Genomic DNA, 57,671 nt, shown 5'->3' with positions numbered 1-57,671 from the left:
CTGGACGACCCGCCATTGAGTATGCGGGCGGGTCTTTACCGTGGCGATCAGATCGGCACGGCCGCGCTGGGCTTTTATCAAAATGCGCTAAAAACGCTGTTGCTGCCGCGAGTGGCGCAGAATATTACCGAGGCGCTGCGTAATGATAAGGGCGACGACAGCGATTTCAGCCGCAACGCCCTGCGCGCTTATCAGATGCTTTATCAGCCGCGCAGCTACGACGGCGAGTTCTTACGCGGCTGGGTGATGCAGAATTTGCAGCGAACGCTACCCGCCAGCGTAACGACCCGGCAGCTTCAGCAGCTGGACTGGCATTTAAGCCAGCTGTTGGATCGCCAGATCCAGACCTCGCCGTTTGTCAGAGACAACGCGCTGATTATGCGCAAGCTGGCCGTGGGTATTGATAGCGCGGGCAAGCAGGATGCCGGCACCGCGGCAACCTCTGGTTCGTCGGTTCAGGCCACGAACCCTTAGCGGGAAAGGGGATAACCATGACGGAAAAAAGCAAGCTGGGTTGGTACGGCAAGCTGCCGGGCACCGGCGATTTTTTACAGCGTCGTCTGCCTGAACCCATTGTTGCCAGCTGGTCAAACTGGTTCCAGCTCGGCCTGTCGCACTGGTATCAGCATGGCGAAGCCGTAGGCGAACTCTTTAGCCGCGCGCCCGTCTGGAATTTTGCTCTACCCGCCACGCTTGGCGTACAGCGGGTACAGATTGGCTGCCTGCTGCCTTCGCGCGATCGCGTTGGCCGCAGCTGGCCCCTGCTGGCCCTACAGAGCGTGCCGGTTAGCCACTGGCATCCGGCGCAGCTTGCCGTTTCCGGCGACTGGTTTCGGGCGCTGGGCGAAGCGCTTCATCGCGCGGTTTCGCACACCTGTACGCCGACCCAGCTTGAGCAGGCGTTGTTGAACCTGCCGCCGCTGTCGCTGCCCGATACCAGCCGCTCCGATATTATGGACGTAATCGGCTATCAGGATCTTCCCTGCACGCTGGCCTGGCATGAGGTAGCCAACCGTTTTGATCCTATGCGCTATACCAGTTACTGGTGGACTAACCAAAGCGACGGCTATCCGTTAGCCAGCCATAAACACAGCGGTAATCTCACCGCCCGGCTCTTTACACAACTTTTTGACCCGGCCGCCGTAGCGCAGCCGGGTCGTCATGGACTCTATCCACCGATGTTTGAATAGGGTGACCGAATGACCCAGGTTTCAGGAAAAGCGCATGCGATTTACCCTTGTTGAGAGCAAAACCGAGGCGCCCGTTAACGTCTGTGATTTTGCTCCGCCCGGCGGCACAATAGGCCGAAGCGTAGATAACGATTTGGTTTTGCCAGACAACGAACGCGCGATTTCACGCCTTCAGGCCGTGGTGCACGTTGCCGGCAACGGCGAGTGCAGGCTGACCAATCACGGCAGCGTGATTGCAATTTTACATAACCATGTACCGCTGGCGCGCGGTAAGCAGATCCTGCTGCAGCATGGCGATCTGTTGGGGATCGGTGACTATCAGATTGCGGTGAGCGATCCTACCCGCGTTGAAGAAAAGCCATTCAGCGACGTTGACCCGCTGACGCTGTTTACCGAAGATCGGGCGTTGCCGGAAGATCCCCTGGGGATCCTGAACGAACAGGTGCCGATTGTCGCTCCCGTGGAGCGTGAACCCTCGCCCGTGCGGCAGCAGCACCGTCCCGGCGACGCCCGTTTGGGTATCGATCCTGTCGCTCACGAGCCTGCTCAGGCCGAACGCGCCGCTGGCGCAAGCAACGAGCAGCGCCTGCTGGCCGCGCTGATGGAAGGAATGGGGCTGGAAAGCGGGCCGGGAAAACCCCTTTTTACCGAAGAGCAGATGCGTACTACGGGCAGAATGCTGAGCCTGTTTTCGCAAGGCACCGTCGCCCTGCTCTCTTCGCGCTCGATCCTTAAGCGCGGCGTAAAGGCGGAAATGACCATGATCCTGAACGAGGCTAATAACCCGTTCAAGATCCTGCCGTCGGGCAAAACGGTGCTGATGCAGATCTACCAAAGCCAGATGCCGGGTTTTATGCCGCCTGAACAGGCAGTACGCGATGCGCTGGTCGATTTGCAGGCGCATCAGCTGGGCATGATTGCCGGGATCCGGGCGATTATCGCCGCCATGCTGCAGTCGTTTAATCCGCTGCGGCTGGAGGAGCACGCCCGCCGCGACGGCAATCTGCCGCGCATTGGCCTCAGCGCCATAAAAAAAGCCGCCCTGTGGGACTATTTTTTGCGTCACTATCAAAATACCTCTGGCGAAATTGAGGATGATTTTCATACCCTTTTTGGTGACGCTTTCCTGCAGGCCTATGATATGGAAGTGAATCAGTACAAAGATTCGCAAATCAGACCGGAACAAGAATGAAAATAAACCATGCCTCCACGTCGCAAACGGGCGCGCGTGAGAGTAATCAGGATGAAACCGGCGCGCGCGTAGGCGAACACTCAGCGTGTTTTCTGGTCTGCGACGGCGTTGCCGGCACGGCTGGCGGCGAACAGGCTGCCCGCATCGCCCGCGACGTATTGCTGACGCACGCTGACGATCGTCCTTTTACCGCCTGCGACAGCAAAGCGTGGGTGGAGGATGCGGAGGAAGCGATCCGCCTGGCGCAGAGGAAAAATCTGAATTTTGAGCGGATGAGCACCACGCTGGCGGCCCTGTTTATTGACCGCGATCGGCAGCTGGCCTGGTGGGCGCACGCGGGCGACAGCCGGGTTTACCACTTTCGCCGCGGGTTTATCCACTCTGTGACGCGCGACCATAGCCTGGCCCAGCAGCTAAAGGATGCTGGTGTGGATAATACCGGCATTAACAGTAACTTACTTTATAATGCTCTTGGTGCAGAAGGGACGCAGCCCGTCAGCTACAGTGAAGTGATGCCGCTGGAGGATGGCGACGTCTTTCTGGTCTGCACCGACGGTTTCTGGTGCAATTTGCAGCCCGGCGAGATGGAGCAGGCTTTGCGCATGGTCAGCTCGCCCCAGGAATGGCTGGCGCTGATGCATAAAGCGATCAATCGCAGCGAGAAAAAAGATAATTTAAGCGCGGTAGCTGTCTGGGTTGGCTCGCCGCAGGATACCACCCTGTTACAATCGATGGCGGATTCCGCTCGCTTTCTTCCGTCGCGTGATTAACCAAGGAACGCTATGAAATTCTGGTTGCCGGCCGTCACACTGTTGTTTGCAACTACCGCTCAGGCGGAAGACTACCGCGTGGTCTATTCTCCCAGCCTGGCGCTGGAAGTCTTTATCGATAACGTGGAAAGTAATGCGCCGAAGGACTGGTGTCAGCAGAATATTCCTCTGCGCATCGTCTCTGGCAAAAGCAAAGAGTCGAACGTGCTCAACACTTTTTTGCCGCGCGTAGGCAAGCTGCTGAATAATCAATGCGGCAAGCTGAGCGAGCTGCCGTGGCAGATGACCAACGAGGCAGGCTCGGTGCTCGCTTCCGGCACCGCTGCAAAAATGCAAAACTGGCGGCCGATCGTTATCGCCGACGGTACCGCTGCGGCCACCGCCAGCAACGCGGAACCGCTCGATTTATCGCAGCCTGCCAACAGCGCGCCGCTGCAGCATTTCGATCTGCCGGGCGGCTGCCACTTCCGCACCTGGTGGGACGAACGAGGCCAGTCGCTGTTTATCCCGGATGCCCGTCATCTGAGCTGCTCCACGGAAGGCTGGCTGGAAGGCAAAAGCGAGCTGACGCTGGCCAGCAACGGCAAGACCCAGGCGATCCCCGTACAGTTTTATCAGGGCTTTCCTTTACGCAACGTGCATCCGTCGCCGGGCGAGCTGACTATCGTCGCCGCGAATAACCAGCGCCTGGTCGTGGCCAAAAAGGGGGTGCCGGACAGTTGGCTGCTGCTGACGTTTAATCCGCAGCTGCACGTCTGGTCTTTTGAAGGCGCGCTGCTGGTGAAAATGAGCAAAAGCCAGGCTAACGATGCCGCACTGCTGAAAAACCGCGTTGAGGCGCTGCGCAAAACGTGGGGCGCGTTAACCAATCCGCAAGTGAAAATAAATGTGCTGCTGGTGAACGACCTGCATGCAGATCTGGCCGATCCGGCTATTGGCGCCTGGCGCACCGTTAACTGACTGCCTTTCCCGCAGGGTGAAAAGTCGCTAACGCTTAGAGAGTGTTTACTATGTCGGCAAACGATAAGAAAAACGTGCCCAACGCCCTTCCGGCCGGGCACCGTTTTAACGAATTTGAAATCAAAGAGGTTATCGGCGGCGGCGGTTTCGGCATTGTTTATCGCGCCTGGGATCATCTGCTGGAACGCACCATCGCCATTAAAGAGTATCTGCCGGTATCGCTGGTTTCGCGCGATGAAAACCTGACTATCGCGCTGCGCGGCGAACGCTATCAGAAACTGTTTACCGCCGGGCTGAACAGCTTTATTCAGGAAGCCCGCCTGCTGGCCCGGTTTAACCATCCCGGTCTGCTGCACGTGCTGCGCTTCTGGGAAGAAAACGGCACCGCCTATATGGGAACGCTGTACTACAGCGGCATGACGCTAAAGGAGTGGCAGCTCGGCAGCCCTGAAACGCTGACCGATGCCTGGATCCGCCAGCTGCTGCCGCCGCTGTTCGGCGCTATCGACACCATCCATCAGGCAGGCTATCTGCATCGCGATATCTCGCTGGACAATATTCAGATCCAGGATAACCAGCTGCCCGTGCTGCTGGACTTCGGCTCCGCCCGCAAGACTATCGGCAACCTTTCCGACCAGACGGAAATCATGCTGAAGCCAGGCTATGCGCCTATCGAGCAGTACAGCGAAGAAAGCGACAGCGATCAGGGGCCGTGGACGGATATTTATGCGCTGGGCGCGGTGCTGCATACGCTGGTGACCGGCAGTCCGCCGCCGGTCAGCGTGGTTCGCTGTATCGAGGATCGCTACCAGCCGCTGACCCAGCTGCGCCCTGAAGGGTTTTCGCTGCCTTTGCTGAATGCAATCGATCGCGCGCTGGCGATGAAACCGCAGGATCGTCCGCAGACTGTCGATGAGTTTGCCGCGCTGATTGCGCTGCCGGTAAGTACGGTAGAAGAGCTGGTGACCAGCGTGACCAGGGTACCCGAAGAGATAGTAACGCCAACCGTTACGCCGGAAGTGCAGCCGGAACCGCCAGCTATTACCGTGGCGCCCGCCTCGGCCAGTGCGGAGTATGCCTCGCTACGCCATCACAAACTGGCGAAACCGCTGGTGATTGCCGCCGGCATCGCGGTCCTGGCGCTGATCGGGCTGGTCGTCGCGCTTAACCATAGCGATGACGCTTCTGCGCCGGAACAGTCTGCTGCGGCCGATAATGCCGGCAGCGCGGCACCATCAACCGCCGTCGCGCCCGTAGACAAGCCGACCATTGCCACGGTCTATCTCAAGCTGGCCAGCGGCGAAACGGTAATGCTGAACGGCAAACCTGTTGAGGCGAAGCCGAATACCAGCGGTTACGCCGCGCTTAATCTGTCGGCGGGACATTATATTATTGAGGTCCACGCTGCCGATTCTGCCGTGCATACTCAGCAGCTGGATATTGATAAACCGGGCACCTGGCTGATCAATCCCGGCTCCTGAGGACGCGGCTCAGCCGGCCAGATCATTGTGGTAGACCTGAAGATCGCGGACGCGCTGAACCAGATCGGTCAGGCAGTCGTCATAAAGCCCGCGCCTTTTCAGCTCCTGCTCCAGCGAGAAAAGATATTGCGCGTTGGTGCCCAGCGGTCCACTGGCCTGAGCAATCAGCGGCGCGATAGTTTGCGGGCAGGAATCGGCCTCATACAGCGCGTGACGCGGATCCATAACAAAGGCCAGCGCCGTCACGCTGCGGCCGTCGGCCAGCTTCAGCTCGCACCAGGTCGGCAGGTAGCAACCGGTGACCATCTCGCGCTTCCACAGCAGCTCCAGCTCCTCGGCCAGCTTCGCTTCCGGCAGACGAAAGGCCAGCCCGGTGGTGCTGCCGCCCTCCTTCAATGCCAGCATCCGCCCCGGCTGCTGGGCAGTGCCGCGTCCGGCGGTAAGCCGCAGGCAAAAGGCGCGGTGCCAGCCGTTTAGCGTGCCTTCCGCTACCTCATCGGACTCAAATACCGGGTTCCACATCAGCGAGCCATAGCCAAAAATCCACACCGGGCTGTGATCGGGACGGCAGGCCAGGGTAGCCGCCAGCGAGGCCGCTCGCTGTTCGCAGGTCCACAGCAGTGATTCCTCAATGGCACCAAAGGCCGTTTTACAATCTGCTTTGGCCAGGAAGTCTCTTGTTAACATTAGCCCTCTCCGCTACTGCCCGTTCCCTGCTGCATTTGTTGTGACATAAATGTGTCGTTACGCTTACCTGACCTTAAGTCATTTCAGGCGTGCCGATCAAGTTTGAAGCGCGTCACAAAAGAATAAATTTACCTTAGGATTATCATCGGCGGCATAACGGAGAACTTCAGGGTGGCAGCGGAGAAAAATCAGAGACAACGGCTACGATAAACGAGGCTGCTCGCAGCGAGCAGCCCGGCGACATTTAATGCTTCTTATGCCACTTATCATCGTCGCCCTTTTCATACTGGTTCTTAACGGCCGCCCACGCTACCTTGTGCGCCACTTCTTCGCGTGACTCGTCGCCCCGGCGATCTTTTTCCTCTTTGTATTCGTCCCAGGCGCTGTTAAACGCCTCCTGATAAATGTCCTGTGCGTGAGCGGGCAGAACGTTTTTGACGCTGTCAGGCAGGGAACCTCTTGAACGGTATGGCATTATCGATCTCCTTGTTATCAGACTTTTTAAGCCTGGAACAAAATCGCTGCGGGTGCCACTTATGTCTTTTCAGTAAGGTCATATACTAACTATTACGTAACAGCCGTTTATCTCACTGAAATTGATAAATATCCGCTTTAATCGTCATGATAAAAGGCAAAGAGTGATAAAAAATACTTTACGAATCAAGATAATTACAGGGAGATTCAGGGTTAAGCCCACCCCGGATAATTATCAGGTTTTTCAGGTAAAATCATGTAAAGTTTACCATCAGTTAACCTTACTGCCGTTACACTGCGGGCGGTTGTTATATAATCAATGCACACAGCAATGGTTGCGTCTGTTTCGCAGTTGGACGGTCAAAAAAGGAAATATTGCCTATGAGCGCGCAAGAAAGCGTCAGAACACGTCATAAAGAATCATCCCTGGTGCTGCCGCTCGCGGCCCTGGTTATCCTGTGGTTTTGGGGCGCCTCAGAATCTTTACCGGCCATCATCGGCATTAATTTGCTGGCGCTGGTGGCTATCCTTAGCAGCGCGTTCAGCGTGGTGCGACACGCGGACGTGCTTGCGCACCGCCTCGGCGAGCCTTACGGTTCGCTGATCCTCAGCCTCTCCGTAGTGATCCTCGAAGTCAGTTTGATTTCCGCGCTGATGGCGACGGGCGATGCGGCGCCGATGCTGATGCGCGATACGCTTTACTCTATCGTGATGATCGTAACCGGCGGCCTGGTAGGCTTCGCGCTGCTGCTGGGCGGGCGCAAGTTTGCCACCCAGTACGTTAATCTGGCGGGCGTAAAGCAGTATCTGATCGCTATTTTCCCGCTGGCCGTGCTGGTGCTGGTTTTCCCCAACGCGCTGCCGGAAGGCAATTTCAGCGCTGGCCAGGCGCTGCTGATTTCCGCCATTTCCGCCGCGATGTACGGCGTGTTTCTGCTGATCCAGACCAAAACGCACCAGAGCCTGTTCGTTTATGAGCATGAGGACGAGGGCGATGACCCGCATCACGGCAAGCCGTCCGCCCACTCCAGCGTCTGGCATACCTGCTGGCTGCTGGTGCACCTGGTGGCCGTGATTGCCGTCACCAAAATGGATTCCAACACGCTGGGCGCGCTGCTGACCGAACTGAACGCGCCTGAGCAATTCACCGGTTTCCTGGTGGCACTGCTGATCCTCTCGCCGGAAGGCCTGGGCGCTATTAAAGCCGTGCTGGCGAATCAGGTGCAGCGCGCGATGAACCTCTTTTTCGGCTCGGTGCTGGCCACCATCTCGCTGACCGTGCCTACGGTAACCATTATCGCCACGCTCACCGGCCAGGAACTGATTTTCGGCCTGGAGCCGCCGCATATGGTGATTATGCTGGCCTCGCTGCTACTGTGTCAGATCTCTTTTTCGACCGGCAGAACCAACGTGCTGAACGGTGCGGCGCACCTGGCGCTGTTTATCGGCTATCTGATGACGGTAATGCTGTAGGCGTGACGACGCAACATATCGCGGCCCGCGGGAAAGGCGGATAACGACTCGGCGGTTAAGGTATGAGATACGGCGTGACTCGCAGATCTGCGGTGACAGGATGTAAGGCGGACAGACTGAAGGTCGGCGGTGACAGGATGTAAGGCGGATTGATTAACAGATTAGCTGTTCAGGCCGGCGCCCTCAGGGCTGCCGGCCTGATTTTTATCAGCTGCTGGTATCCAGCGCCGGGAAGTTCTTCACCAGATCGTCAATCGCTTTAATCTGCATCAGGAAAGGCTCCAGCTTGTCCAGCGGCAGCGCGGACGGGCCGTCGCATTTTGCATTGGCCGGATCCGGATGCGCTTCGATAAACAGACCGGCCAGGCCGACAGCCATACCGGCACGCGCCAGCTCGGTAACCTGACCACGACGACCGCTGGAAGCGGCACCGAACGGATCGCGGCACTGCAGCGCATGCGTCACGTCGAAAATGACCGGGCTACCGTTGGAAACCTGCTTCATAACGTTAAAGCCCAGCATGTCCACCACCAGGTTGTCGTAGCCGAAGTTCGCGCCGCGATCGCACAGGATAACCTTCTCGTTGCCGCCTTCCGCGAACTTCTCAACGATGTTGCCCATCTGACCAGGGCTGACGAACTGCGGCTTCTTAACGTTGATGACCGCACCGGTTTTCGCCATCGCTTCCACCAGATCGGTCTGACGTGCCAGGAAAGCAGGCAGCTGGATCACGTCAACCACGTCGGCCACCGGCTGCGCCTGGCTGGCTTCGTGCACGTCGGTGATAATTTTCACGCCGAAGGTCTGCTTCAGCTCCTGAAAAATCTTCATGCCCTCTTCCAGACCCGGCCCGCGATAGGAGCGAATCGAAGAACGGTTGGCCTTGTCAAACGAGGCCTTAAACACGTAAGGGATGCCCAGCTTCTGGGTCACGGTGACGTAATGTTCGCAGATACGCATAGCGAGATCGCGCGATTCCAGTACGTTCATACCGCCAAACAGCACGAACGGCAGATCGTTTGCAACCTTAACATCACCAATGCTAACGACTTTTTGTTTCATCTCTTCGCCTTATTCTTTATTTAACAGATTAGTGCAGCGTGATCTGTTTCTGTTCAATCGAATGGATCTGTAATTTAATCATTTCGCTAACCGGATCTTCCGGGCACTGTTCAACAAAATAGGTCAGATCGCTTACCGCCACGTGCTCACAGTCCAGCTGCGCGAAAATCAGCCCGCGATCGCGGATTTCATAGGGATCGTCCGGGTCCATATTGACCAGCACCTGGCTGACCTGCAGCGCCAGCTCCATCTGCTTTTCTTCCATCAGCGCGGCTTTCAGCGTATCCAGCATCTTGTTGAGCACCAGCTGCGGCTCGGCCTCCTGTAGATCGTCGTCATACAGTTCAGCCACCGGGCCGATATTGCCCTTCAGCCACACTTCCAGCGTGTGCTCATCCAGCGTTTCGCCGTTAAAGGGATTGATCAGCCACATCTCTTCGTCAATCCAGTCGGCCCGCAGAATAAGCTGCGTAGGAAAAATCACCGGCATCAGCGGCAGCGAGAGTTCGTGAGCGATATGCAAAAAGATCACGCCCAGCGAGACGGCGGTGCCCTGCCGGGTTTTCAGCACGTTATCCAGCCACAGCGTGTCGGACAGACGGTAAACGCCGCTCGCGCCGCCGAAGCCCCAGCGCTGCCAGAACAGCTCAATGAGTTTCTCCAGCTGCAAATCCTGCTCCAGCTGTAATGGAATGGTGGCGCGCGCCTCTTTAACCAGCTCCGCCAGCTGCTTCTTCACGTCTTCAGCAGGAAACTCAGGACGGATGGCCAGCGTGGCCGCAATTACCGCCTCGCACAGCGGGGTCGCTGTGCCTTCATCAGTTGCTATCGACGTCATACATTCCCCAACAATGGCATTTTTGTGGTGGCCAGATGGTAAATCATTACCAGCATCGCGGCCGCCACGATAAAAGCTATCCAGCGCGTTTTTTGCGCGCGTGGTTTGCGCCCAAGGGCAATAAAGCCAAGCGCGATATAGATAATAACGCCAAACAGCTTTTCAGTCAGCCATGCGCCCTGAGGCGTAAAGGGATAAAAGTGCGTTATCGCCACCAGCATCGCGCCCGAAAGCAGCAGCAGCGTGTCGTTCAGGTGGGGTACGATGCGTACCCAGCGCTTTTGCAGCATCCCTGAGCCGGTCTGAAGCCAGAAGAAACGCAGCAGAAACAGCGTGGCGGTAAGGATTACCGTCAGCAGATGCAAATTTTTTACAGCACTGTACCAGTCAGCCATTTATTTTCCCTCGTTCAGGGTTTTTGCGCATAAGTCACGCGGTCATTGCCGCCATAATCCCGGGCGGTGGCAACGTTAGCAAAACCGGCCGCGCGCAGGATCGCCTGCACGGCCTGCGCCTGTTGCCAGCCATGCTCTAACAGCAGCCAGCCGCCGGGCAGCAGCGCCTCTCCCGCCTGTGCGGCGATGCTCCGGATATCAGCCAGGCCGCCTTCCGCCGCCACCAGCGCGCTTTGCGGCTCAAAACGCACGTCGCCCTGCCGCAGATGCTCGTCGGCTTCATCAATATAGGGAGGATTGCTGACGATAACGGCGAAGCGTTCGCCCGCCAGCGCGCTGAACCAATTGCTGAGCCGAAAAACGGCGTTATGGATGCCAAGGCGTTGCGCGTTGCGCTGCGCCAGCTCAACGGCCCCCTGAATGCGGTCGACGCCGGTAATGCGACAGTCGGGACGTTCACTGGCGATAGCCAGCGCAATCGCGCCGGTGCCGGTGCCCAGATCCAGCACCGCCGCCGGTTCGGCAGGGATATGAGCCAACGCCTGCTCCACCAGCAGCTCGGTGTCCGGCCGGGGAATAAGCGTATCGGGGGAGACGCTGAGCGGCAGCGACCAGAATTCACGCTCGCCGATCAGGTAAGCAATCGGCTCGCCGTTGACGCGGCGAGCCAGCAGCGCAGCCAGGCGCTCCTGCTCGCGTTGGGTCAGCGCCGTCTCGTCAAAGGCAATAAGCCAGCTGCGGGAGCGGCCGGTGACAAAGCCAAGCAGGATCTCTGCGTCTCTTTTCGGGCTTTCACTGCCCGCCAGTTCAGTAATGGCTCCTTTCAGCCACTGGCGAATCTCCATTACTCCTGCTCGGACAGGGCGGCCAGCTGGTCTGCCTGATACTCCTGCACCACAGGCTCAATCAGCATATCCAGCTTGCCCTGCATTGCTTCGTCCAGACGGTAGATGGTCAGGTTAATGCGGTGATCGGTAATACGACCCTGCGGATAGTTATAGGTGCGGTTGCGGTCGGAGCGATCGCCGCTGCCCAGCAGGTTGCGGCGCGTTGAGGCTTCTTCCTGCTGACGACGGGCGCTTTCGGCCGCCCGAATGCGCGAACCCAGCACCGCCAGCGCCTTGGCTTTGTTTTTGTGCTGCGAACGCTCGTCCTGACACTCCACCACGATGCCGGTAGGCAGGTGGGTAATACGGATAGCGGAGTCGGTGGTGTTAACGTGCTGCCCACCCGCGCCCGATGAACGGAAGGTGTCGATTTTCAGATCGCTCGGGTTGATATCCGGCAGCTCGGCTTCCGGCACTTCCGGCAGCACCGCAACGGTACAGGCGGAAGTGTGGATACGGCCCTGCGATTCCGTTTCCGGCACGCGCTGCACGCGATGGCCGCCGGACTCGAACTTCAGGCGACCGTAGGCGCCGTCGCCGACGATTTTGGCGATCACTTCTTTATAACCGCCGTGCTCGCCCTCGTTGGCGCTCATCACTTCCACTTTCCAGCGGCGCGATTCCGCGTAGCGGCTGTACATCCGGAAGAGATCGCCAGCGAAAATGGCCGCTTCGTCGCCGCCGGTGCCGGCACGCACCTCCAGATAGCAGTTGCGCTCGTCGTCCGGATCTTTCGGCAGCAGCAGCACCTGTAACTCCTGCTCCAGCTGTTCGCTGGCCTCACGCGCCTCTTTCAGCTCTTCCTGCGCCATATCGCGCATTTCCGCATCGTTAAGCATCTCTTCGGCGGCGGCGATATCTTCCTGATTCTGCTGCCAACGACGGAAACACTGGCTGACATCGGTCAACTGCGCATACTCGCGCGACAGCGCGCGAAATCGCTCCTGATCGGCAATCACGCCAGCATCGCCCAGCATCGCCTCGACTTCCTCGTGACGTTCCTGCAAGGCTTCCAGTTTGGCAACAATAGAAGGCTTCATGAATATTCCCTGTATATAAAGAGGTAAAAACGCTACAGCCCCAGGCCGTCGCGTAAAATCTGCAGGCGTTCGTCATCGCCGTCGCGGGCGGCCTGCTGAAGGGATTTGGTTGGGGCGTGGATCAATTTGTTGGTGAGCTTATGGGCCAGCTCACGCAGCACGGCCTGCGCATCCGCGCCCTGAGCCAGCGCCGTCAGGGCGCGCTCTTCCAGCTCGGCGCGCACCTGCTCGGCCTGCGAACGATACTCACGGATGGTCTGGCTGGCGCTCTGGGCGCGCAGCCACGACATAAACTCGTCGCTTTCCTGCACAACGATAGTTTCCGCCTGCACGGCGGCCGCTTTACGCTGCGCCATATTGCTTTCGATTATCGCCTGGAGATCGTCCACGCTGTAGAGATAGGCGTTAGGCAGCCTGCCCACCTCCGGCTCGACGTCGCGCGGCACGGCGATATCCACCAGCAGCATCGGCTGATTGCGGCGCTGTTTCAGCGCGCGCTCCACCATTCCCTTGCCGATAATCGGCAGCGGGCTGGCGGTAGAACTGATGATAATGTCGGCCTCTGCCAGACGCGCGTCGATCTCCGCCAGGCTGATGACTTCGGCATCAACCTCGTCGGCCAGCTTCTGGGCACGTTCACGGGTGCGGTTAGCGATAATCAGCTTCTGCACCTTATGCTCGCGCAGATGGCGCGCGGCCAGCTCGATGGTTTCGCCCGCGCCAACCAGCAGCACGTTGACGGTAGACAGCGACTCAAAGATCTGCCGCGCCAGCGTACAGGCGGCAAAGGCCACGGAAACGGCGCTGGCGCCGATATCGGTTTCCGTGCGCACGCGCTTGGCGACAGAGAAGGATTTCTGGAACATTCTCTCCAGCTCGCTGGAGATAGTGTGGCCGCGATGCGAATCGGCGTAGGCTTTTTTCACCTGGCCCAGGATCTGCGGCTCGCCCAGTACCAGCGAATCCAGCCCGCTGGCGACGCGCATCAGGTGGCTGACGGCCTCGTTATCGTGGTGCCAGTACAGGCTTTTGCGCACTTCATCGGCGCTGAGCTGATGATAGTCGCACAGCCATTTTACCAGCTGTTCCTGCAGGTTTTCCTGTTGTTCAACGCTAAGGTATAACTCGGTCCTGTTACAGGTAGACAGCACGACGCCGCCCTGTACCAGCGGCTGAGCAAGCAGGCTGTCGAGAGCCTGATCCAGCGTATCCGGCGAGAACGTCACGCGTTCGCGCAGAGCCACAGGAGCCGTTTTATGATTTATTCCGAGTGCCAGCAACGTCATGAGTCAGGTCTGGGAGATCCCACTGTTGATAGGGTTTTGTGAGGCGCATTCTACAAGATGCGCGAGATCAAGAAAAGCCACATTCGCCGTTCACTGCGATTGATATAGCTATTCAGCACGAAACAGGTCAAATTGAGTATTGACGCGGCCCCTGGCGGTCGATAGTTTGAACGGTTACTTTGCGCGTCAGCGCCTGAACGGAGTCTGAGGAGTCCCCATGTTTATGTCGAATCGCCGCCTGTTGCGGCTTCTTCCGCTTGCCAGCGTGCTGCTGGCTGCCTGTAGCGTTAATAAACCCCAGGGGCCAGGACAAAGCGTCACCTCGCCACAGTGGCAGCAGCATCAGCAGGCTGTCGAAAAAATCACCCAGTATCAGACGCGCGGCGCTTTTGCCTATCTGTCCGACAAGCAAAAGGTTTACGCCCGTTTCAACTGGCAGCAAACCGCGCCGGATCGCTATCGTCTGCTGCTGACCAACCCGCTGGGCAGCACCGAGCTCCAGCTGGACGCACAGGGCAGCGTGGTACAGCTGGTCGACAATAAAGGCAAGCGCTATACCAGCAACGACGCCGAGAAGATGATTTCGCAGCTGACCGGCATGGATATTCCGCTCAACAGCCTGCGCCAGTGGATGATGGGCCTGCCGGGCGAGTCCACCGACTACGCGCTGGACGATAAATATCGTCTGCGTGAAGTCAACTACAGCCGTAACGGCCAGCAGTGGACGGTGACCTATCAGGCCTATGACAACAAGCAGCAGCCTGCCCTGCCGGCCAATATGGAGCTGCGCGAAGGCGATCAGCGCATCAAGCTGAAAATGGATGGCTGGACGGTAAAATGACGGCGGTCGCTAAGTGGCCCGCGCCCGCTAAACTTAACTTATTCCTCTACATTACCGGCCGTCGTCCTGACGGCTATCATGAGCTGCAAACGCTGTTCCAGTTTCTGGACTATGGCGACACGTTAAGCATCCAGCCCGACAGCAGCGGCCAGATTACGCTGCTGACGCCGGTTGAGGGCGTGCCGGACGAAGAGAACCTGATCGTTCGCGCGGCCAGGCTATTGCAAACGCGCGCCAGGCAGCAGGGCGTCCTGCCGGAAAACGCAGGCGCTTCGATCGCTATCGAAAAACGGCTGCCGATGGGCGGCGGGCTGGGCGGTGGTTCTTCGGACGCCGCTACCGTGCTGGTGGCGCTGAATCACTACTGGCAAACCGGCTTCAGTTTTGACGAGCTGGCGACGCTGGGCCTGCGGCTGGGCGCGGACGTGCCGGTTTTTGTGCATGGCTTTGCCGCCTTCGCTGAAGGCGTTGGCGAAACGCTGACGCCGGTTAACCCGGCAGAAAAATGGTATCTGGTGATCCACCCTGGCGTTCACATCTCAACGCCGGTGGTGTTTAACGATCCTGAACTGATCCGCGACACGCCGGTAAGGGAAATCAGCCAGTTATTAGCGGATAATTACCGCAATGATTGTGAGCCAGTAGTAAGAAAACGTTTTCGCGAGGTTGAACAGCTTGTTTCCTGGCTGCTAGAATACGCGCCGTCGCGCCTGACCGGAACCGGCGCTTGCGTGTTCGCTGAATTTGACACCGAGCCCGCTGCCCGTCAGGTGGCTGAGCTTGCTCTGAAAAAGTGGCAGGGCTTTATTGCGCGAGGCGTTAACGTTTCGCCGCTGCACCGCTACCTTTCCGAGCAATAAGAGCCGCGGCGACCGCTTCACCCTGTTCCTGAAGCGGCGCGGCGCTCGATTACACCCGTATGGACCCGTCAGCGGTATACCGCCCAGTGCCGCTGACTCAGATGTTCATTCTCTGGACGCAAAGCCTGAGGTTCTTCTCGTGCCTGATATGAAGCTTTTTGCTGGTAACGCCACCCCGGAACTAGCACAACGTATTGCCAACCGCCTTTACACTAGCCTGGGCGACGCCGCCGTCGGTCGTTTCAGTGATGGTGAAGTGAGCGTACAAATCAATGAAAATGTACGCGGTGGTGATATTTTCATCATCCAGTCCACCTGTGCACCTACCAACGATAACCTGATGGAACTGGTTGTTATGGTGGATGCCCTGCGCCGCGCTTCCGCTGGTCGTATTACCGCTGTTATCCCCTATTTTGGCTATGCCCGTCAGGACCGTCGCGTGCGTTCTGCTCGTGTGCCTATCACGGCTAAAGTAGTTGCGGATTTCCTGTCCAGCGTCGGCGTTGACCGCGTTCTGACTGTGGATCTGCATGCTGAACAGATTCAGGGCTTCTTTGACGTCCCGGTTGATAACGTTTTCGGCAGCCCAATCCTGCTGGAAGACATGCTGCAAATCGGTCTGGAAAACCCTATTGTGGTTTCGCCGGACATCGGCGGCGTGGTGCGTGCCCGCGCTATCGCTAAGCTGCTGAACGATACCGATATGGCTATCATCGATAAGCGTCGTCCGCGCGCCAACGTTTCGCAGGTGATGCACATCATCGGTGACGTAGCGGGCCGCGACTGCGTGCTGGTTGATGACATGATTGATACCGGCGGCACGCTGTGTAAAGCCGCCGAGGCGCTGAAGGAGCGTGGTGCGAAACGTGTCTTCGCTTACGCCACTCACCCTATTTTCTCCGGCAATGCCGTAGAAAACCTGCGTCATTCCGTGATTGACGAAGTGGTGGTTTGCGACACCATTCCACTGCCGGAAGAGATCAAAGCCCTGCCGAACGTGCGTACGCTAACGCTCTCCGGCATGCTGGCGGAGGCTATTCGCCGCATCAGCAACGAAGAGTCTATCTCTGCGATGTTTGAGCACTAATCGAATAGCTGCAGCTAAACGAAAAGCGGGACAGATTATCTGTCCCGCTTTTTTTTATGGCGTAACCGGCTATCAGTGATGGCCGTGTCCGGAAGCGCGACGGCAGCGCTTGTCGCCATAGTGGCGCACCCAGTAGTAATGATCGGTGATTTTTTCGCGGCCGCTAAGACGGGCGCCGACCAACCACATCAGCGCGCCGATAAAGATGGCGAAAATAGAGCCGTTAACCAGCATTTGCGGCAGCTGTAACTGCGGCAGTTGATTCAGTACGGCATAGCCTATACCGGTTACCATGACGGCTAAGCCGATCACCATCAGGGCGTTGCCGGTTAAATTAGCGTGTCTGCGTTTCATTTGTCACCTCCAGATGCCAGTGCATTCCTGTGCGGTTAGTGCCATAAGTTTATGCAATGGCTGGCGGATCCGTTGCGGGCCAGATCACATTTGTTGCTAAAAGTTTGACAAAACTTTACGCGCACCTCGCTGATTTTTCTATAGAAAACGCATTATCACGTTGATCAACTATTGTGATTTCGCGCGCACTTTTGAGTTCTGTCGCCGCTCTTAGTACACTAGCGCCCTTCCCTGATGCAGCCTTTTAGGAAAACAGACAAGTGAGCAGCATTAAACTGATTGTCGGCCTTGCCAATCCCGGTGCGGAATACGCCGCCACGCGCCATAACGCGGGCGCCTGGTATGTGGATTTACTGGCTCAACGACACAATCAGTCGTTAAAAGAAGAGAGCAAGTTTTACGGCTATACGGCCCGGCTCAATATCGGTGGCGAAGACGTCAGGCTGCTGGTGCCGACGACTTTTATGAACCTGAGCGGCAAGGCCGTTGCGGCAATGGCGACCTTTTACCGTATCGCGCCGGAAGAAATCCTGGTCGCGCATGACGAGCTGGATCTGCCGCCGGGCGTGGCAAAATTCAAACAGGGCGGCGGTCACGGCGGCCATAACGGCCTGAAAGATATTATCAGCAGGCTGGGTAATAACCTGAACTTCCACCGTTTGCGCATCGGTATCGGCCATCCGGGCGATCGCAATAAGGTCGTGGGTTTTGTCCTGGGCAAGCCGCAGGCGGCGGAACAGACGCTGATCGACAACGCCATTGACGAAGCGGCGCGCTGTACCGAGGTGTGGCTGAAGGAAGACAGGCTAAAGGCGATGAACCGGCTGCACAGTTTTAAAGGTTAAGCCAATTAAGGCTGGCTGATTGCTGATAAAAGCGCTCAACCAGCCGTCTGGATTAAGCAAAGAGCTTAAGCAGCGCTACGCCAGTCAGAACAAATACGGCCAGGCAGAGTAGCGCCCAAATAACCGAAAACCATGAAAAATCCATCCATTCCATTAACTTCCATGGGCTGGCAAAGATTCGGCTCATTACTCTGCCGGGGCAGCGTATAAAAGGGATGCCTTGTGGCCATGCCGCCCAAAACACCATCGACAACACCAGTATCGCAAGCAGCATAACCAGCGCAACGCCGCCATGACCGGAAGGCGGCATAGTAACGATGGCGGCAAAAAACAGTCCGCCAAAAAATAGCTGGATCGCCATCAGCGAGAAAATAAATTCGGTAAAGAGAAACCACTTCACCCATTGCGGCCTGCTTTGAAGGCCCAGCATGACGGCGTCGTTGATATACAGGTAAAACATCACTGTCAGAACAGCGATAGCGCTAACGGTGGTATTAATGCCCGACAGGGGGATAACCGCATTAAAGACCAACGCCCAGAATACCAGCAAAAAAATCCCCTGCCAGCTGAGCGCCGCGCGAGGTTGACTCAGGAACCGCAGCACAGGCTGATTTAGCCCTGGAACAATTTCAGGAAAATAATACCCCAGCCTGTTTGCCTGTTGTGCAAGGAGCGTGAGCATGCCCGGTATCAGGCGTATCCAGAAAGGCACCTTTTCGCTATCGCTCTTTAGCAGGCGAATCGCTGCCCTGTTGAGCATCGTGCCGTGCTTCTCCTCTGCCTCCATCTCTTTCCATGCCCGGTTCACTTCAGTTTCGCGTAGTTGTTCATGCAGCGCCTCCTGAATGTGATACGGAATAATATGGCTGTAGTCGTACTCGTCCATTCCCCATCCCAACAGGCCGCTGACGCGTTCAAGCAGGCCTTCGGTCAAACCGGGGCTCTCTGCCAGCGCAGCCGCAAGCTGTCGATGGAAAAGCTGTTGCTGCTGCAGGCTCCCCGCTTTGAACACTCTCTCAGACAGGCGATTCATCATAATAATGCCTGTCATTTCTGTGTTTACCAGCTGATACGCCAGTTTATGCAGCTCCTTTTCGCTGTACAGCAAATCTGCTTCAGGGGGGACGGCTGTTTCTCCAACGGTAAAGCCGTTGGCGACTTCACCCTGTTGGATCAGAGGCTCAGGTTCGTGCTTCTCCTGTATCGGCGGTAAAATATCGGCAGTGCTGTCCTCGTGATCAACGATAATGTCAGCCTGCGCCCGTCGCTTTGCCTCATCGAATGCTTCACGCAGTTGCTGATAGCCTGCCGGATCGCTATCCGGTCGATGTTTTTTTAACTGGCGGGCATACGCACGGCGGATTTCTCCTTCATCACGCGTGGGTGACAGTTCAAGCGCCTGCCAGATGCTCATGGCAGGAGGCCCTCTTTGTACTGCTGTAAAAAGTGTTCTGCATCTTCTCTTGATGAGGCAATACGGCGAAGATCCTGACTCTCCAGCGCCTGTTCAAACGCGGTAGTCAGCCGATCCATCCATGCTCGCTCATCGCCAAGTAAGCGTTCATAAAGGCGCGAACAGCGAGCGAGCAGCTCACGATTTTCCTGGCGATCGCGAGGATGCTGTTTAATATCGGCCAGCTTTTGCAGGCTGGCGGCAATTTGCTCTTCGCTCATCTGCCCCGGTACCTTTTCTATCACCAGCCGTGCTATTACCGGACTGCCGTCATAGCGACACTCCACTTCCAGCAAGCCGTCCAGCGTGTAGGTGAACCGCACGTCAACGGTCAGTTCACCTGCCGGTCGAGGAGGAACATCAATACTCATTTCGCCGAGAAAAACGTTATCCTGAACCCTGCGCCCTTCTCCCTGATATATTTTCAGCAGTACGCAGGTTTGATTGTCGCTAACTGTATTCAGCGTCTCGGTTTTGCTTACCGGCAAAAAGGTATTGCGCTCAATAAGCGGCAGGAAAAAGCCGGGTTCAACCTGATTACCATGGCGCTTAACCACCTCAATGCCGAGGGAAAACGGCATCACGTCGGTAAGAATAATGTCTTCGACCGCAGCATCGGCCATCACCATTCCGGCCTGTATGCCTGCGCCAAGCGCAACGGCTTCGTCTGGATTGAGATCGTGGCGAGGGAAACGCCCAAAAAGCCGCGCAACGGTTTGTCGAACCAGCGGCATACGGGTTGCGCCGCCCACCAGCAATATGTGGTCGAGATCCTGAAGAGAAAAACGCGCATCGTGCAGCGCCTGCTGTACCGGACGCTGTAAACGCATCAGCAGCGGCTGGCTGCACTCGGCCAGCTGAGCCTCCGTAAAAGTCCAGCTCCACTGTCGACCGGCCCATTCCAGCGAAGCCTTAGCCTCGGTAGCGTGGCTCAGCATTTGCTTCATGCTTTCCGCTTTTGCCAGCAGCGCCGCTGCCAGCCCGGCCTGCGCAGATTTCAGCTCGGGATGCTGGCTCAGCATCCACTGTACAATCGCCTGTGAGAAATCATCGCCGCCAAGCCGGATATCGCCGCTGCTGGCACGAACTTCCACCACGCCCTCGAACATATCAATGACGGATACGTCAAATGTCCCGCCGCCAAGATCGAAAGTGAGGTATTTTTGCTCACGATTTTCCAGCAGGCCAAAAGCAAGTGACGCGGCGGTTGGCTCATTAAGCAAGCGTATTGCGTCCAGCCCAGCCAGCCGGGCAGCATTTTTCACCGCCCGACGCTGAACGTCATTAAAATAAGCGGGTACGGTAATAACGGCCTGCGTTAATTTTTGCCCAAGCCAGCTTTCCGCATCCTCTTTGAGCTGGCGCAGTAATAATGCCGACAACTCTTCGGCACGAAATTGCCTGGAACCAAGTGCCAGCGAAACCTCCGTGCCCATATAACGCTTAAAACTCGCCTGGGTCAGCGCATGATGGCTTTGCAGCCGTTCGCGCGCCGGACGTCCAATAATCAGATTAGCTTGCTCATCAAGGCCTACAACCGAGGGCGTTAATACCTCGCCCCATTTATTCGGGACTAAAACGGCTTGCCCATTTTGCCAGACGCAAACCGCACTATTAGTGGTTCCAAGGTCAATTCCTATAACCTGCTCAATTGCCATGAGTTGTCCTTACTTCCCTGTGGAAGCCATTTAATTTCAGATAAGGAAACGTTATTCGATGCTTATAAATAACTTTTTCTGTTCAGGTAAAGAGCTGCTATCCATTGTTTCAAACTCTCAGCCAGGCCTGAAGGGGAGCGGAATATTCTTCCCCAAAATAGATTGAACCCTACGTCAAACAGCTATTGGCTTCCGGTTCTGGCTAACCGTTAACCTCCATCCGTGCCATCAAGCGCGTCCAGCGCCATCGTCTGCGCATAGTAGCCCTGCACGCCCCAGACTTTGTTGGCTGCCAGCTTCTCCAGCTGCCCTCCGTTCTCTACGCCCTCCACCAGCACGCGATTGGTATAGCGGCGGATATGAGCAATCAGCACGTTAAAGAACGGCTTGCTGATATTATCGAGATAAAACTGCCGATCCAGCTTAACTACTTCAAACATCTTCGACTGTAACGCGTTCAGATTGGCATCGCCTGCCCCTAAATCATCCAGCCATAAGATATTTAGCCGATCTGTTAACGCCCGCAGCAGTGGGTTGTTTGGCCCGTCGTGCAGGTTAGGGAAATTTTCAGAAAGCTTCAGCCGCAAAAAAGGCAGCTGGCTGAGGATTTGCTGGATAAAAGGCGATTCGGTTACCGCGCAAGCCAGCGGAAAATCGATGGTCAGGCAGCACAGCAGCCCGTGCAGCTGAAAATAGTCCGCGTAGCGTTCTATCGTCAGCAGCTGATCCAACAATCGGCGCTCGGCATCCTCGGCTTGCGGCGCGGTCTGGTGTGGTAAAACGGTGAGCTCAAGCGCAATCAGCTCGCCGCTAAGAGAGTGAATCGGAACGTAACAGTAATTATCAGTCATGCTTTATAGCCAGCTCAGGACGCCCTGCCAGTGATTATTTTTGTCATATCGTAAAAAACCAGTGATTTAATCTAAATCACTGGCAACATAACGATTTTTATATATATCGGCAGGGCCAGCCTTAGCTTTACGCTTTTAGTCGCTGTCGGCCGCAACTTTATAATCAGGCGCATCCAGCTCGTGACTACAGAAAGGTCCTGCCTGTTTTAACAGGCTGATGCAATCTTCACTAAGGTGCCGCAGCCTGACGCTTTTTCCTTCCGCTATATAGCGGGCGGTCAATTTATCGATGGCCTCGACGCCGCTGGAATCCATCACCCGCGTACGGGCGAAGTCAATCACCACTTCCTGCGGATCCTTTGCTGGGGTAAACAGTTCCTGGAAACTGGCGGCAGAGGCGAAAAACAGCGGCCCTTCCAGCCGATAGGTCTTTTGCTCGCCGCGCTCTTCCTGCGCCAGGATGCTGATGCGGGCATGTTGCCAGGCAAAAACCAGCGCGGAGATGATCACGCCAAAAATCACCGCCATGGCCAGATCGGTATAGATGGTGACCACCGTGACCGCAATCATGATCACCGCATCGGGCTTTGGCATACGTTTCAGACGGCGCAGCGAGCTCCACTCAAAGGTATTAATACAGACCACAAACATAATACCGGCCAGCGCCGCTACCGGCAGCAGGGCGATATATTTCGACAGGCTGACCACAAACAGGATCAGCAATACTGCGCCGACCAGGTTAGAGATGCGTCCACGCCCGCCGGAGGTAAAGTTGATGATCGACTGTCCAATCATCGCGCAGCCCGCAAAGCTGCCAAAGAAGCCGCACAGCGTGTTGCCGATACCCTGCGCCACGCACTCTTTGTTGCCGTTGCCTTTTTTACTGCCCATTTCATCCAGCACTGCCAGGGTTAACAGCGATTCTATCAGCCCAACCAGCGCGATAATCACCGAATAAGGCAGCACAATTTTCATCGTGGCCCAGCTTAACGGCGCTTCCGGCAGATGGAAGAACGGCAGCGTACCGGAGATATCGGCCAAATCCCCTACCCGTTTGGTATCCAGTCCAAAGCCGATGGCAATGGCGCTGATAGCAATGAGTGCCGCCAGCGAGCCGGGAATGACTTTGGTAAATTTAGGAAACAGCCAGACGATCAGCATCGCCAGCGCCACCAGGCCATACATGACCGGCCCCTGGTTTTTAATCATCGGGATCTGCGCCAGCGCGATAACGATAGCCAGTCCGTTTACAAAACCGTAGATAGCCGGCTGCGGCACAAGGCGGATAAATTTCCCCAGGCGGAAGAGGCCAATAGCCAGCTGGATCAGCCCGGCGAAAATCGTCGCCAGCAGCACGTATTCATAGCCGTGAGTCTGAATAAGGCTCACCAGCACCACCACAATCGAGCCGGCCGCGCCGGAGATCATTCCCGGCTTGCCGCCGAACAGCGCGGTGATCAGGCCAAGTATAAAGGCGGTATGCAGACCAATTGTCGGTGACAAACCGGCCAGCAGAGAAAAGGCCGTGGCTTCCGGAATAAGGGCCACAGAGACAACAGCGCCGGCCAGCACGTCATTTTTGACGTCGGCAGCCCTGAGGTTGCTCAGTTTGAACATACAGATTTCCGTTTTTTATTAAATGCAGGTGATTACCGCGCCGCCAGTTTGGGACACAGTTTGAACTCGCCAGGAAGACGAGAAGCGCAACAGATGTTGCCTGGAAGGGAGATTTCAGGGTGGCGTAAGCAGGAAGCAGTGCATCTGCGGCTTTCTCCATCTGTTGTCAAAGATTGTCAGTATGTGAAAACGTGAGCAAGATCTCAACCCCCTTCTCCCTCGCGCGGGTAGAAATCCCCGCCATCCAGGCGATAATTACGTGTATAATGCGCAAAAACTTGTGCTAACCAGCTTACCGGGGAAGATTTCTTCCCCTGCAATTAATTAAGGTGATTCAAACATGGGATTCAAATGCGGTATTGTGGGCCTGCCTAACGTCGGGAAATCCACACTGTTCAATGCGTTAACCAAAGCGGGCATCGAAGCGGCAAACTTCCCGTTCTGTACCATTGAGCCGAATACCGGCGTGGTGCCAATGCCCGATTCCCGTCTCGACAAACTGGCGGAGATCGTCAAGCCACAGCGTATTTTGCCAACCACCATGGAATTTGTGGATATCGCGGGCCTGGTAAAAGGCGCGTCGAAAGGCGAAGGCCTGGGCAACCAGTTCCTGACCAACATTCGCGAAACCGAAGCCATCGGTCACGTTGTCCGCTGCTTTGAAAACGACAACATCATCCACGTTAACAACAAAGTTGACCCGGCTGACGATATTGAAGTGATCAACACCGAGCTGGCGCTTTCTGACCTTGATACCTGCGAACGCGCGCTGCAACGCGTGCAGAAGCGTGCGAAAGGCGGCGATAAAGACGCAAAAGCTGAACAGGCCGCGCTGGAAAAATGCCTGCCGCACCTGTCCAATGCCGGGATGCTGCGCTCGCTGGATCTGAGCGAAGAAGACAAAGCGGCCATCCGCTATCTGAGCTTCCTGACGCTGAAGCCAACCATGTATATCGCCAACGTTAACGAAGACGGTTTTGAAAACAACCCGTACCTGGATCAGGTGCGTGAAATCGCGGCTAAAGAAGGTTCCATCGTCGTGCCGGTTTGTGCCGCCGTTGAATCCGACATCGCCGAGCTGGAAGATGCCGATCGCGAAGAGTTTATGGCCGAGCTGGGTATCGAAGAGCCGGGCCTGAACCGTGTTATTCGCGCCGGTTATGCTCTGCTGAACCTGCAAACTTACTTCACCGCTGGCGTGAAAGAAGTGCGCGCCTGGACTATTCCGGTTGGCGCCACTGCTCCGCAGGCCGCCGGTAAAATTCATACCGACTTTGAGAAAGGCTTTATCCGTGCTCAGACCATCGCCTATGAAGATTTCATCACCTATAAAGGTGAACAGGGCGCGAAAGAAGCCGGTAAAATGCGTTCAGAAGGCAAAGAGTACATCGTGAAAGATGGCGATGTGATGAACTTCTTGTTTAACGTCTAATCTACCGCTGATACCTGTCAGCCGCAGAGAAAAGTAAATTTTATATAAAAGCCATCTGCTATGCAGATGGCTTTTTATTTATGAAGCAGGAATCTTCCCCCGCAAGCCTTAACTAAAGATAACAGTGAGCTTTCCTTCATGGTTTTTATCGCTTCCTGACAGGCATTATTATTTTTAATAATATATTGCAGATAGATGTATCCCTGGTCCTCGCTCTTACAATCACTACCGATAAATTACGTCCGTTCAGGTTTAATAGCCGGTATAAGCTATAGCTGCCTGCCACAAGTAAAAAAGCCGCCGCCGGCTGATTTTTTCAGCGCTGTTCGCGGTTCGTCGATCGAAGAGATATCGGGTGCAGTAGAAGCAGAGCGCATCCATAACAGGGAAAATAATATGTTGTGGCATTCCTTCGCCACCTGTTTTAGCGGTGGTGCGCCGTCTCTTTCGCTTTCCACACGGCAAACAACGTTATCGCCAGCGCCAGACAAACATACAGCGACACCCACAGCGTACTGCCCATCTCTTTATACAGCGTGGTGATAATTAAAGGTGCGAAACCGCCGCCAACAATCCCGGCCAGCGTATAGGCGAGCGAGGAGCCAGCGTAACGTACGTGACCGGGAAACTGCTCGGTGACAAACGCCGCCTGCGGGCCGTACATCATGGCATGGATCAGCAAGCCACCAATCACTGCCAGCACGATTAATACCGGCTGGGTGCTGTCGAGCAGCACAAAAAACACGAACGACCAGACGATGGCCAGCAGCGCGCCGGTAATGTAAACCGGGCGCCTTCCCCACTTATCCGACAAGGCGCCGAACATCGGCACGGTAACGGCATTGCCAATGGCGCCCAGCATCGTCGCCAGCAGCGCCAGCGGGCGCGGCATATGCAGAACGGTGGTGACATAGGTCAGCGTGAACACTACCACCAGCGCGTACAGCACATCCGACCCGATACGTGCGCCACCGGCGATCAGCAGCTGTTTAGGGTAGTTAAGAAAAACTTCTTTCAGCGGTGTGTGTGTGGTTTTCTCCGCTGCCTGCATCGCCACAAAGGTTGGCGTCTCTTCTACGCCCCGACGCAGCCACAGGCCAAACATCACCAGCAGCAGGCTCAGCAGAAAAGGAATGCGCCAGCCCCATGCCTGAAACTGTCCGGCGCTCATGGCTATCGTCACCAGGGTAATAAATCCGGTGCCGATCAGCGTTCCGCAGGAAGGCCCTACCTGAGCGAAAGAAGCATTGCGGCCGCGCTTGTCGGCATCACCATGTTCCATCGACAGCAGCACCGCGCCGGCCCACTCGCCGCCAAGCGCAATGCCCTGCACAAAGCGCAACGCCACCAGCAGGATCGGGCTCCAGATCCCCCATATCGCATAGCCAGGCAGCAGCCCCATCAGGGCGGTCGTGACGCCCATAATCACCAGCGTAATAATCAGCACCGCCTTACGACCGGCAACATCGCCAAGATGGCCGAAGACAAAGCCGCCCAGCGGCCGCGAAATATAACCGACCGCATAGGTGGAGAACGCCAGGATCGTCCCGACCAGCGGATCGAAGCTGGGGAAGAACACGTGGTTAAACACCAGCGCGGCCATGATGTTGTAAACGGTAAAGTCATACCATTCCAGAGCGGTGCCAATCGAGCTGGCCGCCGCCAGGCGACCCGTTTTTGATTTGCTCCGCTTCGGGCGTACCGCCTGATGCAGCGTGGGGTGCGTATCATCCATGAGTCATCTCCTGTCGGGTTAATGTCCAGCTAAGGGCATAGCGCTGCACCTCGCCCGTCAGCAGCTTCGCCGCGACGGAAGCCAGCCGATCGCAGCATGACGCCTCGCTACAGCTGATAAGCAGCATCGGCAGCATCTGGCGGTTCTCTTTCCCTTCCATCGGCAGGGGCGTACTCAGATCCACATCGGGCGTCAGCAGGCAGGAGGTGATATAGCCCGGCGTCTGGCCGATTTGCTGCTGCCAGGCGCTCAGCGCCGCGCTGTCGACCGCTTGCGCAAGCGTGACCACCGCCAGCTGGCTGCCGGTGCCTTTACCGTGGGTATGGGTAACGGTGCTGACCCGGCGCATCGGGTTGACCATTTTTTGCAGATTTTTCACCGACCATTCGGTCTGGCGCGTAAACGCCGCGTGATAGTCAGCGCTGGTAAAAGCCTCCAGGGATTCGGTTTCATACAGACCCAGATATTTACGTTCGGCGTTAATCGCCTGGTAGCGCGTGCCGCTTAAAAAGCCGCTGATGGCCACGCGCTCCTCAACGTGTTCATGGTCATACCACTGGTTAAAATCCGCTTCGTCATCCGCGCCAATATTGGTGGCGACAAACAGCATGCCGTGAGGTTGGTTCATCTTCAGGATCTCCGGTTAAGGGCAGTTTCCACGGCAACAGCCCAGCTGATTAAGCGGGCATCGTCGCCATGAACGGCAGCAAGACTCAGGCCAACCGGCGCATGACCGGTCTGGTGACAGGGTAAGGAGATGGCGCAGCCATCCAGCATGTTGATCACGCTGGTGTTACGCAGCATCAGGGCATTGATCTCCATATAACGCTGCGGCTCGTCCAGCGAAGCGATAGTCGGCGCAACCTGCGGCACGGTGGGCATCAGCAACCCGTCGAAACCTTCCAGCGCCGTGTTGATACGGCGCTGCCAGGCTGCGCGCTGCTGATAAAGTTCAGCGGCATCCTGTTCAGTCAGCTGGCTGCCGCGCTGCAGGCGCATCAGCACCTGCGGATCGTAAGCTTCGGGCCGGGCCAGAGCCGTCCGCTGATGCCATTGCCAGGCTTCATAAGCCGTAATGCCGCCGCGCGCGTTCAGGCTGTTCAGCTCCTCCAGCTCGGTAAGCGGCAAGGCCACCAGCCTGGCCCCGGCTTCCCGGAGAAGATCAAGCGCGTACTGCCACGCCTGCGCTACGTCCCGATCCAGATCGTCCAGCACGCGAGTTTGCGGTATGGCAAAGCGGGCGTGACGCAGATCCGACTCCCGCATCTCAAGAGGCTTTTCGGCAATGATGCTGTCAAGCAGCCAGCAGCTGCGAACGTCATGCGCAATAACGCCAATGCTGTCCAGCGAAGGCGCAAGCGGCAACGTGCCCGCCTGATCGATTCGGCTGGCGGTAGGTTTAAAGCCGGTCAGGCCGCAGAGCGCGGCGGGAATACGTACGGAACCGCCGGTATCGGTACCTATGGCGCCCAGGCACAGCCCATCCGCCACGGCCACCGCCGCGCCGGAAGAGGAGCCGCCGGGAATACGTTTCTCCTCGCGCCGCCACGGGTTGGCAGGCGTGTCGTAGTGCGGATTGATGCCCAGCCCGGAGAATGCGAACTCGGTCATATTGGTCTTACCGACTATCGCGGCGCCGGCCCGACTGAGCTTATCTACCACGCTCGCGTTCGCCGTAGCCACCGGCGCATCGCTTAACAGCCGCGAGCCCGCTGTCGTCGCCTCGCCTTTGACATCAAACAGATCCTTGATGCTGATGGGCAGTCCATCGATCGGGCTCCTTGATTGCCGTGCTTGCCAGCGCGCTCCCGCCTCATTAGCCTGCTGCGTAGCAGACGCCTCATAACGAGTAATGAAAACGCGTACGCCTTCTTTTTCAGGATCGCGCAAGGCAGCCAATGCCGCGTGCGTGAATGTTTCAGGCTGAACGTTACCCGCCCGTAGCTGCTGACTCGCTTGCCAGAGTGTCGTCATAGCCGTGCTCCTTATGCGACGACCGGCAGCGCGCCGGTGCGGTAAGCGTGCTCCAGCGTGCGGCCCAGCACCGGATCGTGCAGCGCCATCCGAAACTCGCTGGCCGGACGGATGCCGCCAATAGTGCTCAGCGTGCCGCAGGACATGGCCAGGCCGTCAGCAGCCGTTTTGTCCTCCAGATAGCGCGCCAGCAGCTCCTGTGGGGTTAGCAGCGACGACAGCGAACCTTGTTGATAAACCACCCACTCGCCCTGCTCTTTTATCCAGGAAGTCAGCTCCAGCGCATCCCAGTGTTCAGCCACTTCGCTCATGCGCCACGCGCCGCTTGCCACCGGTTTGATACAGGCCTGCTTGGAAAGCGCAACGCTGAAGGTTTCCAGATAGCGATCGGTGTGATCGGAGGTAAGAGAAACCCAGCACTCTCCGCGATGAAAAAAGACGAAAGGTTCGGCTTCGCCGGATGTTTCGTTGCCCACGACTTCCAGCGAGGCGTTCTGGCTGAGCTGATTAGTGGCGACGCGGTAAAAGAGCGGCACTGCACCAGGAGCAGGCACGCCTAACGCCTCCAGCTCACGAATATGGTGCAGGACAGCGTCCCGATCGCGCCCTGCCCAGCCTGCAATAACAAACCGGGTTATGTCGACATCGAGTCTGGCAGCGGCATCGTCGCCGGTAATAAACTGTAGGTGCATGGCAAACCCCTTATTTAAAATTAGAGTGAAATTTCACTCGCATTTCAAACTAGCGATTTTCATGCCAGCTTTTTGTGTAATATGTCGCAAAGGCTTAAACAGGAACGGCATCATGAATGAGTCAGCTGGTGAAAATGTGAACCCGATCGAGCGGAAAAAATATCTGTCGCTGAACGAACAGGCCTATCTGGCGTTCAGGCACAGGCTGATCACGCTGCGTTACAAGCCCGGCGATTATCTCAATACCGCACAGGTGATGGACGATCTGGAAATGGGACGCACGCCGATCAATCAGGCGATCCACCGCCTGGCTACCGAAGGGCTGCTCCAAATAATTCCCCGCAAGGGCGTTATGGTCGCCCCGTTATCGATCGATGATGCGCTGGAATTGATTGAGGTGCGGCTGGTTAACGAAACGCTGTGTGCGCAGCTTGCCAGCCAGAAAGTAAATAAGGCGCACCTTAACCAGCTGCGCGAGCTGAATCAGCAGATTGCGTTTGCAGGCGGGTCACGTAACAGAGAGCAGATGATGCTGCTGGATCGCGAGTTTCATCAGGTGCTGGCGGACATCGCGGGCAACCGTCGGCTTGCGGATATTCTGAGCGTTATTCACGCGCAGGCGCAGCGCTTCTGGGCGACAACGCTGTCGAGCGTCAGCCATATGGATGAGGTTATCGCTGAGCATAATGAAATTATTGCGGCGCTGGCCTCCGGGGATATTCAGCGCGTGACGGCAGCCACCCGCGCGCATATTGACTCTTTTAAACGCGCGCTGCTCTCTACCTGAAAAGCTGAGCGCAGCCTGCAACCAGAGCTGGCTGGCTTGGGTGGTTTAGCGCAACGATCGCTTTGCGGAGCCGGCTTTATCACCAACGGAAGTTACGCTTCAGCGCCAGAAGAACACTCTGCACGGCGTGGTTGCTATATTGCTCTCAAAGAGCCGTACGGCAAAATAAGGCAGCCTTAACGTTCTGCCTTATTACCTGATGCCCGATCGATTAGATCAGGAAATCATGCAGCGACTGACCGTTTGCAATGGCATGCTTAATAGGCGTCGGCGTGCGGCCCTGGCCGGTCCAGTGTCTGACTTCATTATTGCCGTCGAGGTACTTATATTTTGCGGGACGAGGCGCGCGTTTCTTTTTTATACGGCCGACGGGCGGCAAATGATTGACCAGTTCTGTCGGTGAAATGCCGTCTTCAAGCATCAGCTCACGATACATTGCCAGCTTTTCCGCCTTCTCGCGGGCTTCTGCTGCCTGCGCGCTGACGGCTTCACGACGTTCATTCACAATAACTTTCAGCTTCGATAGTATCTCTTCAAGATCCTCTGTAGCCATATTGCGCGCCTGTGCACGTAGCGAACGGATATTTTTCAGGCTGCTCAGGGTAAAACTCATACATCAATTCCTTAAATCTACTGATTAATAAAACGGCGATCGTTCGCCGTCAGCGGCAAGGGTACCATTTATTGCGTTGTGATTTAAGTTGATGGGCGATTATCAGAGGAGTCTGCGGGAATTATATTCAATTAATGACTTAAAGAAAGGAGATAACTCAGGGAACCTGCCGGGCTCGACGTTTATCTGAAAATTTATTTACTTTAAAAACCACTTGCCTGATTTATACTGATTGTCGAAGTAAGTCCTGACCTCGCCACCATCATTAACTTTTTAAAAAATCCTGAAATTGAGCCTGATAGTCTAATCCCGCTACCGGGAACATCAAAAGTAGTTGATGTCTTTATGCTGCCGGCAGCAGAATGGTTATTAGCGCCCTGCCTGAAAATCTTATAGGAAATCTATAAAAAATCATAAAAAGGTAGCTGGCTTACCTGTACGACAGATCCTCCGCCAGGCCATTATTTCACTGAGCAGTACCGCTGCATAACCTTCAATAATTATATTAACAATTTCAACCTTTAAAAGGAATTTCCCGAAAATGCCCTCTCAGCACGTTTGCCGGTAAGCCAGAGCGGATTTTCCTCACTATCCCTGCTTATCAGCCCTGACGAGCAACAAGCCTACTTACAGTTGATCAGCAGTCAGGCCGGATTAAATAAGGAGAAAGACGCCCCCGGGCACCGGGCTCTACCCTTTTTAAGCGAATCGGCACGACTTGCGCCTTGCCTTCCCGCTGTCGTCTGCGCCAGCGTAATGCATCGACAACGCGGACTGGAGGTAAGCGCCAGGCAACTACTTAGGGCCCTGATAAAGATCATCCAATTACCAATCGGTTCCACGTCAACTTACTGGCTAATAATTTATTTTTATCGACGCATAAAGCGCAGACTCCCACCAGGGGGAGACAGATTAACCTGCTGGATTATAACTAATTTTTCCGCCCCCCGATCGCGTCTCCAGAATTTTCTAAAAAATATCGATAAAAGTATATTTTTTGACCCTTCCGTTATAATTAGACAAAAGAAAAACAAGAGGGGGTATGCAAATGACCGGGGACTCAGTTTTCGAAAAAAGAAAAAAACGCGCGATGGCGATTATGGAAGGCAGGGGGATGTGGCCCAGCATCTATGCTCCTCCGTGCCATATATTTCTGTGGCGGTTGGGGATCCATGTGCCTCCACCGCCCTTCTCAACATTCTGGACGAACTTTTTCAGCTTTGCCGTCGTCTATACGCCGTTCTGGGGGATAGTAATGTGGTTTATTTTCTGGAAATCTCAGGGAGCCACGCTGCTTTATGCCGCCACTTCGACGCTGATAGCCGGTCTGTTTTTCGGGGTGATTATGGCGGCGTTCCAGGAATGGCGAAAACGAGCTAATCACCTGCCAGCGTGGGAAAAGCTATAGCCAGCGTCTGACTAAGTGTTAAGTGGCTATGGTCGTAAGAGGGTTTGCCGGCTCTGAAAATGGGCCGGCATGCCTCCAGCTTCACTTATCCCTTGCGACGGCCAAACAGCCCACGCGGCAGTTCGGCAATGATTTCCTTTTTTATTTCATCCAGGCGCATCTCCGTGCGGTTATTACCATATTCCAGCGTATCACGCAGTGTGATACGGGTATCTTTTAGCTCGTCGCGTAAGCGCTCACTAAGCCGAACTTCCATCTGGCTGACGATCGCCGTCAGCTTTGTGTCAATCGCATCGTTAATCATGGCCGGAAACTGCGCCATCATCCGCGCATTTTCTTCCTGTTGCGCTGCCAACCGCTGGTCAGCTGATAAAAGTACCTGTCGTACGGCTTCAGGCAGCGTCTGGACTTCTTCCTGTAACTCTATTTGCCGCTCGGTTATCTCCGCGACTGTATGTTGTAACGAATCAATTGCCAATGTCGCTTTTTTAAAAACATCTTCAGCCTGATTATGTGCCTGATAAAGTTGGCTCAGCCAGCCTTCCAGCTCTGCTATCCTGTTAACCGTTTCGCCCAGCTTTTCGCCTGAAGCTTTTACTTTGGCGATAGCGTCAAAACCTTCCTCAAAAGACATGTTTCCTCACAAAATTTGGGCCAGCTCAGCGGCGACCTCATGAAAAAGCGCAGCCTCAATGACTTTTGCCGGTAGGGCATTATGAATAGCCAACAGCTCGTGGCGAGCCGGTTTTTCGTTAAGCAACCAGCCGCCAATGGTTTCGCCTGCAGAAGCATTAGCCCTGCCAACGCGTGATAATAAAAGACCACCAGCGCCATGCCAGAAAGACAGTACGTCATCAGGCACGGCCTGGCGAAAGCGCCTGCTCGCTTCGTTAGTCGACGTTTGTTCCGTTAAAAGCTGCAGACAGGCTGCGGCCAGGTTCAGCCCTCTGCTTTCCTGAGTTCCCTCCAGTAAACGAGCCAGCTGAGCGGCCAGTTTATTCAGAAGCATTCGATCAGGAAGTTCATGAGTACCGTTTACGGTTATAAGGCTGTTAAGCGCAACGGCCGCCTCATTAAGAGGCATATCTCGCAGAGAGGCCAGGCGGAAAGCGTTGCTGTCCACTTTAAAGAAAGACTCCAGCGTGTCGCGAAACACAACGACCTGCTCGGGCGTGAAGTTCAGGCAAGCGTTGTACAGGTTCCAGGTCGATTGCAGTCGGCTACCAAGTTGAGTTCTTCTGACCCATGCCAATAAGAGTTGATAAAGTCCTGGCCAGTTCTCCTTCTGCTTCGCGAGCGCCTTTAGTTTTTCCAACGTCGCCGATTCAGCGCCTTTGCCGTCTACTGACTGGATCCGCAACATCACGGCGCTACAGGCGCCGACAAAACTCGTATTTAACCGCCGGACTTCGACCGCCTGCACGGAAAGCTCTTCCGCTCCGCCTCGCCCCCAATCCGTTACGGTCCAGGGTTCGATAATACCCATTTGATACAATCGAAAAAGCGTTAGCTGGAAACGTAATCCATTCTGTGGCACCTCGCTGAGCTGCCTGACATGGATAACCTGTATTTCCTGCGACCATTCACGGACAAGAGTATGCAGCCGCGCCAGCAAAGCCTGCTCCTCTTCCAGCGAGATGAGTCCCTGACGCAGAAACCATAGCTGGGAACGAAAATCGCCTCTGCTATTCTGGCTGCGTGCATCAATCTCTTTCTGAACCGCTTCCGGCGTCAAATTAGCCTGCAATCGTAGCCAGATATGCTCGGCATCATCGGATTCAGGCTGAAAAAGCATATGGCAAACGGCGGGACGCCGATCGCGCCCGGCACGCCCTGCTTCCTGGTAAAATGCCTCCATTGAACCCGGCATACCGGCATGTAATGTATGCCGAACATCAGGTTTATTCACCCCCATGCCAAAGGCCTTAGTGGTGACAATAACGTCAAGCTTGCCCTGCTTCCAGAAAGCCTGCACCGTTTTTTTATAACGCTCATAATCTGGCGAGGCCATCAGGTGACTATCCTGTAGCCGTTGCCATGCTTTATCCGGATTGAAATTACGTGGCGCAGCCCCCGAAAAAAAACCGATTTTCAAATCACCTTTGGCATCAGCAAGCGCATTTGATAAAAACTCTACGCCATTTACGCCATTGGCATAAGGCGAGAATATATGTATCGGCGGGCTTCCCGTCTCCGTCTGCTTAGCCAGAATATTCATTACTTCCTGCACCACAACTTCAGCTGAACTTTTATTTTTACGGATAGAAAAATTCAGTTCAGTGCGGCCTCTGTGCATCTCATAAGCTACCAGTTCATCAGGAATTTGAAATTCACTTTGAATATCTCTAAGCACGTTGACGCTGGCGGTAGCTGTTAATCCAATTAACGGCACGTCTTTCGCAAGCTTACGTAAAGTACCGGGCAACGTCAGGTAAGAAGGACGGAAATCATGCCCCCATTCACTCATGCAATGTACTTCATCAATGACGAACATACGTAGCTGTTCAGCCTGACGCAGGCTATCAATAATACGACGGAAGCTTTCAGTCTGGAATCGCTCAGGTGAAACAAAGACAAAACGCATTTCGCCGCTTAATATTCTGCGAAAGTAAATTTTATCCCTCAGGACGGCGGGCATATTGCTGTCAATATTTACCGTTCTTCCTGTAAAGCCTACAGCTTCCAGTTCCGCGCAGTGATCGCGCCCCAGTGCTTTTATCGGCACAACTACGATTGTCGTTCCCTGACTAAGCAGGGCTGGAATTTGGAAGCAGAGCGATTTTCCTCCGCCTGTCGGCATAAGCCCTAAAGATTTCTGGCCGGATAACGCATTTAAAATCAGGGTTTCCTGTCCTGGTCGAAAACTATCATGCCCAAAGATACGGTAATTAAGCTCACTCAGGTCTGCCAATGCGGGCAAAACGGCGTTCTGCTGCTGTTTAGCCGCTTTTTCTGTAATGAGGTAGGATTTGCTGCCACTCCGTATTCTGATTTTCTTTTTTAATTTCTCTTCTCCATAGCAAAACGGCAGATATTGCACGGCTCCCGTATAGATACCAATCCCTTGATCACTGGCAGCGTTATCGTCAGCCCGCTGGAAGAGGCGCATAGCAAAATGAAGACCATCAGAGCTAAAAATAATATCAGGTCGGGTGAACGTCGTGTGGTTTAGTCGTGCAAATAACTCAAACCAGCTGAATAACTCATCGACGGCGAAATTTACCCATGTATTGCCCTGATTTTCAGGGAAATCCTGAGTAACGTGCAGTCGCCATTCTGGGGCAGATAAATCCAGACAGCCACAGGCTACAGCAAGGATAAGCGCAACCTGTAACCGGAGTGTGGCCGTCAAATCGTAGCGCAGCGAAGGAGTTGAATCTTGTGCTGTCGCCAGAAAATGATGGTAAGCGCTAAGAAGGGAACTGTTTTCGCAGCGCAGCTTAAGGCGATCGATAAAATCAGTGAAATGCGCATTTTTACTGCGGAGATCTTCTGTTTTCAGGCGAAGCGTTTCTATGCCATAGCGTTCGAGAAAACGCTCTCTTTCATTGTCTTTCGCCGTTTGTCTGGCACTTTTATGCTGTCCCCCGTCAATTTCAATCACCAACTCAGCCTGAGGAAGGTAAAAATCCACTCTTTCTGAATTATCTTCCCTGACTAAATTACGTGGCGCCCCCAGTTCACGGAACAGAGGATACTCGGGAACAATAAGGTTTTGTATAAATGTCCAGCGCCCGAGATATTCAGGCATAATTTCATCGAAAAACGTTAGCGCAGGATTATTGCCTTGATCGTTTCCCCGAATCGATTCGCCCCAATAAGGTGATGAATTGGCTATCAACCACAAAGGAGCGTGCTGCAAATCCTGCCAGCGGCAGCCGAAATGCGCAAGAAGCTGAGGCGTCGGGCGAGAAGGCATGCCGCGCGTTAAAATAGCAAAGCAGTTGGCGACGTGATCCGGCACGGCTCCCGGCTCACGAGGTAATCCTGTTACGTCAAAAAGAATATCCCCATTAAAATAGCCTGCACAGACAGGGATATGTATATTTTCTGGACCAGTAGACGAAAGGCACATTTCGTAAAACACTGTAGCGATAAGCAAACGAAGAAAGATAGGCAAATAAAAATCAACTGTCAATACTCATTCAGTTATCGCGACCAGACCAGCAAGCTACTCCCGGTTTCTGCACATTTGTTTTTCTGCGCTGAAATGAATCTTTAGCCAGGAAAAACAGGAATATTTGTAGACCCCGGTTAACTTAAATTTGCGCGCAATCGTTTATTAAGTTGTCTTGCAGCTTCGCAAGGAGTTGCGTCAGTTTTGAATAGCTTTCACCCTATATTTCGGAATTTCAGCGACCTCGCCAGGTTGATGAGGCGCTTTAATTTTATCAAATATAGTTAGGCCAGACAGGAGTCATGCTTTTCTCAACAGTGCTCAGTGAAGTCTGCATAGAAGCGCTGCGCTACGTCGGGATGCGAGCGCAGCCGCCCTTTTAAATAATTCCAGCCAACTTCCCGCAGCAGCGGATTTTGCGGATCGCTGTCCGGCCCCTGCGCCAGGTTCGCCAGCGCTTCCGGCAGCTGATATACCGGCACCACGGCGTCAAGCTGTGCGCCAAGGAAAAAGGCAACAGATAAACGCTCCTGTGTTGTCTGCGGCGATATCACGCGGTGCACGGTGGCACGCAGATAGCCGTTGGTCGCCAGCTCAAGCAGTTCTCCAATATTGACAACAAATGAACCGGGTAAAGGCGTCGCCGCTGTCCATTCGCCTGGCCGAATCTCAACCTCCAGACCTGGCTTATCATCCTGTAGCAGCAGCGTCAAAAAACCGGAATCCTTATGCGCGCCAACGCCCTGACGCGATTCGCTGTCGGTGCGCCCCGGATAACGGATCAGTTTGATATGCTCATTGGGGAAAGCGCCGTAAAGGCCGTCGAAAGCGTCCCGCGGCAGTTGCAGCGCCTCGGCGAAAGCGCGCAGCAGTTTCAGCGCGACCCCAGTCATTTCCTGCTGCCAGCGCGTTAGCACAAGTTGCAGTTCCGGTAGCGCTTGCGGCCACTGGTTAGGCCCCTGCATTCTTTGCCATGCCGGAATGTCTGGCGAAACGGGTAGCGCTTCTCGTTCCGCGCCGATATCGAACTGTTCGCGATAGTCGGGCTGATTACGGGTTATCTCTACGCCAGCAAGGTTATAGCCGCGAAAATGCGGCGAATTCGCCATTTTGACCCTGAGTTTTTCTTCCGGCGGTAAAGCAAAGAACGCGCGAGCGACCCGCTGCACCCTGTCGATTAACGCCTGATCGATCCCATGATTGCTCAGATAGAAAAAACCGGCCTCACGTGCCGCCCGGGCAAGCGACTCAAGCAAGGCTGCACGCTGCTGCGCCGAGCCGGTTAATTGAGCGAAATCAATAACCGGAAGCGTTAAAGGACTTTGTTGGCTCATGACTTTTATCCTGGCTGAAGGAGGCCTGGTTCCACATTGCCACTCCAGCCGTACTATCTCTACGAACTATTTCTGCTATCTATATGCAAATATCGGAAGCCATTTTCCCTCGTTTATTACCTGTTCTTTGCGTTGAAACCCGACCAGCTCCATCAGAAGAAACGGCTAAACCTTCCTGTTAAGAAGATAGCCACCAGCCCGAAAATAAATAATCAGCCTGCCACGCAAGATTACTTATTAATATTAAAATGAAAAACCATAATATTACCCAACCATCTTAACCCGAAATAAAAAAGAAAAGAACCACATCATTTTAAAACAGAAACTCAGATTAAAATATCCGCGTAATGATTTTCGTGCGGATTCATTTTAACAATAAAATTTAATAAGAAACCAAAAAAGAGTTATCCCTATGAATTTTCTACTACACTTACCCTCTTACCAATTCAGAATAAAGGAGGCCGTGTGAAAGAAATCTTTCATACAAACTATTTGAAGTTGATTACGTCAGTGACCTTCTGGGGTAACATTCTGCTGGTAGTGGTGATCACCGCTGTGACTTTCTTCCTGATCCGCAAAGTTATCTCGCTGCTGGAAAAACGGATAGGCTCGTGGGCGGAAGATCATGAAAATCGCGTGGCGCACCGCGTCTTTCTGGACGTGCTGAAAAGAACCCGGGTTACGCTGATATTTATCGCTTCTTTTCTGTTCAGCCTGCAGTTTATCGTGCTGCCCGGCCAGGTCAGCGGCACCATCCCGCACGCCTGGTTTCTGGTACTGGCGCTGCAAATCGCGCTGTGGCTGGATCAGGCCGTGCAGTCCTGGCTGCGCTATTCGCTGACGAACTACGGCCCGGACTCGCACCGTAATCCCGTCACTACCATCATTCTTGGGCTGTTATTCCGGGCGCTGGTCTGGTCAGTGATGATCCTGTCGATACTGGCCAACGCAGGCGTCAATATTACCGCGCTGGTGGCAAGCCTGGGCGTCGGCGGTATCGCCATCGCGCTGGCAGTACAGACGGTGCTGAGCGACCTTTTCGCCTCTCTTTCAATCGGTATTGATAAGCCCTTTGAAATCGGCGACTTTGTGGTGTTTAACGACGTGGCGGGCACTATCGAACATATCGGGCTGAAAACCACGCGCATCCGCAGCCTGAGCGGTGAGCAAATTGTCTGTGCCAACGCTATCCTGCTGCAACAAACCATCCACAATTATAAAAGGATGCAGACGCGCCGTATCGTCTTCAGCTTTGGCGTGCCGCTGGCGACATCGGCCGAGCAGCTGCGCAAGATTGGCCCAATGATTGAAGAAACGATCGGCCGCATTGATAAAACCCGCTTTGACCGCGCGCATCTGGCCTCTTTCGAGTCCGATCGCATTATGTTTGAGGTGGTGCATATCCTGAAGTTTTCCGACTATAACCAGTACATGGATATTCAGCAGGAGATCAACCTGCGGATCAAAGAGTATCTGGAAGAGACGGGTATTGGCCTGGCCGGACCGCACCGTTTTGTGACCTTTGAAAATTCGCTGCCGCAGCAGGAGCAGCCAGCCTGAGGAAATAGCCGGTGCTTCCGGCTATTTTTGCCAGCGGGCGCGGCAAAAAACGTGCCCGCTGGCCACGCGGCATCCTGACACCAGCCTGGCGATAAGTAACGCCGCTTTCAGTTAAAGAAGCGGCGTTGCCGGTTGCGTCTGATTAGCAAATATCATTAAACTTGGTCTCCTTTAGCACCGCCAGCGTTTCAGCATTGAATCTGGCTCATCCCCTGGACGATCCCATGCCCGTCAAATCCACAGCCGCGCTGTCACGTAGCGATCTCGCCGACCTGAACGCTTTTCGCATGGTGGAACGCCTGCGCAGCTTTACCAAAGCTGCGGTGGAGTTGGGCATTACTACTTCCGCGCTCAGCCACGCTATTCGCAATCTGGAAACGCGACTGGGCGTACGGCTGCTGAACCGCACCAGCCGCGCCGTTGCCCCTACTGAAGCGGGCGCCAGCCTGGCGCTGCGGCTGAACGTCGGCTTTCAGGAGATTGGCGACGCGCTGGAGGAAATTAACCGCCTGCGCGAGCGTCCGGCAGGCCGTCTGCGCCTGAATGTGCTGAGCGACGGCGCGCGACTGATTGTGGGCCGCTATCTGCCAAAGTTCCTCAGCAAGTATCCGGAAGTTGAGGTGGAGGTCTGCGTGGACGATCGCATGGTGGATATCGTGGCGGAAGGCTTCGACGCAGGTATCCGTTTTGGCGGCAGCGTGCCGGAAGACTTAGTCGCCGTAAAGCTGGGCGCGGATCTGAAATGGGTCGCCGTCGCCGCGCCGCGCTATCTTTATCATCGCCCGCCGCTGCTGGAGCCTGAAGATCTTCGCGCGCATTCCTGTATCCGTATGCGCACTGGCCAGGGCGTAATCTATAAATGGGCGTTTCGTCAGGGCAAAGACTACCGCGTTATCGACGTGCCCGGCCAAATTTGCGTCAGCGAAACCACGCTGGCGCTGGAGCTGGCGCTTGCCGGAACGGGTATCGCTTACTGTCTGGAAGACCGCGTAAAAGAGCCGTTGCTGAACGGCGCTCTGCGTGTGGTATTGCCCGACTGGTCACCCGTCGAACCTGCGCTATACCTCTATTATCCTGGCCATCGGCACATGCCCCAGGGCCTGCGCGAACTGATTGCCCTGCTGCGTGAAGAGATAGCGGCAGAAGCACGGCGGGTGCCGCGCCAGATGGCCTCAGGCTCTGTCGCCTGATGGTATTCCGGCAACAAGCCGTCCGCTTTTTCCTGCCGGCGTCGTCCGCTATGGTCACCCTTTGCCAGCCCGTTTCGTCCCGCCAGTTATGGAGCGATCATGAGTAACCCGTCCCGTAAACGTCCGCTAAAGCTCAGCACCGCCGTCAGCCTGATGGTAGGCGCGGTGCTCGCCGTCGTTTTGCTGATCGTACATCTGTTCTATTTTTTCCAGATAAGCCATATCACCCGCACCGGCGTTAAGGACAAAGCGCTGGCGGTAGCGCGAACCCTGGCCGATTCTGCCGAAGTACAGCGCGGCCTGCTGCTGCCCGCCGATCGCAACATTATTCAGCCGCTTACCCTGGCGGTACAGGAAAGCAACCATCTGCTGTTTGTCGTGGTCACCGATATGCGCGGTATCCGCTATTCTCACCCTGATAAAAACGCCATCAACCGCCCTTTCATCGGCGAGGATTTGCAGCCGGCGCTGGCGGGGCAGGAAAACGTTGCGATTAATCGCGGCCAGCTGGCGCAGGCGCTACGCGTATTTACACCGATTTACGACGCCCGGCAGAGGCAGATTGGCGTGGTGGCGGTAGGCATCTCGTTGAGCGAGGTCGCGCAGCAGATCGCGCGTACCCGCTGGTCGGTGTTGTGGACAGCGATGTTCGGCGTGCTGGCGGGCGCTATCGGCACCTGGTGCCTGGTACGGGCCTCCCGCCGCGTGCTCTCCGGCCTGGAGCCTTACGAGATCTCGATGCTGTATGAGCAGCGCCAGGCGATGCTGCAATCGATTAAGGAAGGCGTTATCGCGGTGGACGATCGCGTACAGGTCACGCTGATCAACCGGGCCGCGCAGCAGCTTTTTACCGAAGCGCGTCATCCGCAGGACGAAGCGCCAGGCCCGCTTATCGCCAACCTGCGCGAAGTGGTGCAAAGCGGCGTACCGCAGCGCGACAGAGAGCTGCATTTCAAGGGGCGCGTATTGCTCAGCAATACGATGCCGGTGCGCAGCAAGGGCGTGATTATCGGCGCGGTCTGTACCTTCAGGGATAAAACCGAGGTCAGTCAGCTGGTGCAGCGGCTGGACGGTCTGGTCAACTATGTTGACGCGCTGCGCGAGCGCTCGCATGAATTTATGAACAAGTTGCATGTAATCCTCGGCCTGCTGCATATGAAAAACTACCAGCAGCTGGAAAGCTATATCCTGAAAACCGCCAACGGCTATCAGACAGAGATTGGCTCGCTGCTGATGAAAATTAAATCGCCGGTGATTGCGGGCTTTCTGTTAAGCAAGATCGAACGCGCGACCGATCGCGGCCACCGGCTGATCGTCAGCGAGGACAGCCTGCTGCCGGACTGCGGCAGTGAAACGCAGTCCGCCGCGCTGATCACCGTGCTGGGCAACCTGATTGAGAACGCGCTGGAGGCCGCAGACGGCCAGCCCGGCGGCGAAATCAGCGTGCTGCTGCACTATCAGAACGGCTGGCTGGCCTGCGAGGTCAGCGATGACGGGCCGGGTATCCCGGAGCCCGATGCTATCTTTGAGAAAGGCTTTTCCAGCAAGGGAAGCGATCGGGGCGTGGGCTTATTCCTCGCCAAACAACAAACCGAAAGCCTTGGCGGAAAAATTATTGTAGAGTCCGAACCCGGCGTTTATACGCAATTTTTAGTCCAACTGCCCTGGGATAGAGGAAACAAAAGCGCATGATTAACGTGTTAGTCGTCGATGATGACGCCATGGTCGCCGAGTTAAACCGCTGCTATATCGGCCAGCTGGAAGGATTTCACTGCGTGGGTGTAGCCTCGACCCTGCAACAGGCAAAAGAGATGGCGCTGCATGGCGGCATTGATTTGATCCTGCTGGATATCTATTTACAGCAGGAAAGCGGGCTGGATCTGCTGCCCGCGCTACGCCAGGCGAAGCAGGCGGTGGATGTGATCGTGATCTCTTCCGCCGCCGATGCCGATACCGTCAGGCAATCGCTGCACTACGGCGTGGTGGACTATCTGATCAAGCCTTTCCAGTTCTCGCGCTTTGAAGAGGCGCTGACCGGCTGGCGTCGCCGCAAGACGCTGATGGACAGCCAGCCCTGGTATCAGCAGGCCGATGTGGATCGGTTGCTCCACGGCGATCGGGACGCGCCAGCCGAAGGCAAACGCCTGCCGAAAGGCCTGACGCCGCAGACGCTGCGCACGCTCTGCCAGTGGATTGACGCGCACCCGGCGGAAGAGTTCTCTACCGATGAGCTGGCGGTAGCGGTCAATATCTCCCGCGTCTCCTGCCGCAAATACCTGATCTGGCTGGCGCAGTGCCATATTCTGTTTACCAGCATCCACTACGGTGCAACCGGCAGGCCGGTCTACCGCTATCGGCTGCAGGCCGAGTACAGCGAGCTGCTTAAACAGTACTGTCAATAACACGCCAGCGCTCGTCCAGCAGCCGGAAAGGCTGTTGGGTCGCCAGCACCACCTGCTGCTCTCGCGTTACGAAAATGGCCTCGATCTGCGGATAATCCTTCAGGAAGACAAGGCTCTGTTCAACGCCCAGGCCATACAGCAGCGTGGTAAAAATATCGCCGTCGAGCGAGCGGTCAGAAATGACCGTTACGCCCAGCAGTTCGTTATCCAGCGGATAGCCGGTTTGCGGGTCGAGGATATGGTGATAGCGGCGGTCGTTCAGCTCGAAGTAGCGTTCATATACGCCCGACGTCACCACAGATTTATTGCTGACGGCGACGCTGCCGATCAGCGCGCCCGGCTCGCCAAAAGGCCGCTGCAGGCCTATCGCCCATGCCGTTTCGCCTGCGGGTGCATCAAGCGTTTGCAGGTTGCCGCCAAGATTGATTAGTCCGCAGAAGCAGCCGCGCTGATGCAGAAAATCCCTGACCACATCGGCGATATAGCCTTTGGCTATTGCGCCCAGGTCGATCTCCATGCCGGACTGCGGCAGAAACACCGTCTGCTGCTGCTCGTCCAGCTGCACGCAGGCGGGATCGGTTAACGCCAACAGCGCCTGTAGCTCGTGCGCGGGCGGTACGCTGTCGCCCTGAAAACCAATTTTCCAGCGCTTCACCAGCGGCCCGATAGCGAAGTTGAAACAGCTGCCGGCCAACAGGCTCACTTCCCTGGCACGTTTGATCAGCGCAAACACCGGCGCGCTGACCGCAACGGGATGGCTGCCCGCCGCCGCGTTCACCGCCATCAGCTGCGAACCGGCACGATTCACGGTAAACAGATTTTCCTGCTGGCGGATCAGGCGGAACACGTCGCCCGCCAACTTTTCGTCGTGCTCCGCCAGCTTCAGCAGGATGGGCGAGCCCATCAGCACCGCAGAGTAAGCGTAAAGTCGCGCATCAGCTGGCATAGTGGCTCTCCGGTGTGTTAATGATGCAGGGCGAAATCAGCCGCGTGACGTCCGGCCAGCGTGCCGAAGATGATGATATCGGCAATGGCGTTGCCGCCGATACGGTTACCGCCGTGAATGCCGCCGACAACTTCGCCCGCCGCCCATGCGCCGGCAATAACCTGCTGCTGCTCATCCAGCACGGCGGTATCGCTGTTGATGGTGACGCCGCCCATCGTATGGTGCACGCCGGGCGCGATGCGGATAGCGTAAAACGGCCCCTGGTTCAGCGGATGGCGCATCGCAGTTTGACGACCAAAATCCTCATCCTGCTGGCGCTCGACAAACAGGTTGTAGCGCTCCAGCGTCGCCAGCAGCGCGTGCAGATCCATATTGAGCTTGATCGCCAGCTCCTGCGGCGAAGACGCGCTGACCACAAAGCCTTTGGCAAGGTATTCGTCGGCCGCCTTGTTGTTCAGCCTGACCTGCTCGTCAAAAATCACCCAGGCGCTTTTCTCCGGCAGCGCGATAATATCCGCCGACACTTTGTCACGGGTCGCCATCTCGTTGCAGAAACGGTGTCCGGCCTGGCTGACCAGAATGGCGCCGCCGCCGCGAATCGATTCGGAGATCAGATAGGAGGTGGTCTGCTCTACCGTTGGATGGATCTGGATTTCGCCCATATCCACCGTGCCCGCACCGAGTTTCTGCAGCAGCGCGATGCCGCTGCCGGTCGCCCCCTTGTGGTTAGTGGTGACAAAGCCGTCCAGCTCCGGCCGGTAATGGGTGACCATTTCGCGGTTGGCGCTGAAGCCGCCAGTGGCGACAATCACGCTGCGGGCGTTAAGAATGCGGCTGTCGTAATATTCATCGACCACTTTTACGCCGCTGACCCTGCCGTCGGTATAAATGATCTCTTCCACAGAGGTTTCCAGCAACACCTCAATATTGCGCTGGTTGATGTTTTTCACCAGGCCGCTGATCAAAAAGCCCCCTACCGCCGAGCGGTCTGCCGGACGATGAGTGCGGTCGATGCTCATGCCGCCGGTGATGGTGATATCGTTCAGCTCGATGCCTTTCGCCGCCAGCCATTCGATAGCCTCAGGCGCCAGCTCCACAAACTCTTTCAACAGTACGGGGTTGTTTTTGAAATGGCCGCCTTTCATAGTTTCTTCATAGAACAGCGTTTTGCTGTCCTTGATGCCTTTCAGCTTCTGGAAGCGGGTTTCCGCCGCGTTCATCCCTACCGAGGCCTTGATGGTATTGCCGCCGATAGTCGGCATTTTTTCGATAATGGCCACGCGCGCGCCTTCGTCATGCGCCTGTATAGCCGCTGCCAGCCCTGCACCGCCGCTGCCGATCACCACCACGTCATAGTTTTGCGGCGCCTGCGGATTGCCGCCCTCTTCTATTACATGCTCTTTGCTGGAAGTGGCGAGCGCCCGTGAAACCGCTTTTTTCAGCGCTTCACTTTGGGTGGTGGCACCGGTAATGGCATCCACATGCGGGCTGTTAGCAACCAGAATACGGTTGCGCAGGCTTTCGAAAGTGGTGGTGAAATCGACGTCGAGCGTGTCGTCCGGCACCAGCGTGATATCGGTAATGCGGTCGGTATCCAGCGCGACGTTGATTTTCAGCTTCAGCGCCTCCGCCTCGACTTTTTCCTGATAAACACCCGCTTTATATTTGCGGCCGGTCGCGCTCATATCGCGGATCATCGCATCCACCAGCGAGAAGCGCCACAGCGGCTCAGGGATTTTCAGCGCCTCGCGCCGGTTGCTGTCGATATAGAGTTCAAGATGGTCATTGTGAATAATGCGATCGGCCCAGTCAGGATAGGCGATGCAGGCTTTGCCGATTGCCACCAGATCGAAACCGTGCTCCAGCCCGCTTTCGGCATCGGATTTATTCACCACGCCACCGACGCCGATCACCGGAATTTTTGCCAGCGTTTCGGAGCGCATGGCGCGGAATTTGGTAATCAGCGGCGTGGGATCCTGGGTATCAACGATAGAAGGCCGCAGCAGCTGCCCTACGGAAAAGTGCACGTAGTCCAGCCCGCGCTCGGCGAGTTTTTCCAGCAGATACATAGTGTCGTCAAAGCGGATACCGGGGACTTCCAGCTCTTCCGGTGAGAAACGGTAGCCGATGATAAAGGTATCGTCCGCGAAGCGTTCTGCCATTTTATGCGTAATATCCAGCACCGCCAGCGGGAAGCGCGTACGGTTATCGCGGCTGCCGCCCCACTGGTCGTCGCGCTGGTTGGAATTGGGTGAATAGAACTGCTGGATCAGGTAAGTATTCGCGCCGTGCAGCTCCACGCCGTCGAAGCCGGCCTTGATGGCGCGGTTCACCGCGTCACCGAATTTGGTGATCATCACCTCGACTTCTTCGCCGGTCAGCGCCTGCGGCGTGGTGGCGCCTTCACGCGGCGCGGCGATGGCGCTGGGCGCAACCGGCGTTCTGCCGCCGATCAGCTCCGGCTCCACCATCCTGCCGCCGTGATAAATTTGCAGAATAGCCTGCGAGCCTTTGGATTTGATAGCGCTGGCTATCCGCGCCAGGCCGGCGATTTTGTTATCGCTGTCAATGCCTATCGCGCCGGGAAACGCCGGCCCTTTGGGATCGATAAAACAGCACTCCACGATCACCGCCCCCAGGCTGCCGGCACGTTCGCGATAATACTCTACCAGTTCACTGGTGACGGTACCGTCGTAGAATCCCGTACAGGTGGTCATTGGCGCCATTACCAGACGGTTTTTTAATACGGCGCCATTTGGCAGCGTGAGCGGATTAAGGATCGGGGTGAGCGTATTCATTATTATCGACTCCAAAATTTAAATTTTTGAACCGTGTTACATAAGAAACGTTTTCGCTTAATTAACGGGTTCCGTTTTATGCGATAAATATATCAATTCTGTATTTATTAAATTGGTTAATTTAGTTATTAAACTTTTTAAATTACCAGAAATAATGATTGCATCAGGTAACACCGCCACCGCTCTGATTGTTAACCATTAGTTAAACAAAAGCAAACTCCAATTTTTACCAAAAAAAATAAAACCAATAAAATCAAATGATTAAAAACAGATCCAGCTATTTCAGGAAATATAAAAGTAACAGTAAACTGCTCTGTCTGTAACAATAACGGGAAGACGATTGGTGAAAAGGCGTTTTCCAAAAAAAAGAACAAAACGGCTGGAAATATTTATTGATCCAGATCAATATTATTATTCAGAGCGACCTGCATTATCTTCACAGTTACTTAATAGTATGTTAAAAACATGTTTAAAAAGGTCATCCTGTCACCAGGGTCGCGGTAAATAAGCCCGTTAAAAAAGGGCATAGCCATTAACCGGGACATATCTCTTTTATTACTGTTAACTTGCAGATCATCACTATGAAAACAAAATCAACGTCGAGTGGATCGCCCGCCTCGCCGGGAACCAAAAAACGCCTTGTTATGCTTTTTCTGCCCGTGTTGGTCACGGTGCTGCTGCTGCTGACGCCGGTCCCCGGCGGGCTGGAGCCTTACGCCTGGCGCTTCTTCGCGGTGTTCGTCGGCGTCATCGTTGGCCTGATCTTCGAACCGTTGCCCGGTGCGGTGATCGGCCTGACCGGGGTAGTGGTCATTGCCCTGTTCAGCCACTGGCTGCTGTTCAGTCCCGCCGAGCTGGCCGACCCAAAATTCCAGGCCGCCACGCAGTCCTTTAAATGGGCGGTCAGCGGGTTCGGCAATTCTACGGTCTGGCTGATTTTCGGCGCGTTTATGTTCGCCGCAGGTTATGACAAGACGCAGTTTGGCCGCCGCCTGGCGCTGATCCTGGTGAAGTACCTGGGGCGGCGCAGCCTGACGCTGGGCTACGCCATTACCTTCGCCGATCTGCTGCTGGCGCCTTTTACCCCGTCCAACACGGCGCGCAGCGGTGGGACTATCTACCCGATTATCGCTAACCTGCCGCCGCTGTACGGTTCCAAACCCAACGATCCCAGCGCGCGCAAAATTGGTTCTTATTTGATGTGGGTGGCGATTACCGCAGCCTGTATTACCAGCTCGATGTTCCTGTCGGCGCTCGCGCCTAACCTACTGGCGCTGGCGCTGGTGAAAAGCATCGTCGGCTTCGATATCTCCTGGGGGAACTGGTTCCTCGCTTTCCTGCCGCTGGGCCTGCTGCTGATCTTAACCATGCCTTTACTGGCCTACTGGTTCTACCCGCCGGAAGTGAAGATCAACGACGAGGTGCCGCGCTGGGCAAAAAGCGAGCTGGAAAAACTGGGCAAGCTGTCGCGCAACGAAATGCTGCTGCTGCTGTTTGTTTGCTGCGCGCTGCTGATGTGGATTTTCGCCACCAGCTGGATTGAACCGGCCATGGCGGCGCTGCTGGTTGTGGTGCTGATGCTGTGGACGGGCGTGCTGAACTGGAATGATATCACCAGCAATAAACCGGCCTGGAACACCTTCGCCTGGTTCGCCACGCTGGTGGCGCTGGCGGACGGCCTGGCGCGCGTCGGCTTTATCGCCTGGCTGGGCAAAGAAGGCGGCCAGCTGCTGACCGGCATCGATCCGCAGGTGGCGGCCGTGATGCTGCTGGTCGCCTTCTTCCTGCTGCACTACCTTTTTGCCAGCACCACCGCTCATACCACCGCGCTGCTGCCGGCTATGCTGACCATCGCTGCCGCCATCCCGGGCATCAATATGCCGGTCTACTGCCTGATGATGGTAACCTCGCTCGGCGTGATGGGGATTATCACCCCATACGGCACCGGCCCCAGCCCGATCTACTACGGCAGCGGCTATCTGCCGACCAAAGACTACTGGCGTCTTGGCACTATTTTCGGCGCGATTTTCCTCGGCGGCATGATGCTGATTGCCTATCCGTGGATGGTCATGATGTTCTGACTGTAACAACCCCAGGCTGACGGGCCTTTCCCGGCCCCAGCCTCTTTCCTTGCCGTGGCCCACGCTACGGCTTACCAGGTGAGCTAAATGTCAAACAAACCTTTCGTCTATCAAAACCCTTTTCCTCTCGCCCCTGACGAAACCGAATACTATCTGCTGAGCAGCGAGCACGTTTCCGTCAGCGAATTCGCCGGTCAGGAAGTGCTGAAAGTCGAGCCGGAAGCGCTGACCCTCCTGGCCCGGCAGGCGTTTCACGATGCCGCTTTTATGCTGCGTCCCGCGCACCAGCGCCAGGTCGCCGCCATCCTGAGCGATCCAGAAGCCAGCGAGAACGACAGGTATGTGGCGCTGCAATTTTTAAGAAATTCCGAGATCGCGGCGAAAGGCGTGCTGCCGACGTGCCAGGATACCGGCACGGCCATTATTATGGGCAAAAAAGGCCAGCGCGTCTGGACCGGCGGCGGTGATGAAGCGGCGCTGTCGCAGGGCGTTTACAATACCTACAGCCAGGATAATCTGCGCTATTCACAGAACGTCGCGCTGGATATGTATCGCGAGATCAATACAGGCACTAACCTGCCTGCGCAGATCGACCTCTACAGCGTGGACGGCGATGAGTATAAATTCCTCTGTATGGCTAAAGGCGGCGGCTCCGCAAACAAAACCTACCTGTGGCAGGAAACGCGCGCGCTGCTTAATCCCGGCAGGCTGGAAGCCTGGCTGACTGAGAAAATGCGCACGCTGGGCACCGCGGCCTGCCCACCTTACCATATCGCCTTTGTGATCGGCGGCACCTCGGCCGAAAGCACCCTGAAAACCGTTAAGCTGGCCTCAACGCATTACTATGACGGCCTGCCGTTTGAAGGCAACGAACATGGTCAGGCGTTCCGCGATCGCGAGCTGGAACAGGCGCTGCTGGCGGCCGCGCAGAAACTGGGGCTGGGTGCCCAGTTCGGCGGCAAATATTTCGCTCACGATATTCGGGTGATCCGCCTGCCGCGCCACGGCGCTTCCTGCCCGGTCGGCATGGGCGTTTCCTGTTCCGCCGACCGCAATATCAAAGCGAAAATCAACCGCGACGGCATCTGGATTGAAAAGCTGGAGGATAATCTGGGACGCTATATTCCGGCCGAACTGCGCCAGCAGGGCGAAGGCGAGGTGCATCAGATTAACCTCAACCGGCCGATGGAAGAGGTTCTGGCGCAGCTGTCGCGCTTCCCGGTTTCTACCCGTCTTTCGCTGAGCGGTACCATTATCGTGGCGCGCGATATTGCCCATGCGAAGTTTGCCGAACGGCTGGAAAGAGGCGAAGGTTTACCGCAGTACCTGAAAGATCATCCCGTTTATTACGCCGGCCCGGCCAAAACACCAGAAGGCTACGCTTCCGGCTCGCTTGGCCCGACGACCGCCGGACGAATGGATTCTTATGTCGATCGTTTACAGGCCAACGGCGGCAGCCTGATTATGCTGGCGAAAGGCAACCGTAGCCAGCAGGTGACCGATGCCTGTCGCGAACACGGCGGTTTTTACCTGGGCAGCATCGGCGGCCCGGCGGCGGTGCTGGCGCAGCAGAGTATCAAGAGCCTGGAGTGCGTGGAATACCCGGAACTGGGAATGGAAGCAGTGTGGAAGATTGAGGTGGAAAACTTCCCGGCATTTATCCTGGTTGATAATAAAGGCAACGATTTTTTCACGCTGATTACGCAAAATCAGTGCGGTAAATGCGCTAAATAATCCACGGCTCCTTTATCGGATAAAAGAGCCAGCCATGAGCGCGCCAGATAACGGCTGCTGGCGCGCTAATACAACGACAGTGCCCCGCCCTTTATATGCTAAATTCGCTTATCATCCGCAATGCTTTCTTTTTCTGGCGCTGATTATTTCCTGAAAAAGTAACCTACGCCCTATATCTGATGGAACAGAAGCGCGCAGTAAAAAATAAACCTGATAAAATATCACAGGGTTATTTTTGGAAAACGCCTGGTAAAACAGGCCGGTTTTTCTTACGCGCCTGGCTACGACGATAAAGAGTCTCCGTTAAGAAACAGAACACCCGTTCCCGCCACTCTCTTTATAATATTGCCAGCGAAACGCCATTGGTTTAAAAAACGCGCAGGCTATTACTTATTATTCTCCGAAGCGGCTTTACTGGCAGACTGAAGAATAAGCGCGTAGCGCGCCAGCAGCTGTTTTAAACGATTCTCTATCTTCCCTCTTAATACCGGCGATAGCGGATTCGACTCAAGCTGACGCAACAGCTCTTCTGCGGGCTGCATCGCTTCCAGAGGCTGTCGAAGGGCGACCAGCTGTGCCTCTAATTCCGCATAGGTAAGACAGCCAGCACGCTGCTCCTCCGGCACTTTCGCCAGCGCCAGCATTTTTTTTAATCTCAACCGCGCCGTATGCCACAGCACCAGCTGCTCCCTGGGCAGCGCGGCCAGCATAACGGCCTCCTGCCAGTTTTTATCCTGCCCGCCCAGCTCTGGCGTAACCTGGCGGGCCAGCTGAGCAATCCGCTGCGCTTTATCCGGTTCGGGCTGCATCAGCTGAAAAGCCCACGTGCCTGAAGCGCACAGCAGGCAGGCGATAACCATGCCGGCAAAAAAGCCCCGGCTACGCTCCCAAAAACTAAAACTGACCGTAAGCGCGCCAGTGCTGGTCAAATCACCCGGCACATAAACCAGCGGCGTAAACTCGTCGCTGCGGCCGGCCCGCGCCAGGGTCGCCATCTTCAGCATGGTTCGGTCAGCTTTGAGCTGGCGTTCCGGCACGGTAAGCTGCGCTATAAGCTGGCTGATTTGGATGTTCAGACGATCAAGCTGACTCAGATGCTTGTAGGCCAGCACCTCAAGCGTTTTGACATTTTGCTCCAGCTGCGCCTGTAATCGGTAAAGCAGATCGAGATCGCTTGCTTCCGGCTGGAGCTCCTTAAGACATTGTTGCATCCCGGCGCTCAGCCAGGTCACAATTGCCAGCCGGGCGGAAAGCGGCTGTGGCCAGAGCGTCGGCCATTGATGTTTCATCATTGCCGTAATAATTTCAAAGCCTTCGCACAATCCCGGCAGCCCGGCGCTGTGCGCCCTGGCCAACGTATACCAGGCCACGCTTTGCAAATCCATGCCGTTCGCCCGAAAAAGCGCGATCGCGAGCGCCTCCACGCGCTGCCAGTCCGGGCCTGACTCGCCAGGCTGATTGAGCAAGGCGATTTCCTGCCGCAGGGCGGAAAATTCCGCCAGCGCGCGAGGATCGCCGCCCGTCTGCAAAATATTGTCGCCGTGTGTTGTCATGCCGGTTTTCCTTTTTCCAATAATTCTGTCAATCCCTGAATGGACCTCAAGCGCTTGCGGCAATATGCTTTCCCGCGCCGCGTCACGATAAAAAATTTTCTTCACGACAAAGGATAAAGCCGTGACGTCCCCCTAACGCACCCGTAATATATTAACCACAATAGTGATTTGCAAAAGTAATTTATCGTTCTTCGCGGCAATGAGGATGCTTCTTCACAAAACAGGTGGTTTTTATTCTCATTATTTCACCATCTGATTTTTTTCAGTAACATCCAGAAGCGGCTTGTTGGCAAGCGTGCAAACAGCCAGATAAACAATTACCGAAAAAAGATCTTTCATAAATATAGCGTTCCCGTGATCGGATTTTTATGGACTGCCGCTGACGTCAGATGGTTTTTGGTAAGCTATTAGCCCTCGTAGCCTGAATAATCCGCTTTTACTTTATTTGCTTAATAGATTTGATTAAATATTTCCAGTTTGTATCCATTTTCTTTCACGCTCCGTTGACAAAAAGCCTGACGCATCACATTTCGCGGCACCGATCGAGGCGAACTCCGAAATTTCGTCTAAAGTTTGTTTCAGGGTCAATAACTTACAGCTATTCGATTGGGATAGGGAGAACGACTAATGCAGAAAGTTGAAAAACGTCAATGGAAAACCGTGCTGTCGCTGCCGTTGCTGATTGCCGCGCTGACGCAGGCTGGCTTCGCCGCTGCCGCCGATGGGCAGCCGCAGCCGCCCGATATGACGCTGGGGCCGTTGTTTAAGGCGGTGCAGGCCGCTAAACTGTTCCCCGATCAAAAGACCTTCGCAGACGCCCTGCCGAAAACCAGTCCCAGCCTGATTCTGGCAGACTGGCAGATGCAGAGAAAACAGCGCAATTTCGATCTGCGCCGATTTGTGAACACTAACTTCACCCTGCCCACCAACGGCCCGGCCTACGTGCCGCCTGCCGGACAGAGCCTGCGTGAACATATCGACGGGCTGTGGCCGGTACTGACCCGTAACGCCACGCCGGTTAACCAGTGGGATTCTCTGCTGGCGTTGCCCAAGCCTTATGTCGTGCCGGGCGGCCGCTTTCGGGAGATTTACTATTGGGACAGCTATTTCACCATGCTTGGTCTGGCGGAAAGCGGCCACTGGGATCGTGTGCAGGATATGGTGGATAACTTCGCCTCGCTGCTGGATAAATACGGCCATATCCCTAACGGCAACCGCAGCTATTATCTCAGCCGCTCGCAGCCGCCTTTCTTCAGCCTGATGGTCGATCTGCTGGCGACGCATAAAGGCGACAGCGTCTATCGCCAGTATCTGCCGGAGCTGCAGAAAGAGTATGACTACTGGATGAGCGGCGCCGATCGTCTCAAAGCGGGTGAAGCCAGCAAGCGGCTGGTAAAGCTGAAAGACGGCGCGCTGCTGAACCGCTATTGGGACGCCCGTGATGTGCCACGTACCGAATCTTATATGGACGACATCGCAACGGTGGAAAAAGCTAAGGGGCGCGATAAGGGCGAGCTTTATCGCGATCTGCGTTCCGGCGCGGCCTCCGGCTGGGATTTCAGCTCGCGCTGGTTCGCTAAACCTGACGATATCTCATCGATTCAAACCACCGCTATTTTGCCGGTCGATCTGAACTCGCTGATGTTTCATCTGGAAAAAACGCTGGCGCGCGCCAATAAAGAGGCCGGTCAGGCGGACGCCAGCGAGCGCTTTGCGCAGCGGGCCGAACAGCGCCAGCAGGCAATTAACCGCTATTTCTGGGATGAAAAACAGGGCTGGTACGCCGACTATGACTGGAAGATGGCGCAAGTCCGTCCGCAGCTGACGGCCGCGACGCTGTTCCCGCTTTATCTTAAGGCGGCAACAGCGGATCAGGCCAACCGTACGGCGACGGCGGTACAGGCGCAGCTGGTGAAGGAAGGTGGCCTGGTAACAACCAACGTCAACAACGGTCAGCAGTGGGATGCGCCAAACGGCTGGGCGCCGTTGCAGTGGGCCGCCGTGGAAGGGCTGAACAACTATGGCAAGCAGACGCTGGCGAAAGATATCGGCATGCGCTTTTTGAAAAACGTGCAGACCACCTATGATAAAGAACACAAGCTGGTCGAAAAATATGTGGTGGAAGGCAATAATCTGGGCGGCGGCGGCGGCGGCGAATACCCGCTACAGGATGGCTTCGGCTGGACCAACGGCGTCACGCTGAAGTTAATGGATCTCTACTGCCCGAAAGGGGTAGTGTGCAATAACGTCGGCGATATCACTAAAGGCCAGTAACACTTTCCTTCAGGCGATCCCGGATCGCCTGTTTTTCCTGCCTTTCTTTTCCTCTTCTCCCCTACGCCGTTTATCAGAAAAATCACGGATTGTACGCCGCAGTTGTAAAGATAATAATTATCATTAAGATTGTCATACTCGTTACACTTTTGCTGCCAGCCGTTAACAAGTCCGGCAGCGCTTTCTGTTTGAACTCTGAAAGGGAAAAAGCATGGTTTTCGCTCAAAAACGCCTGCTGTTCTGTACCACGCTGTTTGTCTCACCTGTTGCCCTTTGCGCCGCCGATACGCTGGTCGTTACCGCCGCACCTGCCGAAACGGCCACTACCCCGACCTCCGGCTATAACGCCACCACCAGCCAGGGCGCAATGAAGACCGATCGGCCGCTGGGGCTTACCGCGCAGGCCGTTTCCGTTGTCACCCGACAGCAGATGGAAGATCAGGGGGCAACCGACGTTAACCAGGCGCTGAGTTATACCGCCGGTGCTTTTACGAATTTTGCCGGCGCAGCCAGCCGCTACGATACCGTTTCGCTGCGCGGCTTCCACGGCGGCGACGTGGATAATATCTTCCTGGACGGCCTGCGGCTGATGAGCGATCCCGGCAGTTATAATATACTGCAGGTCGATCCCTGGTTTCTGGAACGTATCGACGTAATTAAGGGCCCCTCATCGGCGCTTTATGGTCAAACGGTGCCGGGCGGGCTGGTGATGGAAAGTTCAAAGCGTCCGCAATTCAGCCAGCAGGGCCATTTCCGTGCCTCGGCGGGCAACCATAACAGTACCAGCACCGGCTTCGATTACACCGATGCCATTAACGAACAGTGGGCGTTCCGGCTGACCGGTCTTAGCCGCCACAGCGATACGCAATACGATCATACGCGCGAAGAGAAATACGCCCTTTCCCCTTCCCTGCTCTGGCAGCCGGATGAGGATACTTCTCTGCTGCTGCGCGCTTATCTACAGAAAGATCCTTCCGGTGGCTATCACGGCGCGGTGCCCGGTGACGGCAGCATCACCGAACATAACGGACGCAAGCTGAGTACCGGCTTTTACGATGGCGACAGCGCTCTGGATCAGTTTAAACGGCACGAGCAGATTTACAGCTATGAATTTGCTCATCGCTTTAACGATACCTGGGCTTTCCGCTCTAACGCCAGCTACGCCCATTCCAATGTCGATCTCGATCAGGTTTATCAAACCGGCTGGGATACGGCTGACGCGGATCGGCTGAACCGCTATTACTCCGGCTCCCGCTCGTCACTTGATGCCTTTGCGCTGGATAATCAGCTGGAGGCGGATTTCGCCACGGGCGAGCTGGCACACAAAGTCGTGCTGGGCGCGGAGTACCATCAGTATAAAAACGATCTTAACGAAGCCAGCGGCAACGCCAGCCAGCTGAACGCGCGCACGGGTGAAGCGCTGGGGCCGCAGCCGAATTACGATTTTTCCCGCTCGCAGCGCCGCTACTATCAGACCGGTGTTTATTTGCAGGATGAGATGATCTGGCAGCAGTGGCATCTGGATCTGTCCGGACGTTACGACCGTATCGTATCGCAAACGGAGAACGATGCGACGGCAGACAAGCATCGCCGCCAGGACGATCATCTCAGCGGGCGCGCCGCGCTGCTTTACGCCTTTGCCAACGGCGTTTCGCCTTACGTCAGCTACAGCCAGGCGATTACGCCGCAGTCCCTTTCCGATATTAATGGCAATCTGCTGCAGCCAACCACCTCGGAGCAGTATGAAACCGGCGTAAAATATCAGCCACCGGGCACCTCGGATCTCTATAGCGCGGCAGTGTACGATTTAACGCAGAAAGATGTAGGCAACCGCGTGGTCAAGGAATCTTATTACGACCCGGCAGGCAAAGTGCATTCGCAGGGGCTGGAGCTGGAAGCCCATCACCAGTGGACGCCGCGCCTGAGCACGCTGGCCAGCTATACGCTTAATCACGTCCGTTATAAGGATGCCGTGGACGGCAACGACGGCCACACGCCTTACGTGACGCCAAATTCAATGGCCTCTTTCTGGGGCAAATATCAGTTTGCATGGGGCGTCAGCGCGGGCGCGGGCGTGCGCTATATCGGCAAGCAGTGGGCGGACAATGAAAACACCACGCGCCTGCCCTCCGTCACGCTGTTTGACGCTTCGGTACGGGCCGATCTTGGCGTCTGGAACCCCAGCCTGAAAGGCGCGTTTGTGCAGCTTAACGCCACTAACCTCACCGACCGTCACTACGTCGCGGCCTGCTACGGCACGGGCTACTGCTACTGGGGAGCAGAACGTTCGGTGATGGCCACCGTCGGCTACGATTTCTGAGGCACATAAGAAAAACCCCACGCCGAAGCGTGGGGTTTCTCAGTAAGCTTTACCGCTGCGCGATCAGCTTCTGACTTTACGGTAGATCCACAGCACAACGATGGCGCCAATGACCGCCACGATAAAGCTGCCGAAGTTGAAGCCGTCTACCTTGCCGAAACCGAACAGCGTACTGATCCAACCGCCGACCACGGCACCGACTATGCCCAGGATCACGGTGATAATAATACCGCCGCCATCTTTACCCGGCATAACCCACTTAGCGATGATACCGGCAATCAGACCGAAAATGATCCATGACAAAATTCCCATTTACTGCTCCTTTGCTTGTACTGATTAGACCGCATAAGTATAGGCAAGATTTCTAACTCTGTGATTTAAAGCCAAACTTTTTGCAATTTTTTTTCCGGACCGGCTAAAGCGTCACGCGCCGATGCCGATAATTTGACGTAACACCGCCAGGTGCGTGTTTTCTGACACCCAATCGGAGCAGGACGTGAAAGAAGAAGAAAAAGAACAATATCTCAAGCGCGGCCCGCTCGCCGTGCTTGCCGTATTAAAAAACTTGTTGAAAAATCAGACGCCTGTTCTGGTTTCTCATGCAAGAGGCCAGTTTATTACGCGGCTGCTGTACGTGGATAAAGAGCGCCTGATCGTCGACTATGGCAGCAATGAGTATGAAAACCAGCTGGCGCTGGAAATGGATGAACTGCATCTGGCTGCAGAAACCTACGGCGCAAAAGTCGAGTTTACGCTTAACGCGCTTGAAAACGACAGTCATGAAGGCCTGCCCGCCTTTGGCGCCGGGCTGCCCGACGAGCTGTTGATGATCCAACGACGTGAGTTCTTTCGCGTAGCCGTCCCGCTTGACCCAATTTTTTACTGCTACGTCAAATGGCCGGACGGCAGCGGCCAGGGCCGGATGCGAGTTCAGGATCTCTCGCTGGGCGGTATCGGCGTGTTAAGCGATTCTCCCATTCCGGAAAGCCTTGAGGGTGGCGAAATCTTTAAGAAAGTGTGTATTGAACTGGGCGAATATGGTCGCCTTGAGGCGGACGCCACGCTGATTAACGTCGGCGAGCGCAGCGTGGTAGGTAATAAAAATGAAACCGTGGTCACGCCGCGCCTGAGCTTTCGCTTCGCCTCGCTGGATTTCAGCCAGGAGCGCCTGTTACAGAACGTGATTTTCTCGCTGGAACGGCTGGCGCGCGAAAAAGCCACCCGCTTTCAGTAGCCGTAAGCAACCCCGCTAACGCAGCGAACTTTATCAGGCCGCGCGTCCGCTAAATCGTCCGGTAGGCCGTGGTCACCTTCCACAAGTAGCGCGGCGCCTGCGCTGCCGGATGCTTATTCTGTACGTGTTGATAAAACTCTTCCGGCGTCATGGCGTTGATCATGGCGATAGCCCGATCCCTGTCGC

49 protein-coding genes (2 of these 49 cut by a window edge) are annotated in these 57,671 nt (G+C 55.6%); 23 read left to right on the top strand and 26 right to left on the bottom strand.

All coding sequences use genetic code 11. The features are described 5' to 3' along the window. The 6 genes in view from tssM to EGK14_RS14055 are tightly spaced (at most 50 nt apart) and all read left to right on the top strand, a layout consistent with a single transcriptional unit that may run on beyond the window. On the top strand, positions 1–474 hold the 3' end of the coding sequence (gene tssM, locus EGK14_RS14080; RefSeq protein WP_125289725.1) for a type VI secretion system membrane subunit TssM. 1,632 nt of this gene lie to the left of the window's left edge; 474 of the gene's 2,106 nt are visible here — the last part of the coding sequence; the start codon falls outside the window, past its left edge; its stop codon occupies positions 472–474. A 17-nt stretch (positions 475–491) separates the two neighbouring features. Continuing rightward, positions 492–1,190 (top strand): type VI secretion system-associated protein TagF, encoded by a 699-nt coding sequence (gene tagF, locus EGK14_RS14075; RefSeq protein WP_125289724.1) that lies wholly within the window; start codon positions 492–494, stop codon positions 1,188–1,190. Between the two features lie 34 nt (positions 1,191–1,224). Then, positions 1,225–2,382 (top strand): type VI secretion system-associated FHA domain protein TagH, encoded by a 1,158-nt coding sequence (tagH, locus tag EGK14_RS14070; RefSeq protein WP_125289723.1) that lies wholly within the window; start codon positions 1,225–1,227, stop codon positions 2,380–2,382. Further along, entirely contained in the window at positions 2,379–3,152 is a 774-nt protein-coding gene (locus EGK14_RS14065) for a PP2C family serine/threonine-protein phosphatase (RefSeq protein ID WP_125289722.1), read from the top strand. Before tagH ends, EGK14_RS14065 begins: the two co-directional genes overlap by 4 nt. A gap of 12 nt (positions 3,153–3,164) precedes the next feature. Further along, positions 3,165–4,112, top strand: a complete 948-nt coding sequence (locus EGK14_RS14060) for a hypothetical protein (protein WP_125289721.1) — start codon at positions 3,165–3,167, stop codon at positions 4,110–4,112. Between the two features lie 50 nt (positions 4,113–4,162). Continuing rightward, the gene (locus tag EGK14_RS14055) at positions 4,163–5,593 is read left to right on the top strand and encodes a serine/threonine-protein kinase (protein WP_125289720.1); all 1,431 of its coding nucleotides are present in this window, start codon (positions 4,163–4,165) and stop codon (positions 5,591–5,593) included. Between the two features lie 9 nt (positions 5,594–5,602). Here the strand turns inward: EGK14_RS14055 and EGK14_RS14050 are convergent, their stop codons facing one another. Then, positions 5,603–6,280: a gamma-glutamylcyclotransferase gene (locus EGK14_RS14050; RefSeq protein WP_125289719.1), complete on the bottom strand. Its 678-nt coding sequence runs from the start codon at positions 6,278–6,280 to the stop codon at positions 5,603–5,605. Positions 6,281–6,524: 244 nt separating this feature from the next. Further along, positions 6,525–6,755, bottom strand: a complete 231-nt coding sequence (chaB, locus tag EGK14_RS14045) for a putative cation transport regulator ChaB (protein ID WP_125289718.1) — start codon at positions 6,753–6,755, stop codon at positions 6,525–6,527. 380 nt (positions 6,756–7,135) lie between these two features. Here chaB and chaA point away from each other — a divergent pair, with 380 nt between their 5' ends. Further along, complete coding sequence (gene chaA, locus EGK14_RS14040) at positions 7,136–8,227, top strand: sodium-potassium/proton antiporter ChaA (RefSeq protein ID WP_125289717.1); 1,092 nt, start codon at positions 7,136–7,138, stop codon at positions 8,225–8,227. Positions 8,228–8,434: 207 nt separating this feature from the next. On the opposite strand, the gene kdsA is transcribed toward chaA, so the two are convergent. From kdsA to hemA, 6 genes are read right to left on the bottom strand one after another with little or no spacing between them, the layout of a single operon-like run. Next, complete coding sequence (gene kdsA / locus EGK14_RS14035) at positions 8,435–9,289, bottom strand: 3-deoxy-8-phosphooctulonate synthase (protein ID WP_125289716.1); 855 nt, start codon at positions 9,287–9,289, stop codon at positions 8,435–8,437. Positions 9,290–9,317: 28 nt separating this feature from the next. After that, complete coding sequence (gene sirB1, locus EGK14_RS14030; protein WP_125289715.1) at positions 9,318–10,127, bottom strand: invasion regulator SirB1; 810 nt, start codon at positions 10,125–10,127, stop codon at positions 9,318–9,320. Next, positions 10,124–10,522: a SirB2 family protein gene (locus EGK14_RS14025; protein WP_125289714.1), complete on the bottom strand. Its 399-nt coding sequence runs from the start codon at positions 10,520–10,522 to the stop codon at positions 10,124–10,126. Before EGK14_RS14025 ends, sirB1 begins: the two co-directional genes overlap by 4 nt. Before the next feature lie 14 nt (positions 10,523–10,536). Continuing rightward, positions 10,537–11,367: a peptide chain release factor N(5)-glutamine methyltransferase gene (prmC, locus tag EGK14_RS14020; RefSeq protein ID WP_125289713.1), complete on the bottom strand. Its 831-nt coding sequence runs from the start codon at positions 11,365–11,367 to the stop codon at positions 10,537–10,539. Next, complete coding sequence (gene prfA / locus EGK14_RS14015; protein ID WP_125289712.1) at positions 11,367–12,449, bottom strand: peptide chain release factor 1; 1,083 nt, start codon at positions 12,447–12,449, stop codon at positions 11,367–11,369. Before prfA ends, prmC begins: the two co-directional genes overlap by 1 nt. Positions 12,450–12,481: 32 nt before the next feature. Then, positions 12,482–13,735, bottom strand: a complete 1,254-nt coding sequence (gene hemA / locus EGK14_RS14010; RefSeq protein WP_125289711.1) for a glutamyl-tRNA reductase — start codon at positions 13,733–13,735, stop codon at positions 12,482–12,484. A gap of 217 nt (positions 13,736–13,952) precedes the next feature. Here hemA and lolB point away from each other — a divergent pair, with 217 nt between their 5' ends. From lolB to prs, 3 genes are all read left to right on the top strand, one after another. Next, the gene (gene lolB / locus EGK14_RS14005) at positions 13,953–14,576 is read left to right on the top strand and encodes a lipoprotein insertase outer membrane protein LolB (RefSeq protein ID WP_125289710.1); all 624 of its coding nucleotides are present in this window, start codon (positions 13,953–13,955) and stop codon (positions 14,574–14,576) included. Next, positions 14,573–15,436, top strand: a complete 864-nt coding sequence (gene ispE / locus EGK14_RS14000; RefSeq protein ID WP_125289709.1) for a 4-(cytidine 5'-diphospho)-2-C-methyl-D-erythritol kinase — start codon at positions 14,573–14,575, stop codon at positions 15,434–15,436. The genes lolB and ispE overlap by 4 nt, the downstream gene beginning before the upstream one ends. 139 nt (positions 15,437–15,575) lie before the next feature. After that, entirely contained in the window at positions 15,576–16,523 is a 948-nt protein-coding gene (gene prs, locus EGK14_RS13995) for a ribose-phosphate diphosphokinase (RefSeq protein WP_124232585.1), read from the top strand. A gap of 72 nt (positions 16,524–16,595) precedes the next feature. On the opposite strand, the gene ychH is transcribed toward prs, so the two are convergent. Continuing rightward, entirely contained in the window at positions 16,596–16,877 is a 282-nt protein-coding gene (gene ychH, locus EGK14_RS13990) for a stress-induced protein YchH (protein ID WP_125289708.1), read from the bottom strand. A gap of 260 nt (positions 16,878–17,137) precedes the next feature. Here ychH and pth point away from each other — a divergent pair, with 260 nt between their 5' ends. Beyond that, positions 17,138–17,722, top strand: a complete 585-nt coding sequence (gene pth, locus EGK14_RS13985; RefSeq protein ID WP_125289707.1) for an aminoacyl-tRNA hydrolase — start codon at positions 17,138–17,140, stop codon at positions 17,720–17,722. A gap of 52 nt (positions 17,723–17,774) precedes the next feature. On the opposite strand, the gene EGK14_RS13980 is transcribed toward pth, so the two are convergent. The 4 genes from EGK14_RS13980 to EGK14_RS13965 all read right to left on the bottom strand — a co-directional run bounded on the left by EGK14_RS13980 (position 17,775) and on the right by EGK14_RS13965 (position 23,301). After that, complete coding sequence (locus tag EGK14_RS13980) at positions 17,775–19,136, bottom strand: J domain-containing protein (protein ID WP_125289706.1); 1,362 nt, start codon at positions 19,134–19,136, stop codon at positions 17,775–17,777. Further along, entirely contained in the window at positions 19,133–20,833 is a 1,701-nt protein-coding gene (locus EGK14_RS13975) for an Hsp70 family protein (protein WP_125289705.1), read from the bottom strand. The genes EGK14_RS13980 and EGK14_RS13975 overlap by 4 nt, the downstream gene beginning before the upstream one ends. 209 nt (positions 20,834–21,042) lie before the next feature. Then, complete coding sequence (locus EGK14_RS13970) at positions 21,043–21,684, bottom strand: EAL domain-containing protein (RefSeq protein ID WP_125289704.1); 642 nt, start codon at positions 21,682–21,684, stop codon at positions 21,043–21,045. Between the two features lie 135 nt (positions 21,685–21,819). Next, entirely contained in the window at positions 21,820–23,301 is a 1,482-nt protein-coding gene (locus EGK14_RS13965; RefSeq protein WP_125289703.1) for a SulP family inorganic anion transporter, read from the bottom strand. A 340-nt stretch (positions 23,302–23,641) separates the two neighbouring features. Here EGK14_RS13965 and ychF point away from each other — a divergent pair, with 340 nt between their 5' ends. Next, complete coding sequence (gene ychF / locus EGK14_RS13960; RefSeq protein ID WP_125289702.1) at positions 23,642–24,733, top strand: redox-regulated ATPase YchF; 1,092 nt, start codon at positions 23,642–23,644, stop codon at positions 24,731–24,733. Between the two features lie 424 nt (positions 24,734–25,157). Here the strand turns inward: ychF and EGK14_RS13955 are convergent, their stop codons facing one another. Genes EGK14_RS13955 through EGK14_RS13940 form a run of 4 tightly spaced genes read right to left on the bottom strand, consistent with a single transcriptional unit; the run spans position 25,158 to position 29,134 of the window. Further along, positions 25,158–26,468: an MFS transporter gene (locus EGK14_RS13955; protein WP_125289701.1), complete on the bottom strand. Its 1,311-nt coding sequence runs from the start codon at positions 26,466–26,468 to the stop codon at positions 25,158–25,160. Then, the gene (locus tag EGK14_RS13950) at positions 26,461–27,096 is read right to left on the bottom strand and encodes a DUF4286 family protein (protein ID WP_125289700.1); all 636 of its coding nucleotides are present in this window, start codon (positions 27,094–27,096) and stop codon (positions 26,461–26,463) included. Before EGK14_RS13950 ends, EGK14_RS13955 begins: the two co-directional genes overlap by 8 nt. 2 nt (positions 27,097–27,098) lie before the next feature. Next, a complete protein-coding gene (locus EGK14_RS13945) occupies positions 27,099–28,442 on the bottom strand; it encodes an amidase (RefSeq protein ID WP_125289699.1) in 1,344 nt (447 codons plus the stop codon). An 11-nt stretch (positions 28,443–28,453) separates the two neighbouring features. Beyond that, a complete protein-coding gene (locus tag EGK14_RS13940) occupies positions 28,454–29,134 on the bottom strand; it encodes a DUF2848 domain-containing protein (protein ID WP_125289698.1) in 681 nt (226 codons plus the stop codon). A gap of 112 nt (positions 29,135–29,246) precedes the next feature. Between EGK14_RS13940 and EGK14_RS13935 the strand changes: the two genes are divergently transcribed. Next, positions 29,247–29,921: a GntR family transcriptional regulator gene (locus tag EGK14_RS13935; protein ID WP_125289697.1), complete on the top strand. Its 675-nt coding sequence runs from the start codon at positions 29,247–29,249 to the stop codon at positions 29,919–29,921. A 211-nt stretch (positions 29,922–30,132) separates the two neighbouring features. Here the strand turns inward: EGK14_RS13935 and EGK14_RS13930 are convergent, their stop codons facing one another. Continuing rightward, positions 30,133–30,534 (bottom strand): H-NS family nucleoid-associated regulatory protein, encoded by a 402-nt coding sequence (locus tag EGK14_RS13930; protein ID WP_125289696.1) that lies wholly within the window; start codon positions 30,532–30,534, stop codon positions 30,133–30,135. 1,042 nt (positions 30,535–31,576) lie between these two features. Between EGK14_RS13930 and EGK14_RS13925 the strand changes: the two genes are divergently transcribed. Then, on the top strand, positions 31,577–31,942 hold the full coding sequence (locus EGK14_RS13925; RefSeq protein WP_233598504.1) for a DUF6404 family protein: 366 nt from the start codon (positions 31,577–31,579) through the stop codon (positions 31,940–31,942). Positions 31,943–32,027: 85 nt separating this feature from the next. Here the strand turns inward: EGK14_RS13925 and EGK14_RS13920 are convergent, their stop codons facing one another. The 3 genes from EGK14_RS13920 to EGK14_RS13910 form a co-directional block, all read right to left on the bottom strand. Then, positions 32,028–32,576: a hypothetical protein gene (locus tag EGK14_RS13920; RefSeq protein ID WP_125289695.1), complete on the bottom strand. Its 549-nt coding sequence runs from the start codon at positions 32,574–32,576 to the stop codon at positions 32,028–32,030. Positions 32,577–32,582: 6 nt separating this feature from the next. After that, positions 32,583–36,080, bottom strand: coding sequence for a DEAD/DEAH box helicase (locus tag EGK14_RS13915; protein ID WP_125289694.1), 3,498 nt, complete (start codon positions 36,078–36,080; stop codon positions 32,583–32,585). Positions 36,081–36,370: 290 nt separating this feature from the next. Continuing rightward, a complete protein-coding gene (locus EGK14_RS13910) occupies positions 36,371–37,393 on the bottom strand; it encodes an isopenicillin N synthase family oxygenase (RefSeq protein WP_125289693.1) in 1,023 nt (340 codons plus the stop codon). 465 nt (positions 37,394–37,858) lie between these two features. Between EGK14_RS13910 and EGK14_RS13905 the strand changes: the two genes are divergently transcribed. From EGK14_RS13905 to dcuR, 4 genes are all read left to right on the top strand, one after another. Beyond that, the gene (locus EGK14_RS13905; RefSeq protein ID WP_125289692.1) at positions 37,859–38,953 is read left to right on the top strand and encodes a mechanosensitive ion channel family protein; all 1,095 of its coding nucleotides are present in this window, start codon (positions 37,859–37,861) and stop codon (positions 38,951–38,953) included. A gap of 224 nt (positions 38,954–39,177) precedes the next feature. After that, entirely contained in the window at positions 39,178–40,143 is a 966-nt protein-coding gene (locus tag EGK14_RS13900; protein ID WP_125289691.1) for a LysR family transcriptional regulator, read from the top strand. 99 nt (positions 40,144–40,242) lie between these two features. Then, the gene (locus EGK14_RS13895) at positions 40,243–41,835 is read left to right on the top strand and encodes a sensor histidine kinase (protein WP_125289690.1); all 1,593 of its coding nucleotides are present in this window, start codon (positions 40,243–40,245) and stop codon (positions 41,833–41,835) included. Next, positions 41,832–42,545 carry a two-component system response regulator DcuR gene (dcuR, locus tag EGK14_RS13890; RefSeq protein WP_125289689.1) on the top strand — a complete coding sequence of 238 codons (714 nt, stop codon included), beginning with the start codon at positions 41,832–41,834 and terminating at the stop codon, positions 42,543–42,545. Before EGK14_RS13895 ends, dcuR begins: the two co-directional genes overlap by 4 nt. Here the strand turns inward: dcuR and EGK14_RS13885 are convergent. Both EGK14_RS13885 and EGK14_RS13880 read right to left on the bottom strand, forming a co-directional pair. Beyond that, positions 42,526–43,491 carry an FAD:protein FMN transferase gene (locus tag EGK14_RS13885; RefSeq protein ID WP_125289688.1) on the bottom strand — a complete coding sequence of 322 codons (966 nt, stop codon included), beginning with the start codon at positions 43,489–43,491 and terminating at the stop codon, positions 42,526–42,528. The genes dcuR and EGK14_RS13885 overlap by 20 nt on opposite strands. A gap of 17 nt (positions 43,492–43,508) precedes the next feature. After that, positions 43,509–46,289 (bottom strand): flavocytochrome c, encoded by a 2,781-nt coding sequence (locus tag EGK14_RS13880; RefSeq protein ID WP_125289687.1) that lies wholly within the window; start codon positions 46,287–46,289, stop codon positions 43,509–43,511. Between the two features lie 581 nt (positions 46,290–46,870). On the opposite strand from EGK14_RS13880, the gene EGK14_RS13875 reads away from it, so the two are divergent. Then, a complete protein-coding gene (locus EGK14_RS13875) occupies positions 46,871–48,370 on the top strand; it encodes a DASS family sodium-coupled anion symporter (RefSeq protein ID WP_125289686.1) in 1,500 nt (499 codons plus the stop codon). An 87-nt stretch (positions 48,371–48,457) separates the two neighbouring features. Then, complete coding sequence (gene fumA, locus EGK14_RS13870) at positions 48,458–50,104, top strand: class I fumarate hydratase FumA (protein ID WP_125289685.1); 1,647 nt, start codon at positions 48,458–48,460, stop codon at positions 50,102–50,104. A 386-nt stretch (positions 50,105–50,490) separates the two neighbouring features. Here the strand turns inward: fumA and EGK14_RS13865 are convergent, their stop codons facing one another. Beyond that, entirely contained in the window at positions 50,491–51,657 is a 1,167-nt protein-coding gene (locus EGK14_RS13865) for a type VI secretion system ImpA family N-terminal domain-containing protein (RefSeq protein ID WP_125289684.1), read from the bottom strand. A 627-nt stretch (positions 51,658–52,284) separates the two neighbouring features. Between EGK14_RS13865 and treA the strand changes: the two genes are divergently transcribed. Together treA and EGK14_RS13855 are read left to right on the top strand one after the other, a co-directional pair. Beyond that, positions 52,285–53,931 (top strand): alpha,alpha-trehalase TreA, encoded by a 1,647-nt coding sequence (treA, locus tag EGK14_RS13860; protein WP_125289683.1) that lies wholly within the window; start codon positions 52,285–52,287, stop codon positions 53,929–53,931. Positions 53,932–54,142: 211 nt separating this feature from the next. After that, positions 54,143–56,251, top strand: a complete 2,109-nt coding sequence (locus EGK14_RS13855) for a TonB-dependent siderophore receptor (protein ID WP_125289682.1) — start codon at positions 54,143–54,145, stop codon at positions 56,249–56,251. Between the two features lie 63 nt (positions 56,252–56,314). Here the strand turns inward: EGK14_RS13855 and EGK14_RS13850 are convergent, their stop codons facing one another. Then, positions 56,315–56,563 carry a GlsB/YeaQ/YmgE family stress response membrane protein gene (locus EGK14_RS13850; protein WP_125289681.1) on the bottom strand — a complete coding sequence of 83 codons (249 nt, stop codon included), beginning with the start codon at positions 56,561–56,563 and terminating at the stop codon, positions 56,315–56,317. A 184-nt stretch (positions 56,564–56,747) separates the two neighbouring features. Between EGK14_RS13850 and EGK14_RS13845 the strand changes: the two genes are divergently transcribed. Beyond that, positions 56,748–57,485 carry a flagellar brake protein gene (locus EGK14_RS13845; RefSeq protein ID WP_125289680.1) on the top strand — a complete coding sequence of 246 codons (738 nt, stop codon included), beginning with the start codon at positions 56,748–56,750 and terminating at the stop codon, positions 57,483–57,485. Between the two features lie 49 nt (positions 57,486–57,534). Here the strand turns inward: EGK14_RS13845 and emtA are convergent, their stop codons facing one another. Next, a protein-coding gene (gene emtA / locus EGK14_RS13840; RefSeq protein ID WP_125289821.1) for a membrane-bound lytic murein transglycosylase EmtA crosses the window boundary here: on the bottom strand, positions 57,535–57,671 show its 3' portion. The gene runs 463 nt beyond the window's last position; 137 of the gene's 600 nt are visible here — the last part of the coding sequence; its start codon lies beyond the right edge, outside the window; the stop codon is at positions 57,535–57,537.

It is taken from the genome of Erwinia sp. 198 (assembly GCF_003937915.1).
Taxonomy (GTDB): Bacteria; Pseudomonadota; Gammaproteobacteria; order Enterobacterales; family Enterobacteriaceae; genus Erwinia; species Erwinia aeris.
The sequence above is the reverse complement of the archived record's forward strand: the minus strand, read 5'-3'. Positions and strand labels throughout refer to the sequence as shown.

Bases quoted from the DNA above. Each gene is read 5' to 3' on its own strand.
- tagF (WP_125289724.1), top strand. From the start codon at position 492: ATGACGGAAAAAAGCAAGCTGGGTTGGTACGGCAAGCTGCCGGGCACC.
- tagH (WP_125289723.1), top strand. From the start codon at position 1,225: ATGCGATTTACCCTTGTTGAGAGCAAAACCGAGGCGCCCGTTAACGTC.
- EGK14_RS14065 (WP_125289722.1), top strand. From the start codon at position 2,379: ATGAAAATAAACCATGCCTCCACGTCGCAAACGGGCGCGCGTGAGAGT.
- EGK14_RS14060 (WP_125289721.1), top strand. From the start codon at position 3,165: ATGAAATTCTGGTTGCCGGCCGTCACACTGTTGTTTGCAACTACCGCT.
- EGK14_RS14055 (WP_125289720.1), top strand. From the start codon at position 4,163: ATGTCGGCAAACGATAAGAAAAACGTGCCCAACGCCCTTCCGGCCGGG.
- EGK14_RS14050 (WP_125289719.1), bottom strand. From the start codon at position 6,280: ATGTTAACAAGAGACTTCCTGGCCAAAGCAGATTGTAAAACGGCCTTT.
- chaB (WP_125289718.1), bottom strand. From the start codon at position 6,755: ATGCCATACCGTTCAAGAGGTTCCCTGCCTGACAGCGTCAAAAACGTT.
- chaA (WP_125289717.1), top strand. From the start codon at position 7,136: ATGAGCGCGCAAGAAAGCGTCAGAACACGTCATAAAGAATCATCCCTG.
- kdsA (WP_125289716.1), bottom strand. From the start codon at position 9,289: ATGAAACAAAAAGTCGTTAGCATTGGTGATGTTAAGGTTGCAAACGAT.
- sirB1 (WP_125289715.1), bottom strand. From the start codon at position 10,127: ATGACGTCGATAGCAACTGATGAAGGCACAGCGACCCCGCTGTGCGAG.
- EGK14_RS14025 (WP_125289714.1), bottom strand. From the start codon at position 10,522: ATGGCTGACTGGTACAGTGCTGTAAAAAATTTGCATCTGCTGACGGTA.
- prmC (WP_125289713.1), bottom strand. From the start codon at position 11,367: ATGGAGATTCGCCAGTGGCTGAAAGGAGCCATTACTGAACTGGCGGGC.
- prfA (WP_125289712.1), bottom strand. From the start codon at position 12,449: ATGAAGCCTTCTATTGTTGCCAAACTGGAAGCCTTGCAGGAACGTCAC.
- hemA (WP_125289711.1), bottom strand. From the start codon at position 13,735: ATGACGTTGCTGGCACTCGGAATAAATCATAAAACGGCTCCTGTGGCT.
- lolB (WP_125289710.1), top strand. From the start codon at position 13,953: ATGTTTATGTCGAATCGCCGCCTGTTGCGGCTTCTTCCGCTTGCCAGC.
- ispE (WP_125289709.1), top strand. From the start codon at position 14,573: ATGACGGCGGTCGCTAAGTGGCCCGCGCCCGCTAAACTTAACTTATTC.
- ychH (WP_125289708.1), bottom strand. From the start codon at position 16,877: ATGAAACGCAGACACGCTAATTTAACCGGCAACGCCCTGATGGTGATC.
- EGK14_RS13980 (WP_125289706.1), bottom strand. From the start codon at position 19,136: ATGAGCATCTGGCAGGCGCTTGAACTGTCACCCACGCGTGATGAAGGA.
- EGK14_RS13975 (WP_125289705.1), bottom strand. From the start codon at position 20,833: ATGGCAATTGAGCAGGTTATAGGAATTGACCTTGGAACCACTAATAGT.
- EGK14_RS13970 (WP_125289704.1), bottom strand. From the start codon at position 21,684: ATGACTGATAATTACTGTTACGTTCCGATTCACTCTCTTAGCGGCGAG.
- EGK14_RS13965 (WP_125289703.1), bottom strand. From the start codon at position 23,301: ATGTTCAAACTGAGCAACCTCAGGGCTGCCGACGTCAAAAATGACGTG.
- ychF (WP_125289702.1), top strand. From the start codon at position 23,642: ATGGGATTCAAATGCGGTATTGTGGGCCTGCCTAACGTCGGGAAATCC.
- EGK14_RS13955 (WP_125289701.1), bottom strand. From the start codon at position 26,468: ATGGATGATACGCACCCCACGCTGCATCAGGCGGTACGCCCGAAGCGG.
- EGK14_RS13950 (WP_125289700.1), bottom strand. From the start codon at position 27,096: ATGAACCAACCTCACGGCATGCTGTTTGTCGCCACCAATATTGGCGCG.
- EGK14_RS13945 (WP_125289699.1), bottom strand. From the start codon at position 28,442: ATGACGACACTCTGGCAAGCGAGTCAGCAGCTACGGGCGGGTAACGTT.
- EGK14_RS13940 (WP_125289698.1), bottom strand. From the start codon at position 29,134: ATGCACCTACAGTTTATTACCGGCGACGATGCCGCTGCCAGACTCGAT.
- EGK14_RS13935 (WP_125289697.1), top strand. From the start codon at position 29,247: ATGAATGAGTCAGCTGGTGAAAATGTGAACCCGATCGAGCGGAAAAAA.
- EGK14_RS13930 (WP_125289696.1), bottom strand. From the start codon at position 30,534: ATGAGTTTTACCCTGAGCAGCCTGAAAAATATCCGTTCGCTACGTGCA.
- EGK14_RS13925 (WP_233598504.1), top strand. From the start codon at position 31,577: ATGCAAATGACCGGGGACTCAGTTTTCGAAAAAAGAAAAAAACGCGCG.
- EGK14_RS13920 (WP_125289695.1), bottom strand. From the start codon at position 32,576: ATGTCTTTTGAGGAAGGTTTTGACGCTATCGCCAAAGTAAAAGCTTCA.
- EGK14_RS13910 (WP_125289693.1), bottom strand. From the start codon at position 37,393: ATGAGCCAACAAAGTCCTTTAACGCTTCCGGTTATTGATTTCGCTCAA.
- EGK14_RS13900 (WP_125289691.1), top strand. From the start codon at position 39,178: ATGCCCGTCAAATCCACAGCCGCGCTGTCACGTAGCGATCTCGCCGAC.
- EGK14_RS13895 (WP_125289690.1), top strand. From the start codon at position 40,243: ATGAGTAACCCGTCCCGTAAACGTCCGCTAAAGCTCAGCACCGCCGTC.
- dcuR (WP_125289689.1), top strand. From the start codon at position 41,832: ATGATTAACGTGTTAGTCGTCGATGATGACGCCATGGTCGCCGAGTTA.
- EGK14_RS13885 (WP_125289688.1), bottom strand. From the start codon at position 43,491: ATGCCAGCTGATGCGCGACTTTACGCTTACTCTGCGGTGCTGATGGGC.
- EGK14_RS13880 (WP_125289687.1), bottom strand. From the start codon at position 46,289: ATGAATACGCTCACCCCGATCCTTAATCCGCTCACGCTGCCAAATGGC.
- EGK14_RS13875 (WP_125289686.1), top strand. From the start codon at position 46,871: ATGAAAACAAAATCAACGTCGAGTGGATCGCCCGCCTCGCCGGGAACC.
- fumA (WP_125289685.1), top strand. From the start codon at position 48,458: ATGTCAAACAAACCTTTCGTCTATCAAAACCCTTTTCCTCTCGCCCCT.
- EGK14_RS13865 (WP_125289684.1), bottom strand. From the start codon at position 51,657: ATGACAACACACGGCGACAATATTTTGCAGACGGGCGGCGATCCTCGC.
- treA (WP_125289683.1), top strand. From the start codon at position 52,285: ATGCAGAAAGTTGAAAAACGTCAATGGAAAACCGTGCTGTCGCTGCCG.
- EGK14_RS13855 (WP_125289682.1), top strand. From the start codon at position 54,143: ATGGTTTTCGCTCAAAAACGCCTGCTGTTCTGTACCACGCTGTTTGTC.
- EGK14_RS13850 (WP_125289681.1), bottom strand. From the start codon at position 56,563: ATGGGAATTTTGTCATGGATCATTTTCGGTCTGATTGCCGGTATCATC.